46 protein-coding genes and 9 tRNA genes (2 of these 55 only partly in view) are annotated in these 57,671 nt (G+C 60.4%); 40 read left to right on the forward strand and 15 right to left on the reverse strand.

Features of this window, described 5'->3' with window-relative positions; genetic code table 11:
- A protein-coding gene (locus V6Z53_RS12335; RefSeq protein ID WP_338585785.1) for an AraC family transcriptional regulator crosses the window boundary here: on the forward strand, positions 1-49 show its 3' portion. 947 nt of this gene lie to the left of the window's left edge; only the last 49 of its 996 coding nucleotides appear in the window; its start codon lies off the left edge, out of view; its stop codon occupies positions 47-49.
- Between the two features lie 77 nt (positions 50-126).
- On the opposite strand, the gene V6Z53_RS12340 is transcribed toward V6Z53_RS12335, so the two are convergent.
- Positions 127-202: transfer RNA gene (locus V6Z53_RS12340), tRNA-Asn, on the reverse strand.
- A gap of 230 nt (positions 203-432) precedes the next feature.
- On the opposite strand from V6Z53_RS12340, the gene V6Z53_RS12345 reads away from it, so the two are divergent.
- The gene (locus V6Z53_RS12345; protein WP_008007186.1) at positions 433-663 is read left to right on the forward strand and encodes a hypothetical protein; all 231 of its coding nucleotides are present in this window, start codon (positions 433-435) and stop codon (positions 661-663) included.
- Here the strand turns inward: V6Z53_RS12345 and V6Z53_RS12350 are convergent.
- The 3 genes from V6Z53_RS12350 to V6Z53_RS12360 all read right to left on the reverse strand — a co-directional run bounded on the left by V6Z53_RS12350 (position 660) and on the right by V6Z53_RS12360 (position 2,642).
- Positions 660-869 (reverse strand): hypothetical protein, encoded by a 210-nt coding sequence (locus tag V6Z53_RS12350; RefSeq protein ID WP_338585787.1) that lies wholly within the window; start codon positions 867-869, stop codon positions 660-662. The two genes, V6Z53_RS12345 and V6Z53_RS12350, sit on opposite strands and share 4 nt — an antisense overlap.
- Before the next feature lie 238 nt (positions 870-1,107).
- Positions 1,108-2,304, reverse strand: coding sequence for an amino acid aminotransferase (locus tag V6Z53_RS12355; protein WP_338585788.1), 1,197 nt, complete (start codon positions 2,302-2,304; stop codon positions 1,108-1,110).
- A gap of 161 nt (positions 2,305-2,465) precedes the next feature.
- Positions 2,466-2,642, reverse strand: a complete 177-nt coding sequence (locus tag V6Z53_RS12360; RefSeq protein ID WP_338585789.1) for a hypothetical protein — start codon at positions 2,640-2,642, stop codon at positions 2,466-2,468.
- Here V6Z53_RS12360 and uvrB point away from each other — a divergent pair.
- On the forward strand, positions 2,641-4,656 hold the full coding sequence (uvrB, locus tag V6Z53_RS12365) for an excinuclease ABC subunit UvrB (RefSeq protein ID WP_338585790.1): 2,016 nt from the start codon (positions 2,641-2,643) through the stop codon (positions 4,654-4,656). The two genes, V6Z53_RS12360 and uvrB, sit on opposite strands and share 2 nt — an antisense overlap.
- Before the next feature lie 129 nt (positions 4,657-4,785).
- Here uvrB and V6Z53_RS12370 read toward each other — a convergent pair whose 3' ends face one another.
- Entirely contained in the window at positions 4,786-6,276 is a 1,491-nt protein-coding gene (locus tag V6Z53_RS12370; RefSeq protein WP_338586486.1) for an MDR family MFS transporter, read from the reverse strand.
- Positions 6,277-6,325: 49 nt separating this feature from the next.
- Positions 6,326-7,414: an HlyD family secretion protein gene (locus tag V6Z53_RS12375; protein WP_338585792.1), complete on the reverse strand. Its 1,089-nt coding sequence runs from the start codon at positions 7,412-7,414 to the stop codon at positions 6,326-6,328.
- 229 nt (positions 7,415-7,643) lie between these two features.
- Between V6Z53_RS12375 and gltX the strand changes: the two genes are divergently transcribed.
- From gltX to V6Z53_RS12420, 9 genes are all read left to right on the forward strand, one after another.
- Positions 7,644-9,125: a glutamate--tRNA ligase gene (gene gltX / locus V6Z53_RS12380; protein WP_338585793.1), complete on the forward strand. Its 1,482-nt coding sequence runs from the start codon at positions 7,644-7,646 to the stop codon at positions 9,123-9,125.
- A gap of 201 nt (positions 9,126-9,326) precedes the next feature.
- Positions 9,327-9,402 (forward strand) — tRNA-Ala (locus V6Z53_RS12385).
- Positions 9,403-9,481: 79 nt separating this feature from the next.
- Positions 9,482-9,557, forward strand: a tRNA-Glu gene (locus tag V6Z53_RS12390).
- Positions 9,558-9,610: 53 nt separating this feature from the next.
- A tRNA-Ala gene (locus tag V6Z53_RS12395) sits at positions 9,611-9,686 on the forward strand.
- A gap of 80 nt (positions 9,687-9,766) precedes the next feature.
- A tRNA-Glu gene (locus V6Z53_RS12400) sits at positions 9,767-9,842 on the forward strand.
- A 184-nt stretch (positions 9,843-10,026) separates the two neighbouring features.
- A complete protein-coding gene (locus V6Z53_RS12405) occupies positions 10,027-10,566 on the forward strand; it encodes a TetR/AcrR family transcriptional regulator (RefSeq protein WP_338585794.1) in 540 nt (179 codons plus the stop codon).
- A 29-nt stretch (positions 10,567-10,595) separates the two neighbouring features.
- Entirely contained in the window at positions 10,596-11,429 is an 834-nt protein-coding gene (locus V6Z53_RS12410) for an alpha/beta fold hydrolase (RefSeq protein WP_338585795.1), read from the forward strand.
- 48 nt (positions 11,430-11,477) lie between these two features.
- On the forward strand, positions 11,478-11,915 hold the full coding sequence (locus tag V6Z53_RS12415) for a thioesterase family protein (RefSeq protein WP_338585796.1): 438 nt from the start codon (positions 11,478-11,480) through the stop codon (positions 11,913-11,915).
- Between the two features lie 154 nt (positions 11,916-12,069).
- On the forward strand, positions 12,070-13,029 hold the full coding sequence (locus V6Z53_RS12420; protein WP_338585797.1) for a tRNA-dihydrouridine synthase: 960 nt from the start codon (positions 12,070-12,072) through the stop codon (positions 13,027-13,029).
- A gap of 71 nt (positions 13,030-13,100) precedes the next feature.
- On the opposite strand, the gene V6Z53_RS12425 is transcribed toward V6Z53_RS12420, so the two are convergent.
- From V6Z53_RS12425 to V6Z53_RS12435, 3 genes are all read right to left on the reverse strand, one after another.
- Entirely contained in the window at positions 13,101-15,377 is a 2,277-nt protein-coding gene (locus V6Z53_RS12425; RefSeq protein WP_338585798.1) for a nitric-oxide reductase large subunit, read from the reverse strand.
- Between the two features lie 341 nt (positions 15,378-15,718).
- Complete coding sequence (locus V6Z53_RS12430) at positions 15,719-18,997, reverse strand: PAS domain S-box protein (protein WP_338585799.1); 3,279 nt, start codon at positions 18,995-18,997, stop codon at positions 15,719-15,721.
- A 66-nt stretch (positions 18,998-19,063) separates the two neighbouring features.
- Positions 19,064-19,954 carry a LysR family transcriptional regulator gene (locus tag V6Z53_RS12435; RefSeq protein WP_338585800.1) on the reverse strand — a complete coding sequence of 297 codons (891 nt, stop codon included), beginning with the start codon at positions 19,952-19,954 and terminating at the stop codon, positions 19,064-19,066.
- A gap of 147 nt (positions 19,955-20,101) precedes the next feature.
- On the opposite strand from V6Z53_RS12435, the gene leuC reads away from it, so the two are divergent.
- The 22 genes from leuC (at position 20,102) to V6Z53_RS12545 (ending at position 43,377) form a co-directional block, all read left to right on the forward strand.
- On the forward strand, positions 20,102-21,532 hold the full coding sequence (gene leuC, locus V6Z53_RS12440) for a 3-isopropylmalate dehydratase large subunit (RefSeq protein ID WP_338585801.1): 1,431 nt from the start codon (positions 20,102-20,104) through the stop codon (positions 21,530-21,532).
- 2 nt (positions 21,533-21,534) lie between these two features.
- Positions 21,535-22,179, forward strand: coding sequence for a 3-isopropylmalate dehydratase small subunit (gene leuD / locus V6Z53_RS12445; RefSeq protein WP_338585802.1), 645 nt, complete (start codon positions 21,535-21,537; stop codon positions 22,177-22,179).
- 158 nt (positions 22,180-22,337) lie between these two features.
- Positions 22,338-23,105, forward strand: coding sequence for a class I SAM-dependent methyltransferase (locus V6Z53_RS12450; protein ID WP_338585804.1), 768 nt, complete (start codon positions 22,338-22,340; stop codon positions 23,103-23,105).
- 69 nt (positions 23,106-23,174) lie between these two features.
- Positions 23,175-24,257 (forward strand): 3-isopropylmalate dehydrogenase, encoded by a 1,083-nt coding sequence (gene leuB, locus V6Z53_RS12455; protein ID WP_338585805.1) that lies wholly within the window; start codon positions 23,175-23,177, stop codon positions 24,255-24,257.
- A 66-nt stretch (positions 24,258-24,323) separates the two neighbouring features.
- Positions 24,324-25,436 carry an aspartate-semialdehyde dehydrogenase gene (gene asd / locus V6Z53_RS12460; protein WP_338585806.1) on the forward strand — a complete coding sequence of 371 codons (1,113 nt, stop codon included), beginning with the start codon at positions 24,324-24,326 and terminating at the stop codon, positions 25,434-25,436.
- A gap of 263 nt (positions 25,437-25,699) precedes the next feature.
- A complete protein-coding gene (locus V6Z53_RS12465; RefSeq protein WP_338585807.1) occupies positions 25,700-26,710 on the forward strand; it encodes an aspartate-semialdehyde dehydrogenase in 1,011 nt (336 codons plus the stop codon).
- Between the two features lie 87 nt (positions 26,711-26,797).
- Positions 26,798-29,518: a FimV/HubP family polar landmark protein gene (locus tag V6Z53_RS12470; protein ID WP_338585809.1), complete on the forward strand. Its 2,721-nt coding sequence runs from the start codon at positions 26,798-26,800 to the stop codon at positions 29,516-29,518.
- Between the two features lie 276 nt (positions 29,519-29,794).
- Complete coding sequence (truA, locus tag V6Z53_RS12475; RefSeq protein WP_338586487.1) at positions 29,795-30,619, forward strand: tRNA pseudouridine(38-40) synthase TruA; 825 nt, start codon at positions 29,795-29,797, stop codon at positions 30,617-30,619.
- A 63-nt stretch (positions 30,620-30,682) separates the two neighbouring features.
- Positions 30,683-31,306, forward strand: a complete 624-nt coding sequence (locus tag V6Z53_RS12480) for a phosphoribosylanthranilate isomerase (protein ID WP_338585810.1) — start codon at positions 30,683-30,685, stop codon at positions 31,304-31,306.
- Between the two features lie 248 nt (positions 31,307-31,554).
- Entirely contained in the window at positions 31,555-32,475 is a 921-nt protein-coding gene (gene accD, locus V6Z53_RS12485; RefSeq protein ID WP_217872859.1) for an acetyl-CoA carboxylase, carboxyltransferase subunit beta, read from the forward strand.
- On the forward strand, positions 32,472-33,779 hold the full coding sequence (gene folC / locus V6Z53_RS12490; RefSeq protein WP_338585811.1) for a bifunctional tetrahydrofolate synthase/dihydrofolate synthase: 1,308 nt from the start codon (positions 32,472-32,474) through the stop codon (positions 33,777-33,779). Before accD ends, folC begins: the two co-directional genes overlap by 4 nt.
- Positions 33,763-34,422 (forward strand): SPOR domain-containing protein, encoded by a 660-nt coding sequence (locus V6Z53_RS12495; protein ID WP_338585812.1) that lies wholly within the window; start codon positions 33,763-33,765, stop codon positions 34,420-34,422. The genes folC and V6Z53_RS12495 overlap by 17 nt, the downstream gene beginning before the upstream one ends.
- Positions 34,423-34,520: 98 nt before the next feature.
- Positions 34,521-35,081, forward strand: a complete 561-nt coding sequence (locus tag V6Z53_RS12500) for a CvpA family protein (protein WP_338585813.1) — start codon at positions 34,521-34,523, stop codon at positions 35,079-35,081.
- Between the two features lie 41 nt (positions 35,082-35,122).
- On the forward strand, positions 35,123-36,628 hold the full coding sequence (gene purF / locus V6Z53_RS12505; RefSeq protein ID WP_338585814.1) for an amidophosphoribosyltransferase: 1,506 nt from the start codon (positions 35,123-35,125) through the stop codon (positions 36,626-36,628).
- A 74-nt stretch (positions 36,629-36,702) separates the two neighbouring features.
- Positions 36,703-37,914 carry an O-succinylhomoserine sulfhydrylase gene (locus V6Z53_RS12510; protein ID WP_150715390.1) on the forward strand — a complete coding sequence of 404 codons (1,212 nt, stop codon included), beginning with the start codon at positions 36,703-36,705 and terminating at the stop codon, positions 37,912-37,914.
- Positions 37,911-38,684: an SDR family oxidoreductase gene (locus V6Z53_RS12515; protein WP_338585816.1), complete on the forward strand. Its 774-nt coding sequence runs from the start codon at positions 37,911-37,913 to the stop codon at positions 38,682-38,684. The genes V6Z53_RS12510 and V6Z53_RS12515 overlap by 4 nt, the downstream gene beginning before the upstream one ends.
- A 129-nt stretch (positions 38,685-38,813) precedes the next feature.
- Positions 38,814-38,889 (forward strand) — tRNA-Val (locus V6Z53_RS12520).
- A gap of 53 nt (positions 38,890-38,942) precedes the next feature.
- Positions 38,943-39,019 (forward strand) — tRNA-Asp (locus tag V6Z53_RS12525).
- Between the two features lie 95 nt (positions 39,020-39,114).
- Positions 39,115-39,191, forward strand: a tRNA-Asp gene (locus V6Z53_RS12530).
- 245 nt (positions 39,192-39,436) lie between these two features.
- Complete coding sequence (locus tag V6Z53_RS12535) at positions 39,437-39,946, forward strand: sigma-70 family RNA polymerase sigma factor (RefSeq protein WP_338585817.1); 510 nt, start codon at positions 39,437-39,439, stop codon at positions 39,944-39,946.
- Positions 39,943-40,887 carry a FecR domain-containing protein gene (locus tag V6Z53_RS12540; RefSeq protein ID WP_338585818.1) on the forward strand — a complete coding sequence of 315 codons (945 nt, stop codon included), beginning with the start codon at positions 39,943-39,945 and terminating at the stop codon, positions 40,885-40,887. The genes V6Z53_RS12535 and V6Z53_RS12540 overlap by 4 nt, the downstream gene beginning before the upstream one ends.
- Positions 40,888-40,953: 66 nt before the next feature.
- A complete protein-coding gene (locus V6Z53_RS12545) occupies positions 40,954-43,377 on the forward strand; it encodes a TonB-dependent receptor (RefSeq protein ID WP_338585819.1) in 2,424 nt (807 codons plus the stop codon).
- Between the two features lie 132 nt (positions 43,378-43,509).
- Here V6Z53_RS12545 and aldA read toward each other — a convergent pair whose 3' ends face one another.
- The 4 genes from aldA to V6Z53_RS12565 are packed head-to-tail and all read right to left on the reverse strand — an operon-like array spanning position 43,510 to position 48,291.
- Complete coding sequence (gene aldA / locus V6Z53_RS12550) at positions 43,510-44,943, reverse strand: aldehyde dehydrogenase (RefSeq protein ID WP_338585820.1); 1,434 nt, start codon at positions 44,941-44,943, stop codon at positions 43,510-43,512.
- Between the two features lie 19 nt (positions 44,944-44,962).
- Positions 44,963-45,763 carry an HpcH/HpaI aldolase/citrate lyase family protein gene (locus V6Z53_RS12555; RefSeq protein ID WP_338585821.1) on the reverse strand — a complete coding sequence of 267 codons (801 nt, stop codon included), beginning with the start codon at positions 45,761-45,763 and terminating at the stop codon, positions 44,963-44,965.
- Between the two features lie 14 nt (positions 45,764-45,777).
- On the reverse strand, positions 45,778-46,962 hold the full coding sequence (gene rhmD, locus V6Z53_RS12560) for an L-rhamnonate dehydratase (RefSeq protein ID WP_338585822.1): 1,185 nt from the start codon (positions 46,960-46,962) through the stop codon (positions 45,778-45,780).
- 33 nt (positions 46,963-46,995) lie between these two features.
- Positions 46,996-48,291, reverse strand: a complete 1,296-nt coding sequence (locus V6Z53_RS12565) for an MFS transporter (protein WP_338585823.1) — start codon at positions 48,289-48,291, stop codon at positions 46,996-46,998.
- 125 nt (positions 48,292-48,416) lie between these two features.
- Between V6Z53_RS12565 and V6Z53_RS12570 the strand changes: the two genes are divergently transcribed.
- The 5 genes from V6Z53_RS12570 to V6Z53_RS12590 all read left to right on the forward strand — a co-directional run bounded on the left by V6Z53_RS12570 (position 48,417) and on the right by V6Z53_RS12590 (position 55,111).
- On the forward strand, positions 48,417-49,358 hold the full coding sequence (locus V6Z53_RS12570) for a LysR family transcriptional regulator (RefSeq protein ID WP_338585824.1): 942 nt from the start codon (positions 48,417-48,419) through the stop codon (positions 49,356-49,358).
- A gap of 175 nt (positions 49,359-49,533) precedes the next feature.
- Entirely contained in the window at positions 49,534-52,365 is a 2,832-nt protein-coding gene (locus V6Z53_RS12575; RefSeq protein WP_338585825.1) for a xanthine dehydrogenase family protein molybdopterin-binding subunit, read from the forward strand.
- Positions 52,358-52,897 (forward strand): (2Fe-2S)-binding protein, encoded by a 540-nt coding sequence (locus V6Z53_RS12580; protein WP_007982256.1) that lies wholly within the window; start codon positions 52,358-52,360, stop codon positions 52,895-52,897. Before V6Z53_RS12575 ends, V6Z53_RS12580 begins: the two co-directional genes overlap by 8 nt.
- A 2-nt stretch (positions 52,898-52,899) precedes the next feature.
- A complete protein-coding gene (locus V6Z53_RS12585; RefSeq protein ID WP_338585826.1) occupies positions 52,900-54,138 on the forward strand; it encodes a cytochrome c in 1,239 nt (412 codons plus the stop codon).
- 1 nt (position 54,139) lies between these two features.
- Positions 54,140-55,111 carry an XdhC family protein gene (locus V6Z53_RS12590; protein ID WP_338585827.1) on the forward strand — a complete coding sequence of 324 codons (972 nt, stop codon included), beginning with the start codon at positions 54,140-54,142 and terminating at the stop codon, positions 55,109-55,111.
- Positions 55,112-55,200: 89 nt separating this feature from the next.
- Here the strand turns inward: V6Z53_RS12590 and V6Z53_RS12595 are convergent, their stop codons facing one another.
- Positions 55,201-56,484 carry an FAD-binding oxidoreductase gene (locus V6Z53_RS12595; RefSeq protein ID WP_338585828.1) on the reverse strand — a complete coding sequence of 428 codons (1,284 nt, stop codon included), beginning with the start codon at positions 56,482-56,484 and terminating at the stop codon, positions 55,201-55,203.
- A 183-nt stretch (positions 56,485-56,667) separates the two neighbouring features.
- On the opposite strand from V6Z53_RS12595, the gene V6Z53_RS12600 reads away from it, so the two are divergent.
- Positions 56,668-56,744 (forward strand) — tRNA-Val (locus tag V6Z53_RS12600).
- Between the two features lie 109 nt (positions 56,745-56,853).
- Here V6Z53_RS12600 and V6Z53_RS12605 read toward each other — a convergent pair.
- Positions 56,854-57,671 carry the 3' portion of a tyrosine-type recombinase/integrase gene (locus V6Z53_RS12605; protein ID WP_338585829.1) on the reverse strand. The gene runs 319 nt beyond the window's last position, so the window shows 818 of its 1,137 coding nt (coding positions 320-1,137); its start codon lies beyond the right edge, outside the window; it ends in the stop codon at positions 56,854-56,856.

The following is a 57,671-nucleotide window of genomic DNA, read 5'->3' on the forward strand; positions in this document are numbered from 1 at the left end:
GCAACGGTTTGGAGAGTTGCCCAGACAGACGATGAAGTCTCAGGCATGAGCAGGAAACGCGAGCACAAAAAACCCGCCATAAGGCGGGTTTTTTGTGGTCGGAGATTTTGATCTCCGAACCGTGTCTGGCTCCACGACCTGGACTCGAACCAGGGACCCAGTGATTAACAGTCACTTGCTCTACCAACTGAGCTATCGCGGAATGGCGCCTATGTTACTGATTCAAAAAGAGAAGTCAAGCACCAGATGGCAACTCGACGGATTCATCGGGACGGACGGTGGTTTCTCGGCGATTGGCGGTTACCGGAATCGCCTCAGGGAGCTACCATGACCGCCCGGAAGTGGTTACACGCGCTGCCGGCCATTCGCCGAAAAGGTACGCGCCATGTCTCGCTTGACCACCACAACACCCGAAACCAACGAGGTGCTCGCATGAGCATCGCACAGATCAGCCTGCCCAAAGGCGTCGGCCCGCACGCTGAAAAACTCTTCGACGCGATCACTCAGGCCAGTACCGCTGATGAGTTGAATCGCGCGGGTGGCAAGGCCGAAGGGTTTGTTTTGGGGCTGGAAAGCACCAAGGCGATCAAAAGCCAGGTCGCCGAGTCGCTCTACGTCGCCTATGACGACGCCGCCAGCCAGCGCGCGACCGAACTGGCTTAACCGCCGAAGGTGATCGTGCCCATCATCAGTTTGGCGTAGAGCGCCGTGGCGCCCAGTTGCACCAGCCACAGCGCCAAACCGCCGAGAAACACGCCGGCAGCGACTTGCATCACCAGGTTATTGCCGCGTTTGGCCGCGGTGCGGGGGACGAAGCGATCCAGCTCATCCAGGTCATCGCGATCGGCGCGAAGGTCATCGTTTTTCATGTGGGTTCTCGCAGGAATTCCAGGGTGTACACAATACCTGTAGGAGCGAGCCTGCTCGCGATGGCTGCAGCACATTCACCATCAACGGTGGCTGATACATCGCTATCGTGAGCAAGCTCGCTCCCACATTTTGAATTGTGTGGAGTTTAGAGGGCTCAGCCCGTGGTTTGAGATTTATCTGCGACAAATAAAAAACGGGAAGCCTTATGGCTTCCCGTTTTTCGTATCACGACGCGATTCAGATCACCTGAACGATGGCATCCGTAACGGCCTTGATGTTGCTCTGGTTCAGCGCGGCCACGCAGATGCGACCGGTGTCCAGGGCGTAGATGCCGAACTCGTTGCGCAGACGGGTCACTTGCTCAACCGTCAGGCCGGAGTAGGAGAACATGCCACGCTGACGACCGACGAAGCTGAAATCACGCTGAGGTGCGTTTTTCGCCAGGGTGTCGACCATCTGGGTGCGCATGCCGCGAATGCGCAGGCGCATTTCGGCCAGTTCGGCTTCCCACTGAGCGCGCAGTTCCGGGCTGTTCAGCACAGCAGCGACGATGCTTGCACCGTGGGTCGGCGGGTTAGAGTAGTTGGTGCGGATCACGCGTTTGACTTGCGACAGCACGCGCGCGCTTTCTTCTTTCGATTCGCTGACGATCGACAGGGCGCCAACGCGCTCGCCGTACAGCGAGAACGATTTGGAGAACGAGCTGGACACGAAGAAGGTCAGGCCGGATTCAGCGAACAGACGTACAGCAGCGGCGTCTTCGTCGATGCCGTCGCCGAAACCTTGATAGGCCATGTCGAGGAAAGGCACGTGGCCTTTGGCTTTGACTACTTCCAGAACGTTTTTCCAGTCCTCTGGGCTCAGGTCCACGCCGGTCGGGTTGTGGCAGCAGGCGTGCAGCACAACGATCGAACCGGACGGCAGGGCGTTGAGGTCTTCCAGCAGGCCAGCACGGTTTACGTCGTGGGTCGCGGCGTCGTAGTAACGGTAGTTCTGCACCGGGAAGCCAGCGGTTTCGAACAGTGCGCGGTGGTTTTCCCAGCTCGGGTCGCTGATCGCCACAACGGCATTCGGCAACAGTTGCTTGAGGAAGTCGGCACCGATTTTCAGTGCGCCAGTACCGCCAACGGCCTGGGTGGTGATGACGCGGCCAGCAGCGATCAGCGGCGAATCATTGCCGAACAGCAGCTTTTGTACGGCCTGATCGTAGGCAGCGATGCCATCGATTGGCAGGTAGCCACGGGAAGCGTGTTGAGCGACGCGAATCGTTTCGGCTTCGACAACGGCGCGCAGGAGTGGAATTCGCCCCTCCTCGTTGCAATAAACACCGACCCCTAGGTTGACCTTATTGGTACGGGTATCGGCGTTGAATGCTTCGTTGAGGCCCAGGATTGGATCGCGTGGTGCCATTTCGACAGCGGAGAACAGGCTCATTTTTGCGGCGGCTCTGAATGGAGAATGGAGGGACGTGTCGCGCTCCAGCCGAATGCACTAGAGCGGTGCACAAACGGGGAGCTAGTATAGAGGCCATCTGCGACACATGGCGACAGACGAATCGGCTTTTCCAGTAAGTTTTTCCGATTATTTTTCGACCGTTAGTCGATTGGTGTCGTCAAAGGCTTTACGCGTTGTAGGACGTTTGCCTTGAAAGCGATGGCAATCGGCTCCACATTGAGCGCAATCCAGTTTTTTCCTCGGGCGACATCGGTCGTTTGCGGTCTTTCTCGTTCGTGCCGGTTTTCGCCGGCAAGAGCGAACCAGAGGTAGTTCATGTCTGAATTCCAGCTAGTCACCCGCTTTGAACCCGCCGGCGATCAACCGGAAGCCATCCGTTTGATGGTCGAGGGCATTGAAGCCGGGTTGGCGCACCAGACGTTGCTCGGTGTAACCGGCTCGGGCAAGACCTTCAGCATCGCCAACGTGATCGCCCAGGTGCAGCGCCCGACGCTGGTGCTGGCGCCGAACAAGACCCTGGCGGCGCAGCTGTACGGCGAGTTCAAGGCGTTCTTCCCGAACAATGCCGTGGAGTATTTCGTTTCCTATTACGACTACTACCAGCCCGAAGCCTATGTGCCGTCCTCGGACACCTTCATCGAGAAGGATGCCTCGATCAACGATCACATCGAACAGATGCGACTGTCGGCGACCAAGGCGCTTCTGGAGCGCAAAGACGCGATCATCGTCACCACCGTGTCGTGCATCTACGGTCTGGGCAGCCCGGAAACCTATCTGAAGATGGTCTTGCACGTGGATCGCGGCGACCGGCTCGACCAGCGCGAACTGCTGCGACGCCTGGCCGATCTGCAATACACCCGCAACGACATGGATTTCGCCCGTGCAACCTTTCGGGTGCGCGGCGATGTGATCGATATCCATCCGGCGGAATCCGATTTCGAAGCGATCCGCATAGAACTGTTCGATGACGAAGTGGAAAGCCTGTCGGCGTTCGATCCGCTGACCGGTGAAGTCATCCGCAAACTGCCGCGCTTCACCTTTTACCCGAAGAGCCACTACGTGACGCCCCGGGAAACCCTGATGGGGGCCGTGGAAGGGATCAAGGAGGAATTGAAGGAGCGTCTGGAATACCTGCGCTCCAACAACAAACTGGTAGAAGCCCAGCGACTGGAGCAGCGCACGCGGTTCGATCTGGAGATGATCCTCGAACTGGGTTACTGCAACGGCATCGAAAACTACTCGCGTTACCTGTCCGGCCGCGAAGCCGGCGCACCGCCGCCGACTCTTTATGATTACCTGCCGGCAGACGCCTTGCTGGTGATCGACGAATCCCACGTCAGCGTGCCGCAGGTTGGCGCGATGTATAAAGGTGACCGCTCGCGTAAAGAGACGCTGGTCGAGTACGGCTTCCGTCTGCCGTCGGCGCTGGACAACCGGCCGATGCGTTTCGATGAATGGGAAAGCATCAGTCCGCAGACGATTTTCGTCTCGGCGACCCCGGGCAATTACGAAGCCGAGCACGCCGGTCGCGTCATTGACATGGTGGTGCGTCCGACCGGGTTGGTTGACCCACAAATCGAGATCCGCCCGGCACTGACCCAGGTCGACGACTTGCTGTCGGAAATCGGCAAGCGCGTCGCTCTGGAAGAGCGAGTACTGGTCACCACGCTGACCAAGCGCATGGCCGAGGATTTGACCGATTACCTGGCCGACCACGGCGTGCGCGTGCGTTACCTGCACTCGGACATCGACACCGTGGAGCGTGTGGAAATCATCCGCGATCTGCGCCTGGGCACCTTCGATGTGCTGGTGGGGATCAACCTTCTGCGTGAAGGTCTGGACATGCCGGAAGTGTCGCTCGTGGCGATCCTCGATGCCGACAAGGAAGGCTTCCTGCGTTCTGAGCGCTCGCTGATCCAGACCATTGGCCGGGCGGCGCGTAACCTCAACGGTCGGGCGATTCTGTATGCCGACCGGATCACCGGTTCCATGGAGCGAGCGATCGGCGAAACCGAGCGTCGTCGTGACAAGCAGATCGCTTTCAACCTGGCCAACGGCATCACCCCGAAAGGTGTGTTCAAGGACGTTGCCGACATCATGGAAGGCGCCACCGTGCCGGGTTCGCGCAGCAAGAAGCGCAAGGGCATGGCCAAGGCCGCCGAGGAAAACGCCAGATACGAAGCGGAACTGCGCTCGCCTGGGGAGATTGCCAAGCGTATTAAAGCTCTGGAAGAGAAGATGTATCAGTTGGCCCGCGACCTAGAGTTCGAAGCGGCGGCGCAGATGCGCGATGAGATTGCCAAGATGCGTGAGCGGTTGATCACTGTTTGATTTGTAGTGCCTGAGCCGGCCCCATCGCGAGCAAGCTCGGCTCCTACAGGTTTTGTGTCGTATGCCAATGTGGCAAGCGCCAAATAATCTGTAGGAGCCGAGCTTGCTCGCGATGGGCGCGCCTCGGTTTCAATGTGCCTCACCAGCCTTCAGACCGGCCGGCAATTTCTTGGTCAACAACACCGCCAGCATGCTGATCCCCAGCGCAATCCCGACAAAGTGAAACGCATCGTTGTAGGCCATGATCGACGCCTGCTGATGAGCGATCTCACTGAGCTTGCCCAGCGCTGCGTTTTCGTTGCCCAGCCGATCCGTCAGTGACGCAATGCGCTCGGCCACCTGCGGGTTGCTCGGCACGATGGATTCGCGCAAGTAATCAAAATAGGTCTTGGTTCGCGCATCCAGCAGCGTCGCGAGGAGGGCGATGCCGATGGCGCCGCCGAGGTTACGCAGGATGTTGAACAGGCTCGACGCCGAACCCGCATCCTGCGGCAGGATGTATGCCGTGGCGATCAACGAAATAGTGACCATGATCAGCGGCTGGCCGAGCGCGCGGATGATCTGGATCTGATTGAACTGCGGTCCGGCGAAATCCGGATTCAATACGCCCGAAGAAAAACTCGCCAAGCCGAACAAACCAAAACCCAGCGTACACAGCCACTTCGGCGACACGTACTTCATCAGCTTGGGCACCAGCGGAATCAGGAACAGCTGCGGCACGCCCATCCACATGATCACTTCTCCGATCTGCAAGGCGTTGTAGTTCTGGATCTGCGCCAGGTAAAGCGGCAGCAGGTAGATCGAACCATACAAGCCGACACCCATCCCGATACTGGATATGCTCGACAGACCGAAGTTTCGATTGCCGAGGATGCCGAGGTTGATCAGCGGATTGGGCTTGGAAAACTGCACGATCACGAAGGTGATCAGGCTGATCAGCGCAATGCTGCCGAGGGTCACGATCAGGTTCGATTCCAGCCAGTCCTTGCGATGGCCTTCCTCCAGAAATACCTGCAAGCAACCGAGGCCGACGCCGAGGGTGACGATGCCGGCGTAGTCGGTGCTTTTCAGCAATTCCCAATGCGCTTCTTTCTTTTCCAGGCCGTACATCAGGCCGGCGATCATGATCAGGCCGGGCGGAATGTTGATGTAGAAGATGTATTCCCAGCCCCAGTTTTCAGTCAGCCAGCCGCCCAGAGTCGGGCCGATGGAAGGCGCGAAAGTAGCGGTCATGGCGAACATCGCCATGCCCTTGGCGCGATGGTGTTCGGGGAGTTTGATCAGCGTGAGGGTGAATGCCAGCGGAATCAGCGCGCCGCCGGTAAAGCCCTGCAAGGCGCGGAAGACGATCATGCTTTCCAGGCTCCAGGCCATGGAACACAGCAAGGACGCGAACAGGAACCCGAGGGACACCCACACCGCCAGCCGACGCGCCGACAGCAACTGAACCAGCCACGCGGTCAGCGGGATCATGATGATTTCCGCCACCAGATACGAGGTGGAAATCCACGAGCCTTCTTCCAGCGTTGCCGACAGTGCGCCCTGAATATCCTTGAGCGACGAGTTGGTGATCTGGATATCCAGCACCGCCATGAAGGCGCCGAGCATCACACTCATCACCGCAATCCAGTCCCGCCGCGTCGGTTCACCGACGGGGCGGATCAGTTGATCACCGGCCATCGTCAGCGGCGTCTTTGCTGCTCAATTTGGCGCGTTCGTTTTCCGGGGCGTCCTTGATGTTCACCTTGGCGGTGACCGACATGCCCGGGCGGATCTTGCCGCGCAGCGGGTTGTCTGCGGCGAAGGTCAGTTTGACCGGAATCCGTTGCACGACTTTGGTGAAGTTGCCGGTGGCGTTGTCTGGCGGCAACAGGCTGAACTGCGCGCCCGAGGCGGCAAACAGGCTGTCGACCCGCGCTTCGATCGGCGTGTCGCCGTAGGCATCGAAGGTCAGTTCGGCTTTCTGGCCGGGCTGCATGTGGCCGATCTGGGTTTCCTTGAAGTTGGCCTGAATCCAGATGTCTTCATCGGGCACGATCGACAGCAGGTAAGCGCCGGCCTGTACATATTGACCATTGCGCGCGGCACGCTGGCCGATCAGGCCGCTGATCGGCGCGTGGATATCACTGCGGGTCAGGTTCAGTTCAGCCTGGGCCAGATCGGCCTTGGCATTGGCTATCTGCGCGTCGAGTCGTTTGATTTCAGCGGTCAACGCGTTGACTTGCTGGCGTTGCCCTTGGGCATCCGCCTGGGCTTTGGTCAGTTGCGAGCGGGCGATGTGATTGTCGGCGGAGAGGGTGGTCACGCGCTCTTCCGAGACATAACCGGGCTTGCGCAAGGTTTCAGCGCGGGTCAGGTCGATCTGTGAGCGACCGAGGCTGGCCTGGCTGGACGCAACTTGCGCGTCGCTGGCGGCGATCAGGCTGGCCTGTTGGGTCAGCTTGCTCTGGGCTTGCAGGCGTTCGGCCTGGCGGGTGGCGAGGGTCGCGTTGGCGCGATCGACGGCGAGGCGGAAGTCATCGCCTTCGAGCCGGATCAGCAACTGGCCTTTCTCGACGTGCTGGTTGTCCTGCACCAGCACCTGGTCGATGCGCGCGCCCAACTGGCTCGACACACGGGTGATCTCGCCCTGCACATACGCGTTGTCAGTGCTTTCATAAAACCGCCCTTTAAAGAACCAATGGGCAAAGAAGCCCCCGGCAATCAGCAGGACGAGCAGCAGGAAAATGGACAGGCGACGCTTGAGTTGGGCAGGCATGGGCAAACTGTAGTCGAGAATATGTAAGGAAAGTTATCAGCAGGCGAATCTGGCATACAGCCGATAAGCGGTAAATGCCCTCGGCTGATATTCGGCCATTCACCGCGCCATACGGGCGTTACAGACGCAACCTTGGCTTAAATGCCCTGTTCACTGGAGCCGGGCGGGGTCCGCCTGTTACCATTCGCCTCTTGTTTGCACTTTGCTTTTATTCTTTTCGAGACATGCCATGACCACCGTCCGCACTCGCATCGCGCCATCGCCTACCGGGGATCCCCACGTAGGTACCGCCTACATCGCCTTGTTCAACTACTGCTTTGCCAAGCAGCATGGCGGTGAGTTCATCCTGCGGATCGAAGACACCGACCAGTTGCGTTCGACCCGCGAGTCCGAGCAGCAGATCTTCGACGCCCTGCGCTGGTTGGGTATCGACTGGAGCGAAGGCCCGGACGTCGGCGGCCCGCACGGTCCATACCGTCAGAGCGAGCGCGGCGATATTTATCAGAAGTACTGTCAGCAACTGGTCGACATGGGCCATGCCTTCCCGTGCTTCTGCACCGCCGAAGAGCTGGACCAGATGCGCGCCGAGCAAATGGCTCGCGGCGAAACCCCGCGTTACGACGGCCGCGCGCTGTTGCTGTCGAAGGAAGAAGTCGCGAGTCGCCTCGCCGCTGGCGAACCGCACGTGATCCGCATGAAGGTGCCGAGCGAAGGCGTCTGCGTGGTGCCGGACATGCTGCGTGGCGACGTGGAAATCCCGTGGGACCGCATGGACATGCAAGTCCTGATGAAGACCGACGGCCTGCCGACGTACTTCCTGGCCAACGTGGTCGACGACCACCTGATGGGCATCACCCACGTACTGCGTGGCGAAGAGTGGCTGCCATCGGCACCGAAACTGATCCTGCTTTACGAGTACTTCGGCTGGGAACAACCGGAGCTGTGCTACATGCCGCTGCTGCGTAACCCGGACAAGAGCAAGCTGTCCAAGCGCAAGAACCCGACCTCGGTGACGTTCTACGAGCGCATGGGCTTCATGCCTGAAGCGATGCTCAACTACCTGGGCCGCATGGGCTGGTCGATGCCGGACGAGCGCGAGAAGTTCTCGTTGCAGGAGATGGTCGATAACTTCGATCTGAAGCGCGTGTCCCTCGGCGGGCCGATTTTCGACATCGAGAAACTGTCGTGGCTCAACGGCCAATGGCTGCGTGACTTGCCGGTGGAAGAGTTCGCTGCTCGGGTACAGAAGTGGGCACTCAACTCCGAATACATGATGAAGATCGCCCCGCACGTACAAGGCCGGGTTGAAACCTTCAGCCAGGTTGCACCGCTGGCCGGTTTCTTCTTCGCCGGTGGCGTGAACCCGGATGCCAAGCTGTTCGAATCCAAGAAGCTCTCGGGCGATCAGGTTCGCCAGTTGATGCAGTTGATCCTGTGGAAGCTCGAAAGCCTGCGTCAGTGGGAAAAGGACAGCATCACCGCGACCATTCAGGCCGTGGTGGAATCCCTGGAGCTGAAGCTGCGTGACGCCATGCCGCTGATGTTCGCTGCGATCACCGGTCAGGCCAGTTCGGTTTCGGTGCTCGATGCAATGGAAATTCTCGGGCCGGACCTGACTCGTTTCCGTCTGCGCCAGGCCATCGACTTGCTCGGTGGCGTGTCGAAGAAAGAAAACAAAGAGTGGGAAAAACTGTTGGGCAACATTGCTTAACGACGTTTGACCCCATGTAGGAGCTGCCGAAGGCTGCGATCTTTTGATCCTGTTCTTCGGCGGTACCCCGGATTTTCGGGGGAAGGCGGTAAGTGGTTGTTATGCCGACAAAAAGTTTTGATTTTTTTCAAAAATAAGTTTGACAGGCTTTCGATACGCCCTTAAGATTCGCCCCGTCCTCAGCGATGACATCAACGATGAGGGGCTATAGCTCAGCTGGGAGAGCGCTTGCATGGCATGCAAGAGGTCGACGGTTCGATCCCGTCTAGCTCCACCAATTTACACTTCAAGGCCTGGCCACACCGGCCTTGAAGCGATCAACGCTCAGCGTTGATCAGTTGTATAGAAGGGTTTGCGTCCCCTTCGTCTAGTGGCCTAGGACACCGCCCTTTCACGGCGGTAACAGGGGTTCGAGTCCCCTAGGGGACGCCAGTTTTACAGAAGCGATGTTGCAAAATGTCGCTCCGCCGCGAGGCGAAAAATCCGGGGCTTTAGCTCAGCTGGGAGAGCGCCTGCATGGCATGCAGGAGGTCAGCGGTTCGATCCCGCTAAGCTCCACCAATTTTACAGTTCAAGGTCTGGCCACACCGGCCTTGAATCGATCAGCTCTCAGCACTGATCAGTTGTATAGAAGGTTTTGCGTCCCCTTCGTCTAGTGGCCTAGGACACCGCCCTTTCACGGCGGTAACAGGGGTTCGAGTCCCCTAGGGGACGCCACGATTACCCGCTCTGCGGGATTTTATAAGGGTCATTCAATTATTGAATGGCCCTTTTGTTTGTCTGGCGTTTGGCCAAATCTCCCTCTTTCTTTCAAACTGTTCTTCAGACCAGCGGTCACATCCACGACTTGCAGAAAATTATTATGAGAATAATATTCTAGTCGTAATATTCGGAGGCAACGATGAACGATAAAAAAGCTCAAACCCGCGAACGCATCCTCAAGGCCGCCAGTGCAGCGCTGATTCAGCGCGGCCCGGCCGAACCGAGCGTGGGCGAAGTGATGGGCGCAGCCGGCCTGACGGTCGGTGGCTTCTATGCGCACTTCGAAAGCAAGGACGCGATGATGCTGGAGGCCTTCAAGCAATTGCTGGGTCGCCGTCGTGACTTGATTGCCGACATGGATGCCGAGTTGACCGGTGAAGAGCGTCGCGCCTTGGTCGCTGCGTTCTATCTGTCGCGCAAGCATCGCGATTCCAGCGAGGCGGCGTGCCCGATTCCGGCCTCGATCGGTGAGCTTGGGCGTCTGCCCGAGTCCTTCCGAATCGCGCTGAACGAACACCTGGAGTTGATGGTCGCGCAGTTGGCGGCCAGTCCGGAGGACACCGACAAAGCTTTGGCCGACATGGCCTTGATGGTGGGTGGCCTGGCGCTGGCACGCGCGCTGGGGCCAGGTGATTTATCTGATCGATTGTTGCGCGCTGCCAAGACCGCGGTGCGTTGAATTGAAGGCGGCAGCCTGAGGATAGAGCGATGAGCACGTTGAAGTGGGTTCGTGGCGTTAATGGCACCTTGGGTTGGTTTGCTCCGAAGCTGGTGGCGAGCAAAATGCGCGTGGCATTCATGACACCGCGAAATTTCCAGCCGGGTGATTGGGAATTGCCGCTGCTGGCCAAATCCGAACGGATCACTCTGCGCTTTGGTCTTTCGGCATTGCGTTGGGGACAGGGACCGACGGTGCTGCTGATGCACGGTTGGGAAGGCCGGCCAACGCAGTTTGCCAACCTCATCACCGCGTTGGTCGATGCCGGTTACACCGTGGTTGCCCTCGACGGTCCGGCACACGGTCGTTCGCCGGGCACCGAGGCGAATGTCGTGTTGTTCGCCCGAGCCATGCTCGAAGCCGCCGCTGAATTGCCGCCGCTGCAAGCGGTCATCGGTCACTCCATGGGCGGTGCCAGTGCCATGCTGGCCGTGCAGTTGGGCTTGCGCACGGAAACGTTGGTCAGCATCGCCGCGCCAGCGCGAATCCTCGGCGTATTGCGTGGTTTCGCCCGGTATGTGCGATTGCCGCCGAAAGCCCGCTCGGCCTTCATTCGTCAGGTCGAGAAAGACGTGGGCATGCGTGCTGCCACGCTGGATGTCGCGCACTATCAACTCGATATGCCGGGCCTGATCGTGCATGCCGAGGACGACAACTTTGTCTCGGTCAAGGAATCGCAACTGATCCACGAAGCCTGGTTCGACAGCCGTCTGTTGCGCCTGGAAGAGGGCGGTCATCAGCGGGTGTTGGCTGACCCCCGGGTGATTGATGGCGTGTTATCACTGCTGGCCGGCCGCAGCCTGCAATCGCGCCAATCGGCCTGAGCATCCGTTACACTGCCCCGGTCGAAATTATCTGACCGGGAGTGGGGCATGGGCTGGGATCGGGCAACGCCGTTTATCATTGATCTGCAAGTGGGTGCCGAAGACATCGACGGGCTAGGCCACGCCAATAATGCGGTGTACGTGACCTGGCTCGAACGTTGTGCCTGGCGCCATTCCCAGCGCCTTGGCCTGGACTTGGTCGAATACCGTCGGCTGGACCGGGCGATGGCGGTGGTGCGGCATGAGATCGATTACCTGGCCGCAGCCTATGAAGGCGATGAGTTGCAATTGGCGACCTGGATCGTCGATTGGGACCAGCGCCTGAAAATGACCCGGCACTTCCAGTTGAAGCGCCCGAGTGACAATTCGACGTTGCTGCGCGCGCAAACCACATTCGTTTGCATAGAGCTGTCCAGCGGCAAGCCCAAGCGCATGCCGACCGAATTCATCGAAGGCTACGGCCCCGCGTTGCAAACTCCGGCCTGACACAATTTGTGTAAGAGCTGCCGAAGGCTGCGATCTTTTGATCTTCAAAAAGCAAAATCAAAAGATCGCAGCCTTCGGCAGCTCCTACAGGGTTTACCTTTTCAAGAGTGAAAACCAGTAAACTGCCGCACGTTTTTCGTTGAGTGTGTTTTTCATGCAAATTGCTTTGGCGCCCATGGAGGGGTTGGTCGACGACATCCTGCGCGACGTGCTGACCCGAGTGGGCGGCATCGATTGGTGTGTGACCGAGTTCATTCGAGTCAATGACCAGTTGCTCACGCCGGCCTATTTCCACAAGTTCGGCCCCGAGTTGCTCAACGGTGCCCGCACCGCGTCCGGTGTACCGCTGCGCGTGCAGTTGCTGGGTTCCGATCCGGTGTGCCTGGCGGAGAACGCTGCTCTGGCCTGCGAGTTGGGCTCGGAAGTGATCGACCTGAATTTCGGTTGCCCGGCCAAGACCGTGAATAAATCCCGTGGCGGCGCAGTTCTGCTGAAAGAACCTGAACTGCTGAACCAGATCGTCGAGCACGTCCGTCGCGCCGTTCCGGCGCACATTCCCGTCACCGCCAAGATGCGCCTGGGCTTCGACAGTCCCGACGGTTCGCTGGTGTGCGCCACGGCTTTGGCCGAAGGCGGCGCTGAACACATCGTGGTTCATGCGCGAACCAAGGTCGATGGCTACAAACCGCCGGCGCATTGGGAATGGATTCCGCGAGTGCAAGAGGTGGTCAAGGTGCCGGTGTTCGCCAATGGTGATATCTGGAGCGTCGAAGATTGGCGTCGTTGTCGCGAAATCAGCGGCGTTGAAGACATCATGCTCGGTCGCGGCCTGGTTTCGCGCCCCGATCTGGCGAAGCAAATCGCCGCCGCGCGGGCCGGTGAAGAGGTTGTGGAAATGACCTGGGCCGAGCTGCTGCCGCTGATCCAGGACTTCTGGCTGCAAGCCAAGGCGCAGATGACGGCGCGCCAATCGCCGGGCCGCTTGAAGCAATGGCTGGCGATGCTGACCCGCAATTATCCCGAGGCCGTGGAGTTGTTCACCGTCCTGCGGCGCGAGACTGAACTGGACAACGTCTCGCGTTTGCTGGGGTTGCCGGTGGCGGAAGCGGCCTGAAAAATCTCTGAGTAATCTCTTCCAGAGCAATCAAGAAGGGCGCCAATGGCGCCCTTTTTTGTGTCTGCGATTCAACGTTGACCGGTGAACGTCGCTGATTCAATTGCACGGGGATGCCGGGACGAAAACAGTAAGCCGCCAGCAATCTGCCAGATCACCGCAAACGCGCCGACCAGGAACACAATGTCGCCGAACGTGCGCACCCAGCGCAGGGTTTGCAGCAGGTCTTGCTGCATGAACGCTTCGCTGCGGGCGTACCACAGGCCTTGGCTGGCACTGGCGTAAAACTGCAGGATGCCAATCGGCAACAGGCTGGTGACGATCATCAGCATCAGGCCGCCGTTGAGCCACCAGAATCCGGTGTTCATCAGTCGGTCGTTGAACTGCAGATTCGGTCGCAGGTAACGCAGGATCAGCAAGCTGAAGCCCAGCGCCAGGGAGCCATAAACCCCGAACAGCGCCGCGTGTGCATGCAAGGGCGTGGTGTTCAGGCCCTGAATGTAATACAGCGCGATCGGTGGGTTGATCAGGAAGCCGAATACCCCGGCGCCTAGCATGTTCCAGAACGCGGTGGCGATGAAAAACTGCAACGGCCAACGCAGCCGTGCCATCCACGGTGCACGCTCCTTCAGGCGCCAGTTTTCCCAGGCTTCATAGCCGAGCAAAATCAGCGGCACCACTTCCAGGGCGCTGAAGGTCGCGCCGACAGCCATCACCGGCGTGGTGGTTCCGGCGAAGTAGATGTGGTGGAACGTGCCGGGTACGCCGCCGAGCATGAACAGCGAAGCCGAGCCGAGTGTAGCGGTGGTCGCGAGGCGTTTGGAGGCCAGCCCCATGCTGGTGAAAATGAAAGCCAGGGCAGTGGTGGCGAACACTTCGAAGAAACCTTCGACCCACAGATGCACGACCCACCAGCGCCAGTACTCCATCACCGACAGGTTGGTGCGCTCGCCATAAAACAGGCCGGCACCGTAGAACAGACCGATGGCGATGACCGACGCGGCCAGCAAGGCCAGCAGGTTTTTGTCGCCGGGCTGGCGCAAGGCCGGGACCATCGCGCGCAGCATCAACACCAGCCAGAACACGATCCCGGCAAACTTGGCGATTTGCCACAGACGACCGAGGTCAACGTATTCGTAACCCTGATGGCCGAGCCAGAAGCTCCATTGCGCCGGCATCAATTGAGCGATGGCGAGGAAGTTGCCGGCATACGAGCCGACCACCACCAGCACCAGCGCCCAGAACAGCACATCCACGCCAAGCTTCTGCCACTTCGGGTCTTTGCCACCGTTGATAAACGGTGCCAGAAACAGCCCCGCCGCGAGGAACCCGGTAGCGATCCAGAACATCGCACTCTGCAAATGCCAGGTTCGGGTCAGCGAGTAGGGGAACCACTTCGACAGCGGCACACCATAAAAATCCTGGCCCTCGACCGTGTAGTGCGCGGTCAGGCCGCCCATCAGCACCTGGAAGCCGAACAGTGCACCGACCAGCAACAGGTATTTGCCCAGGGCCTTTTGCGAAGGCGTGAGTTTGATCAGGCTCAACGGGTCCTGTGCTGGAACCTTGGGTTCGCCTTCCTCGTGATTGCGCAGGAACGCCCAGCCCCAGACCAGAAAACCAATACCCGCCAACAGCACGACGATGCTGACGATCGACCAGACCATGTTTTCGGCGGTCGGGTGATTGTCGATCAACGGTTCGTGGGGCCAGTTGTTGGTGAATGTCGCGCTCTGGCCATCGCGCTCGGTGGCGGCGGCCCACGCAGTCCAGAAGAAAAACTGCGTCAACTGCTGGCGTCGGGCGGCGTCGGGCAGGGTGTTTTCTTTCATGGCAAAGCTTTCGCGGCTGTGATGCAGCGAAGGATCGTCGCCGAACAGATCGTGGTAATACGCGGCAGTTTGCGCGATGGCCTGGACACGGCGATCACTGAGGATCAGCGTGCCGTCGACCAGTCGATTGCCGCGGTACTCGCGTTTGAGTTGATGGCGCAGCAAGGCCTGCTGGTCGTCATCGATATCCTGATAAGCCTTGGCGTAATTCTGCTGCGCCGCCAGCTCCAGCCAGGCGAGCAATTCGCGGTGCAGCCAGTCGGCGGTCCAGTCCGGTGCCTGATAGGCGCCGTGGCCCCAGATCGAGCCCAGCTGCATGCCACCGATGCTTTGCCACGCGGTTTGGCCATCAAGAATATCGTCGGCGCGGAAAAGGGTTTTGCCCTCGACGCTTTGCACCTGATCGGGAATCGGCGGTGCCTGTCGATAGATCTCGTGACCGAACCAGCCGAGCAGGCAGAAGGTCACGCCGAGGACGCCAATCAGCGACCACCATAATTTGCGGTATTCACCCATGGATCACCTTAATGTCAAAAAAAAGCGCCCGCATAACGAGTATGCGGGCGCAGAAAACCCGGCCGTGTGATCGGGAAGAGACGCCGGGGTGTTGCCAGGGAAAATGATCGGTTGTCGCGATCATTGACTAGCGGGGGCGAGACGTTTGTTCGCCATGGGATGAATGTACGGTGCACCCGATACTGCGTCACTCCTACACAGGGTCAGTGACTTCATGTATGGGTTTTAATGATTCATACGAAGGTATGAAGAAGTGTGAGGTCCGTAGGAGCAAGGCTTGCCCGCGATGGCGTTCTCGAAATCGCTATCGCGGGCAAGCCTTGCTCCTACAAAAAAACGCATCACCTGAGCAATTTTTGAAACTCTTCCACCGGCAACGGCTGGCTGTGCAGATAGCCCTGATAAAAGTGACAACCCAGCCCCTGCAAAAACTCCAGCTGCTCCGGCGTCTCCACGCCTTCGGCAATCACTTTCAGTTCCAGGCTGCGGGCCATGGCGACGATGGCGCGGATGATCTCGGCGTCGTTGGGGTCGGTGGTGGCGTCGCGGATGAACGACTGGTCGATTTTCAGGGTGTCGACCGGCAGACGCTTGAGGTAAGTCAGCGATGAATAACCGGTGCCGAAGTCGTCCATGGCGAAACTGACGCCGAGCTTTTTCAGGCGACGCATTTTGCTGATGGTGTCTTCCAGGTTCTGGATGACGATGCCTTCGGTGATTTCCAGTTTCAGCAGTGAGCAGGGCAAGCCGTAGCTGGCGAGGCTTTCCTCGATGCGCTCGACGAAGTCGTTCTGGCGGAACTGCCGTGGGCTGATGTTCACGCACAGGCTGAAATCGAGTGGGTCCACCAGACCGTTGGCAATCATCAGGTGGCAGGCCTGGCACGCTTCGTCGAGAATCCAGGTGCCGACCTCCAGGATCAGGCCACTGTCTTCCAGTACCTTGATGAACTCGGTGGGCGATTGCGCGCCGAGCTCCGGATGGTTCCAGCGCACCAGCGCTTCGGCGCCGACGATGCGGTTATCCCGGGCATCGAGTTGCGGTTGGTAATGCACACGGAATTCGCCACGGGACAGGGCCAGGCGCAGATCGGTTTCCATGCGCAGGCGCTCGCTCGCGGCTTTCTGCATGGTGTTGTGGTACATCTGCGCGGTATTGCGCCCCGAATCCTTGGCGCGATACAGGGCAATATCCGCCCGCTTGAGCAGGTCGGTGGGAGTGGAGCCGTGATCGGGAATCAGCGCGATGCCGATACTCGGCGTCACTTGCAGGCGCTGACCGTCGAGGAACATCGGCTCGGACAGCAATTCGCGCAAGGTATCGGCCAGTTGCCGCACTTGGGCGCTGACGTCGTTGCGCGAACCTTCAAGACCGCTGAGCAGCACCACGAACTCATCGCCGCCAAGGCGCGCGACGGTGTCTTCCATGCGCACGCTGGCTTCCAGGCGTGCAGTGATGATTTTCAGCACCGTGTCGCCCACCGGATGGCCGAGGGAATCATTGATGTGCTTGAAGTGGTCGAGGTCGAGGAACATCAGCGCGCCGCGCAGGTTGTGTCGCTTGAGCAGGGCAATTTGCTGGCTCAGGCGATCCATCAGCAGGGCGCGGTTGGGCAGGTTGGTCAGAGGGTCGTGGTAGGCGAGGTGGCGGATCTGCGCCTCGGCGTTTTTCAACAGGCTGACGTCCCGCGCAGTCAGCAGCAGACACGCGGTTTCGTTGAGGGTGATCGGTTCCACCGAGACTTCGACGGTCAGCAACTCGCCGCGCTTGTTGCGCCCGAGCATTTCCTGATGATGAACCCGACCCTTGATCTGCAGCTCGGCCAACAGCGCCGAGCGTTGCTTCTCTTCAGCCCAGATGCCGACTTGATAAACCGTGCGGCCGATGACTTCATCGGCACGATAGCCGGTCAAGCGGCAGAAACCGTCGTTGACCTCCAGATAGCGCCCGGTATCGCGTTCGGTGATGGTGATGGCGTCGGGGCTGGAGTGGAACGCCTTGGCGAATTTCTCTTCGCTGGCCTTCAGTGCCGCTTCCGAGCGCTGTTGTTGGGTGATGTCGCGCAGGGTGGTGACGATGCACGGCTGGTCGCCGACGCTGATCTGTCGGCTGGAAATCACGCAGGTCAGGGATTGCCCGTCCTTGTGCTGGACGAGAATCGCTACGTTATTGAGGCCTTGTTCGCGGATCACTTGTTCGATTCGCTGCAGGCTTTTCGCCGAGGCGTCCCACAGGCCGATTTCGTCGGCGCTGCGACCGATCACGTCGGCGGCGCTCCAGCCGAAGGTTTGGGTGAAACTGGAGTTGATCTCGATGAACTGGCCGGTGTCCTGGCGGGTCACGCAGATCGGGTCCGGGCTGACCTGGAACAGCGTGGCGAATTTCTCTTCGGAGGCCACCAGCCTCTGTTCGCGTTCGACCTGGTCGGTGATGTCGAGCAAGGTGCCGGCCATGCGCAGCGGCAGGCCGTTTTCATCGCGATAGAGCCGGGCGCGGCTTTCCAGATAGCGCGAGCTGCCGTCCGGCAATTGCACGCGATAGGTCAGTTGATAGTTGCCGGCCGGACCTTCGCGCAGGCTGCGGTAGGCGTCACGCATGGTGTCGCGTTCTTCGCCGGGCACGCCTTCGAAGAACTCGTCGAAAGATTCATGGAATGGCTTGGCTTCCAGGCCGTGCAACTGCGCTGCGCGAGCCGAGCCGTAGAGCATGCCGCTGGGGATGTGCCAATCCCAGGTGCCCAGTTGCGCTGAATCGAGCGCCAGATCAAGGCGTTCCTGGCTGTCCTTCAAGGCGTGCTCGGCGGCTTTGCGTTCAGTGGTGTCGAGGAACGTGCTCAGCAGATACGGCTGACCTTCGAGTTCAACCTTTTGCGCGCTGAGGATGCCGTCATGAATCTGCCCGTTGCTGGCGCGAAACTGCACCTCCATGCTGGTCAACTCACCCTTGGCCTTGGTCGCCGTGACCAATTGCGCCCGTTGCTCGGGGTGCACCCATAAGCCCAATTCCAGGGTGGTGCGGCCAATCGCGTCCTGCACCGGCCAACCGAACAGGCTTTCGAAATACTGGTTGGCTTCGGTGATCAGGCCGTCTTCCTGGCGAGTCAACAGGACCATGTTAGGGCACAGGTGAAACAGCGTGGCGAAGCGTTTTTCCGAGCTGCTTAGCGCCTGTTCGCGCTGGCGCTGGTGGGTGATCTCGCGGATCACGCCGATCATCCGGGGCCGACCGTCTTTGTCCGGCAGCAGGCTGCCGTTGATCTCCAGCCAATGCAGGCTGCCGTCGGGCCAGCGAATGCGGTGGTGCATCGCATGCTCCAGCGGTGCGCCGGCGATCACCGCGTGGAAGGCGCGGACAGTTTTCGCCCGGTCTTCGGGTGGCAGCAAATCGAGGTATTCCAGATCCGCCGGCAATGGCTGCCGGGGATCGAAGCCGAACAGTGCCTGCGTACCCCGCGACCAACTGATCTGCCCGCGCTCGATGTCCCAATACCAGGCGCCCAAACGTGCGCCGTTCAGGGCTGCCAGCAATTGTGGGGCACTTTCCCAGCTCTGCTCGGAGCGTTTGGGGTCAAGTGCCTGGATGCGCGGCATCGGCGGAATACGGTCAACAGATTTCGGCATTGGCAAGCCTTAGGCTGAATTGGGTATTTGTGACAGGTTTTCGCGGCTCTATAGGAGTAGCACAAGTTAGCCTTGAGTCCCTGGCAGATCGATTTGAGCGTCCAGCAAGGCCATGAAGGCCCGTGCGGCATTCGACAGCGTCCGTTCCGTGTGCAGGATATAGCCTAGCTGGCGAGACAGTTGTATGCCCGGCAAAGGTATTCGCGCAACTTGATCGTCAAGCATGGTGCGCGGTAGCACGCTCCAGGCCAGGCCAATCGACACCATCATCTTGATGGTTTCCAGGTAATTGGTGCTCATGGCGATGTTCGGCGTCAGGCCCTGGGCCTCAAACAGGCGCTGGACGATGTGGTGGGTAAAGGTGTTGCCACCGGGGAACACCGCCGGGTGGCGGGCGATGTCCGCGAGGCTGACCTTGCCGTTATTGAGCAGCGAATGCTCCGGGGCGACCACGAAATCCAGCGGGTCGTCCCACACCGGCGTGGCCTTGACCAAGGCGTGGGGCTCCGGCGCGAGGGTAATCACCGCCAGTTCCGCGCGGCCATGGAGGATTTCTTCGTAGGCCACTTCCGAATCGAGAAACTGAATATCCAGCGCGACCTCGGGATAACGTCGAGTGAACTCCCTTAATAAGGGCGGCAAACGGTGCAGGCCGATGTGGTGACTGGTGGCCAGGGTCAGACGACCGGTCACCTCGCCGGTGAGGTTGGTCAAGGCGCGGCGCGTATCATCAAGGACATTCAGAATCTGGTAGGCCCGCGGCAGCAGGGCGCGACCGGCCTCGGTCAGTCCGACTTCGCGGCCCAATCGATCAAACAGTCGTACCTTCAATTGCTGCTCCAGCCCGGCGATGCGCTTGCTGATCGCCGGCTGTGTCAGGTGCAGCCGTTCGCCCGCACCGGAGAAACTTCCGGTCTCGGCGATGGCAATAAAGGCATTCAGGTTGGCCAGGTCCATGGTCGTATTCCAGTTGGTTATCCAAAGCATAAAAAATATGAATTTGAGTTATTTAATGTAACCCCATAGGATCAGCCTCACAAGCCAAAGGGTTATTGAGTTACTCAAGATCCAGGGCATAGAAACAAGCTGATGAGGAACCGTCTGATGGCCGGCAAAACGCTCTACGACAAGCTCTGGGATTCGCATTTGGTCAAGCAGCGCGACGATGGCTCTGCGCTGATCTACATCGATCGTCACATCATCCACGAAGTGACCTCGCCGCAAGCCTTCGAAGGCCTGCGTCTGGCCGGGCGCAAGCCTTGGCGCATCGATGCCAACATCGCGACCCCGGACCACAACGTACCGACCACCCCTGAGCGCAAGGGCGGCATAGAAGCCATTGCCGATCAGGTCTCGCGTTTGCAAGTCCAGACCCTCGACGACAACTGCGATGAATACGGCATCGTCGAGTTCAAGATGAACGATATCCGCCAAGGCATCGTCCACGTCATCGGCCCGGAGCAGGGCGCTACCTTGCCGGGCATGACCGTGGTCTGCGGCGACTCCCATACCTCGACCCACGGCGCATTCGGCGCTCTGGCTCACGGTATCGGCACTTCCGAGGTCGAGCACGTGCTCGCCACTCAGTGCCTGGTCGCCAAGAAAATGAAAAACATGCTGGTGTCGGTCGAGGGCAAATTGCCGTTCGGCGTGACCGCCAAGGACATCGTCCTCGCGGTGATCGGCAAGATCGGCACCGCCGGCGGTAACGGCCACGCCATCGAATTCGCCGGCAGCGCGATTCGCGACCTGTCCGTTGAAGGCCGCATGACCATCTGCAACATGTCCATCGAGGCCGGCGCTCGCGTAGGTCTGGTGGCGGCTGACGAAAAAACCGTGGCCTACGTGAAGGGCCGTCCATTTGCTCCCAAAGGCGCGGAATGGGACTTGGCCGTCGAAGCCTGGAAAGACCTGGTGTCCGATGCCGATGCGAAGTTCGACACCATCGTCGAGCTCGACGCGACCCAGATCAAGCCGCAAGTCAGCTGGGGCACTTCGCCTGAAATGGTATTGGCTGTGGATCAGAACGTGCCGGATCCTGCGAAGGAAATGGACCTGGTCAAGCGCGGTTCCATCGAGCGTGCCTTGAAATACATGGGTTTGACCGCCAATCAGGCGATCACCGACATTCAGCTGGATCGCGTGTTCATCGGCTCTTGCACCAACTCGCGGATCGAAGATTTGCGCGCTGCGGCAGTGATCGCCAAGGGCCGCAAAGTGGCTTCGACCATCAAGCAGGCCATCGTGGTGCCGGGCTCGGGTCTGGTGAAGGCGCAGGCTGAATCGGAAGGCCTGGACAAGATTTTCCTCGAGGCCGGTTTCGAATGGCGCGAGCCAGGTTGCTCGATGTGCCTGGCGATGAACCCGGACCGCTTGGAGTCGGGCGAGCATTGCGCCTCGACGTCCAACCGTAACTTCGAAGGCCGTCAGGGCGCCGGTGGTCGTACTCACCTCGTCAGCCCGGCCATGGCCGCCGCCGCCGCTGTGAACGGTCGTTTCGTCGACGTCCGTGAATTGATCCAGGGAGCGCAGTAAGCATGAGAGCATTTACCCAACATACTGGACTTGTCGCGCCTTTGGATCGTGCCAACGTCGACACCGATCAGATCATTCCGAAGCAGTTCTTGAAGTCGATCAAGCGCACCGGTTTCGGTCCGAACCTGTTCGATGAATGGCGCTACCTTGATGTGGGGCAGCCGTACCAGGACAACTCCAAGCGTCCGTTGAACAAGGATTTCGTCCTCAACGCCGAGCGTTATCAAGGCGCCAGCGTGTTGCTGGCCCGCGAGAACTTCGGTTGCGGCTCCAGCCGTGAGCACGCGCCATGGGCGCTGGAAGAATACGGTTTCCGCAGCATCATCGCGCCGAGCTACGCCGACATCTTCTTCAACAACAGCTTCAAGAACGGCTTGCTGCCGATCATCTTGAGCGACGCTGAAGTCGATGAGCTGTTCGAGCAGGTTGAAGCCGATCCGGGCTATCAATTGCAGGTTGATCTGCAAGCCCAGACCGTGACCCGTCCGGACGGCAAGGTGTTGGACTTTGAAATCGATGCTTTCCGCAAACACTGCTTGCTCAACGGTCTGGACGATATCGGCCTGACCTTGCAGGACGGCGATGCGATTGCGACGTTTGAAGCCAAGCACCGTGCGAGCCAGCCGTGGTTGTTTCGCGACGCTTGATTGATCCGAGATTTATGTAGGTAGGGCCGGCCTCTTCGCGAGCAAGCCCGCTCCCACATTGGATTTGTGGTGTTTACAAAACCCCTGTGGGAGCGGGCTTGCTCGCGAAGACGGCAGCTCAGGCGACACAAGGCTAAACCCCAAAAAAGGAAGTCCCCATGACCAGCACTGCCCAGCACACCCAGGTAGTTCAGAAGCAATTCGGTGAACAGGCTTCGGCCTATCTGAGCAGCGCCGTACACGCTCAAGGCACCGAATTCGCGCTGCTACAGGCCGAGTTGGCGGGGCAGGGCGAGGCCAGGGTTCTGGACTTGGGCTGTGGCGCCGGCCACGTGAGTTTTCACGTCGCCTCGTTGGTGAAAGAAGTGGTGGCCTATGACCTGTCGCAGCAAATGCTCGACGTGGTGACGGCTGCTGCTGTCGACCGTGGCTTGAGCAACGTGTCCACGGTCAACGGTGCCGCCGAGCGTCTGCCATTCGCCGACGGCGAGTTCGATTTCGTCTTCAGCCGTTATTCGGCGCATCACTGGAGCGATCTCGGCCTGGCCCTGCGCGAAGTACGCCGGGTGTTGAAGCCGGGTGGCGTGGCGGCGTTCATCGATGTGTTGTCACCGGGCAGCCCGTTGTTCGACACTTACCTGCAAAGCGTCGAAGTGCTGCGCGACACCAGCCATGTGCGCGATTATTCCGCCGGTGAGTGGTTGCGTCAGGTCAGCGAAGCGGGGTTGCATACCCGCAGTACCACGCGTCAGCGTCTGCGCCTGGAATACAACAGCTGGGTCGAACGCATGCGCACACCGCAAGTGATGCGTGCAGCGATCCGCGAACTGCAGCAATCGATGGGCAACGAAGTACGCGAATATTTTGAGATTGAGGCCGATGGTTCGTTCAGTACGGATGTACTCGTGCTGATGGCTGAACGATAAGCGCCGAACGATAAGCATTTTTCCGGGCGCGCCGGTCGATGGCGCACCGACTGAAGACATGAGGAAAGCATGAGCAAGCAGATTCTGATTCTCCCAGGTGACGGTATTGGCCCGGAAATCATGGCCGAAGCGGTCAAGGTGCTGGAGCTGGCCAACGACAAGTACAGCCTGGGCTTCGAGCTGAGCCACGACGTGATCGGCGGCGCCGCCATCGACAAGCACGGCGTGCCGCTGGCCGACGAAACCCTGGACCGTGCCCGCGCGGCCGATGCAGTGCTGCTGGGCGCCGTTGGCGGCCCGAAATGGGACGCCATCGAACGTGACATCCGCCCTGAGCGCGGCCTGCTGAAAGTTCGTGCGCAACTGGGCCTGTTCGGCAACCTGCGTCCGGCGATCCTCTACCCGCAGCTGGCCGAGGCTTCCAGCCTGAAAGCGGACATCGTTTCCGGCCTGGACATCCTGATCGTTCGCGAACTGACCGGCGGCATCTACTTCGGCGCGCCACGCGGCACCCGCACCCTGGAAAACGGCGAGCGTCAGTCCTACGACACCCTGCCGTACAGCGAAAGCGAAATCCGTCGCATCGCCCGTGTCGGTTTCGACATGGCGATGGTCCGTGGCAAGAAGCTGTGCTCGGTGGACAAGGCCAACGTGCTGGCGTCCAGCCAACTGTGGCGTGAAATCGTCGAAGAAGTGGCCAAGGATTACCCGCAAGTCGAACTGAGCCACATGTACGTCGACAACGCCGCGATGCAACTGGTGCGTGCACCGAAGCAGTTCGACGTGATCGTCACCGACAACATGTTCGGCGACATTCTGTCCGATCAGGCTTCGATGCTCACCGGTTCCATCGGTATGCTGCCTTCGGCGTCCCTGGACACCAACAACAAGGGCATGTACGAGCCGTGCCACGGTTCGGCGCCAGATATCGCCGGCAAAGGCATCGCCAACCCGCTGGCGACCATTTTGTCGGTGTCGATGATGTTGCGTTACAGCTTCAACCAGCAGGCCGCGGCCGATGCCATCGAAAAAGCCGTCAGCCTGGTGCTGGATCAGGGCTTGCGCACCGGTGACATCTGGTCGGCCGGTTGCACTAAAGTCGGTACGCAGGAAATGGGCGACGCAGTAGTCGCCGCGCTGCGGAATCTGTAATCTCTCGGGCCCGCTGCCAAATTCAAGATAAAGCAGCGGCCCACATTTCAAGAAGGTGTAGTTGCGATGAAACGTGTAGGTCTGATCGGTTGGCGCGGTATGGTCGGTTCCGTGCTCATGCAGCGGATGCTGGAAGAGCAGGATTTCGATCTTATCGAGCCGGTGTTTTTCACCACTTCCAATGTCGGTGGCCAAGGCCCGTCCGTGGGCAAGGACATTGCTCCGCTCAAGGACGCTTACAGCATTGAAGAGCTGAAAACCCTCGACGTGATTCTGACCTGCCAGGGTGGCGACTACACCAGCGAAGTGTTCCCCAAGCTGCGCGAAGCCGGCTGGCAGGGTTACTGGATCGACGCCGCTTCCAGCCTGCGCATGCAGGATGACGCGGTCATCGTTCTGGACCCGGTCAACCGCAAGGTTATCGACCAGCAACTGGACGCGGGCACCAAGAACTACATCGGCGGCAACTGCACCGTCAGCCTGATGCTGATGGGCCTGGGCGGTCTGTTCGAAGCCGGTCTGGTCGAGTGGATGAGCGCCATGACTTATCAGGCGGCCTCCGGTGCCGGCGCGCAGAACATGCGTGAATTGATCAAGCAAATGGGCGCGACCCACGCCGCTGTCGCCGATCAACTGGCCGACCCGGCCAGCGCGATCCTCGACATCGACCGTCGTGTGGCCGAAGCCATGCGCAGCGACGCGTACCCAACCGAAAACTTCGGCGTACCGCTGGCCGGCAGCCTGATCCCGTGGATCGACAAGGAACTGCCGAACGGTCAGAGCCGCGAAGAGTGGAAGGCCCAGGCCGAGACCAACAAGATCCTCGGTCGCTTCAAGAGTCCGATCCCGGTGGATGGCATCTGCGTGCGCATCGGCGCCATGCGCTGCCACAGCCAGGCGCTGACCATCAAGCTGAACAAAGACGTGCCAATGGCCGATATCGAAGGGCTGATCAGCCAGCACAACCCTTGGGTCAAGCTGGTGCCGAACAACCGCGATATCAGCATTCAGGAGCTGAGCCCGAACAAGGTCACCGGCACCCTGAACATTCCGGTCGGCCGTTTGCGCAAGCTGAACATGGGTTCGCAGTTCCTTGGCGCGTTCACCGTCGGCGACCAACTGCTGTGGGGCGCGGCCGAACCGCTGCGTCGAATGCTGCGGATCCTGCTTGAGCGTTGATCGATTGATGCAATGAAACAACCCGCGCCTTGAAAGAGGTGCGGGTTTTTTTATCCCTGAGGTTTCTCGGCTATCTGCTCTGGCCTCATCGCTGGCAAGCCAGCTCCCACAACGTCGGGAGTCAAACATGAAATGTGTGTACACCAGCAAATCCTGTGGGAGCTGGCTTGCCAGCGATGGGGCCGTTACGGGCACCATCGAATTGCCTGTGTGGCACCCACCCGGTAAAGTGCCGCTCCCCCCGTTTCGCCAGAGGTAGAACCATGAGCCAGTCCATTGATATTGCCGTGATCGGCGCCACCGGTACTGTCGGCGAAACGCTGGTGCAGATTCTCGAAGAGCGCGACTTCCCGGTCGGCAACCTGCACTTGCTGGCCAGTAGCGAATCCGCCGGCAGTTCGGTGCCGTTTCGCGGCAAGAACGTGCGTGTGCGCGAAGCCGATGAGTTCGACTTCAGCAAAGTGCAACTGGTGTTCTTTGCCGCAGGCCCGGCAGCGACCCTGAGTTTCGCTTCCCGCGCCACCGCTGCCGGTTGCTCGATCATCGACCTGTCCGGCGCCTTGCCCGCCGATCAAGCGCCGCAAGTGGTGCCGGAAGCCAACGCGCAAGTACTGGCCGGTCTGAAAAAGCCATTCCAGGTCAGCAGCCCGAGCCCATCGGCCACCACTTTGGCGGTGGTGCTCGCGCCATTGCTGGGCTTGCTCGATTTGCAGCGCGTCAGCCTGACCGCCAGCCTGGCGGTGTCGGCTCAAGGTCGCGAGGCTGTCAGCGAGCTGGCGCGGCAGACCGCCGAGCTATTGAATGTGCGCCCGCTGGAGCCGAAGTTCTTTGATCGGCAGATGGCCTTCAACCTGCTGGCACAAGTCGGCAAGCAGGACGAGCAGGGTCATACGCTGCTGGAAAAACGCCTGGTGCGAGAGCTGCGGCAGGTCATGGCACTGCCTTCTCTGAAAATATCCGTCACTTGCATTCAAGCCCCGGTGTTTTTTGGCGATAGCTATAGCGTGACCCTGCAGTCCGCGAGCGATATCGACCTGACGAAAGTCAACGCTGCACTGGAAGACGCACCCGGCATCGAACTGGTCGAGGCCGGTGATTATCCGACTGCGGTCGGCGATGCGGTGGGGCAGGATGTGGTCTACGTTGGTCGGGTTCGCCATGGTATCGACGACCTGTCGGAACTAAATATGTGGCTGACGTCAGATAACGTACGCAAGGGCGCCGCGCTCAATGCTGTGCAGCTGGCTGAGTTGTTGATTAAAGACCTGCTGTAAAAGATACTTGATCGCGCGCAACGCCCTACGGCAGCGGCAATCAACACCTTCTCGCTGGCCGAGGAATGTTCAAACTAAGGATGAGCTATGGTTCAAGTTCGCAAACTGGTGTTAGCAATAGCGGCCGCCTCGGCGCTGTCCTCCGGTATGGCGCATGCCCTCGGGCTCGGGGAGCTGACCCTGAAATCGACGCTCAACCAGCCGCTGGTGGCGGAAATCGAGCTGCTCGATGTCAAGGATCTGACCGCTGCCGAAGTGGTGCCGAGCCTGGCTTCGCCTGAAGATTTCGCCAAGGCGGGTGTCGACCGCCAGGCGTTTCTCAACGACTTGACCTTTACCCCGGTGCTTAACGCCAGTGGTAAAAGCATCCTGCGTGTGACTTCCAGCAAGCCGCTCTCCGAACCGATGGTGAAATTCCTGGTTCAAGTGATGTGGCCCAACGGTCGTTTGCTGCGCGACTACAGCGTGCTGCTCGATCCGTCCAAATTCTCGCCGCAAACCGCTGAAGCGGCTGCGCAGCCGGCGCCGACCGGCACCACGCCTGTCACCGGCGCAACCCAGCCGTCCCAATACACCACCACGCCGCGCGACACCCTTTGGGAAATCGCAGCGAAGGCGCGTAATGGCGGTTCGATTCAACAAACCATGCTGGCGATCCAGGCGCTGAACCCGGATGCCTTCATCGACGGCAACATCAATCGCTTGAAAACCGGGCAAGTGCTGCGCCTGCCGGATCAAACGCAAAGCACCAACCTGCCGCAACCCAAGGCCATTGCCGAAGTGGCGGCGCAGAACACCGCGTGGCGTCAGGGTCGTCGTTATGTGGCGAAGCCTGGCACCGGGCAGCAGCAACTCGATGCGACCAATCGCGGTCGTGGTGACGCGCCAGCCACGCAAACCGGTCAGGACAAGCTGAGCCTGGTTTCCGCCGAGTCCGGCAAGGCCGGTGGCAAAGGTCAGGCAGGTGATGCCAAGGCTTTGGGCAACAAACTGGCCGTCACCCAGGAAAGCCTCGACACGACCCGTCGTGACAATGCCGAGCTGAAAAGTCGCGTGGCCGATCTGCAAAGTCAGATGGACAAGCTGCAACGCCTGATCGAACTGAAGAACAATCAACTGGCCAAGTTGCAAGCCGAAGGTGCCGCGGGTGCGCCGGCTGCCGCTACTGCCGCGACCGCTCCGGCGATCACCGCTGAGCTGGCGCCCAATCCGACTGCAACGCCTGCCGAGCCTGTGGCTGCGGTGCCGGCAGCTCCTGAAGCCACTCCGGCGCCAGCCGAACAACCCGTCGAGCCAAAACCGGCTGCCTCCGACGAGCAGAAGTTCAACGAGTTGCTGACCAACCCATGGCTATTGGGTCTGGCCGGTGGCGGGGCGGTAGTCGTTTTGCTGTTGTTGCTGTTGCTGGCACGTCGCCGCAAAGCCCAGCAGGAAGCCGAGAAACACCTGCGCATGGCCCGTGCCTTGTCCGAAGAGCAAGAGTTCTCCGCCGAACTCGACCTGCCGGAAAGCAGCTTCGAAGGCCTGGAAGTTCCACCGCCAAGCGTGAAGCTTGCGACCGCTCCGGCACCTGCGCCAGCGCCAGTGATTACCCCGGTTGTGGTAACGCCACCGATTGCAGCGCCGCTGGTCGCTCCAGCCGCCGAGCGTTCGGACGATGTGTTGGGTCAAGCCCAGTCGCACATCGCTGCCGGTCGCCTGAACCAGGCTGCCGCGCTGCTGGAAGATGGCATCAAGCAAGAGCCGCAGCGCAGTGATCTGCGTCTCAAGCTGATGGAAGTCTACGGTCTGCAGGGCGACCGCGATGCGTTCGTGGTTCAAGAGCGTCAGTTGGTGGCCAATGGCGACAACTTCGCCCAGGTCGAAAAACTGAAAAGCCGTTTCCCGGCCATGGCGCTGGTCGCTGCTGGCGGTATCGCGGCTGCTGCCGTCGCGGCCGAGCTGGACGCGCAATACGTCAAGGATCTGTTGCTGGATGAGCCGCAAGCACTAGAATCAGAGCCCGCGCCAATTGACGACGACTTCGACAGTGCTTTCGATCTGAGTCTCGACGACCTGGAAAACGTTGCGCCGGCCGCGGCTGAACCCGTTCCAGCCCCGGCCGTCGACGACCTCGACAGTGCTTTCGATCTGAGTCTTGATGACCTGGACAACATCACTCCGGCAGCTGCTGCGCCAGCGCCGCAGGCGGAACCGGAACCGATTGCGACTCTGGACGAGCTGGAAGATTTCCCGCTGGACGACGACCTGAGCTTCGAGTCGGTGTTGCAGCAGCAGACTGAAATCAAGGAAAACCTCGACGACCTGTCGGATTTCGATCTGGACATGGACCTCGGTGCCGAACCGTCTCCGGCCATTCTGGCGGAAGACGATTTCCTGCTGGATCTGGATGAGGGCGTGAAGGATCTGCCGCCGGTCGAAGCGCCAACCGTGGCCGAAGCACCGCTGGACGACCTGGAGCTGCCGGCCGATTTCGACTTGTCGCTGGCCGACGAGATGGACGCTGCAACGACTCCGAATGCATTCGAGTCCGAGCTGGATGACGTCAACGCCGAACTGGATCGCCTGTCCCAGAGCATCAGCGAGCCAACGTTCACCGTGGATGATGCCTTGGCTACCGTGGACGACGAGCCGGACTTCGATTTCTTGTCCGGCACCGACGAAGTCGCTACCAAACTCGATCTGGCCCAGGCCTACATCGACATGGGTGACAACGACGGCGCCCGCGACATCCTCAATGAGGTGGTAACCGAAGGCGATGCCGGGCAGAAGAGCGAAGCCAAGGAGATGCTTTCGCGTCTGGCTTGAGTTAATCGTTGAATAAAGCGGCAGCCCATTGAGGCTGCCGTTTTAGTTTCTGGCTGCAGTTGAGGTTGGATGTAGGGGCCTCATCGCTGGCAAGCCAGCTCCCACAGTGATTTATGTCGCCCGGAAAACCTGTGGGAGTTGGCTTGCCAGCGATGGGGTCGTAACAGTCAATGGAGATCTCACTGGCATCCCCGCCCGAGCACCTTATAATGCCCGCCTTTGCGTACATCAGCAGGCTGTCACTCCTTGGCAAATATAGATAACCCGGCCGCCGAACTGGCAGCCGAGGGCTTTTACCGGATCGCGTTGGGCGTCGAATACAAAGGCTCGCGCTATCGCGGCTGGCAGCGCCAGGCCTCCGGCGTGCTCACCGTGCAGGAAACCCTCGAAAACGCCTTGTCCAAAGTCGCCGATTCGCCGGTTTCGCTGCTGTGCGCCGGGCGTACCGACGCTGGCGTGCATGCTTGCGGACAGGTGGTGCATTTCGATACCCAGGTCGAGCGATCGATGAAAGCCTGGGTCATGGGCGCCAACATCAACCTGCCGCACGACGTCAGTGTCAGTTGGGCCAAGGTCATGCCGGCGCACTTCCATGCGCGGTTCAAGGCCATCGCCCGGCGTTATCGCTACGTGATCTACAACGATCAGATCCGTCCGGCGCACCTGAACGAAGAAATCACCTGGAACCACCGTCCGCTGGACGTCGAGCGCATGGCCGAAGCGGCGCAATATCTGGTGGGCACCCACGATTTCAGCGCTTTCCGCGCCGGCCAGTGCCAGGCCAAGTCGCCGATCAAGGAGCTGCATCACCTGCGCGTCACGCGCCACGGCAAGATGATCGTGCTGGATATCCGTGCCAGTGCCTTTCTGCACCACATGGTGCGCAACATCGCCGGTGTGCTGATGACCATCGGTGCCGGCGAGCGTCCGGTGGAGTGGATGAAAGAAGTGCTGGAAAGCCGAATCCGCCGTTCCGGCGGGGTAACGGCGCATCCGTTTGGGCTGTATCTGGTGCAGGTCGAGTACCGCGACGAGTTCGAATTGCCCGAGCGTTACATTGGCCCACACTTCCTCACCGGTTTCTCCGAACTTGACGGCTGACGCCCTCGAACGCTTTTGTTACCATCCGGGACTTTCTCGGATTTGCCGTGGGGTTTTATCGACATGTCAGCCGTTCGCAGCAAGATTTGCGGGATTACCCGCATAGAAGATGCGTTGGCAGCGGTCGAAGCCGGGGCCGATGCCATCGGATTTGTGTTTTACGCCAAGAGCCCGCGGGCGGTGACGTTCCAGCAGGCGCGCGCGATCGTCAAGGCGCTGCCGCCGTTTGTCACGACCGTCGGTTTGTTCGTCAATGCCAGCCGTGCCGAGTTGAGCGAGATCCTCGATGCCGTGCCGCTGGACCTGTTGCAGTTCCATGGCGATGAAACCGCCGCGGAGTGCGAAAGCTGGGATCGTCCGTACATCAAAGCGTTGCGGGTCAAGGCCGGCGACGACATTGCCGCGGCGTGCGAGGCTTATCCGAGTGCCAGCGGCATTCTGCTCGACGCCTATGTCGAAGGCATTCCCGGCGGAACCGGCGAGGCGTTCGACTGGTCTCTGATACCTCAAGGCTTGAGCAAGCCGATCATTCTCGCGGGTGGATTGACCCCGGATAACGTCGCCGATGCAGTGGCCCGGGTCCGGCCTTATGCCGTGGATGTCAGCGGCGGGGTAGAGGCGAGCAAGGGCATCAAGGATCACGCAAAGATTCAGGCATTTATCAAAGCGGCTGCAGGAAAGTTGTAGGAGCTGTCGAGTGAAACGAGGCTGCGATCTTTTGATCCAGCTCGCATGTGACGGCTGGCACACTGCCGCCGTCAGTAACTGCACTTGCACAAAGCAGGCATGGCTGAGGGTTTTTTGGAGTTGCACGCAGGTCAAGTTTCCTGACCCGGCAATCCAGCGATCATCGCCGCACACATGAATTTAGCGCTAGGGCATACGCGGGGCTGCGAACCAGAGCGTTCGGGCCGCCGGTACTGGAGAAAGAAAGCATGAGCAACTGGTTAGTAGACAAACTGATCCCTTCGATCATGCGTTCCGAGGTCAAGAAGAGCTCGGTGCCTGAAGGTCTTTGGCACAAATGCCCGTCTTGCGAGGCTGTGCTGTATCGTCCAGAGCTTGAAAAAACCCTGGACGTTTGCCCCAAGTGCAACCATCACATGCGTATTGGCGCACGCGCCCGTATCGACATTTTCCTCGACGTCGAAGGCCGTACCGAGCTGGGCGCGGACCTGGAGCCGGTTGACCGTCTGAAATTCCGTGACGGCAAGAAGTACAAGGATCGCCTGACCGCTGCACAAAAGCAGACCGGCGAAAAAGACGCACTGGTCTCCATGAGCGGTACGCTGCTGGGCATGCCGGTGGTGGTTTCGGCGTTCGAATTCTCCTTCATGGGTGGTTCGATGGGCGCCATCGTCGGTGAGCGCTTCGTGCGCGCCGCCAACTACGCGCTGGAAAAACGCTGCCCGATGATCTGCTTCTCCGCCTCTGGTGGTGCGCGGATGCAGGAAGCGCTGATCTCCCTGATGCAAATGGCCAAGACCTCCGCGGTACTGGCGCGTCTGCGTGAAGAAGGCATTCCGTTCATCTCCGTACTGACCGACCCGGTCTACGGCGGTGTTTCCGCCAGTCTGGCGATGCTGGGCGACGTGATCGTCGGCGAGCCGAAAGCCCTGATCGGTTTTGCCGGTCCGCGCGTGATCGAGCAAACCGTGCGCGAAAAACTGCCGGAAGGCTTCCAGCGCAGCGAGTTCCTGCTGGAGCACGGCGCCATCGACATGATCGTTCACCGTCAGGAGCTGCGTCCGCGCCTGGGCAACCTGCTGGCACAAATGATGGGCCTGCCGACGCCGAAATTCGTCGCTGCGCCAATCGAGCCGATCGTCGTTCCGCCGGTGCCTGCCAACATATGACCCAACGTACCCTTGGCGAGTGGCTCGCCTACCTTGAGCAGTTGCACCCTTCGGCCATCGACATGGGCCTTGAGCGCTCGCAACAGGTAGCGTCCCGCATGGGACTGGGCAAGCCGGCGCCTCGGGTGATCACGGTCACCGGCACCAACGGCAAGGGTTCTACCTGTGCGTTCGTGGCTTCATTGCTGCGGGCCCAGGGCCTGAAAGTCGGTGTCTACAGTTCCCCGCACCTGCTGCGCTACAACGAGCGGGTGCAGGTCAACGGCGTCGAAGCCACTGACGCCGAGCTGTGCCAGGCCTTCGCTGCGGTGGAGGCCGGTCGCGGCGACACTTCCCTGACCTATTTCGAGATGGGCACCCTGGCGGCGTTCTGGCTGTTTCAACAGTCCGGGCTCGATGCCGTGGTGCTGGAAGTCGGTCTCGGCGGGCGTCTGGACACGGTCAACGTGGTCGACGCCGATATGGCGCTGGTCACCAGCATCGGTGTCGATCACGCGGATTACCTGGGTGATACCCGCGAGTCCGTGGCCTTCGAGAAGGCCGGCATTTTCCGCCAGGGCGCGCCTGCGCTCTGTGGCGACCTGAATCCTCCGCAACCCTTGCTGGACAAAGCGCGCGAGCTCAATTGCCCGTTTTTCCTGCGTGGGCGCGATTTCGATCTCGGCATCACCGATCACAACTGGCAATGGCGCGGTCTTGACGCTCAGGGTCGTGTGGTCGAGCTGCGCGATCTGCCATTGCTCGATCTGCCGATGGAAAACGCCGCGCTGGCCTTGCAGGCCTATCTGCTGCTCGGTCTGCCTTGGGTGGATGCGCAGATTGTTCAGGCTCTGCAAGCGACGCGAGTGGTCGGTCGTCTCGATCGTCGGCAGTTCAACTGGCAGGGCAAGCGTCTTAACCTGTTGCTGGATGTAGGGCACAACCCCCATGCGGCAGAATACCTGGCACGGCGTCTGGCCAACCGCCCACCGGTCGGCAAGCGTCTGGCGGTGTTCGGGTTGCTGGCGGACAAGGATCTGAATGGTGTTGTTGATGAGTTGAGTGCTAGTGTCGAGCACTGGGCTGTCGCACCGCTGGATTCGCCACGGGCGCGACCGGTTAACGATTTGCACGAAGCGCTGCACAAGCGCGGCGCTTCAGTAACGTCTTATGATAGCGTGGCTGCCGCCCTGGAAGGGCAGAGCGCGCTGGCAACGAGCGACGACGAAATTCTGTTGTTCGGATCATTTTATTGTGTCGCCGAGGCCCTGGAATGGCTGGCCCGGCGCTCCACGGAGGAAGCGGCAAATGGCATTGCTGGATAAGGCCTACAAACAGCGCATGGTCGGCGCCCTGGTTCTGGTGGCGCTGGCGGTGATTTTCCTGCCAATGCTGTTCTCGCGGCAGGATGAGCAGCGCCATGTGACGGTTGAAGCCCCGGCTGCACCGCAAGCACCGGCGATGCCGCAAGTGCAGGTTGAGCCGGTGGTGGTGCCTGAGCCGCAAGCCTTGCCTCAGGAACCAGTGCCGAGCGATGACGAAATCGCCCAGCAGGAAGTGCCCGTTGCGCCTGTCGCGCCAGCGCCAACCGCAAAAGCTGTCACGCCGCCTCCTGCTCCAGCACCGGTTCCGGCGCTCGCGGCAAAACCTGCGACCGCGCCCGCCCAGCCGATCACCGCGGCTCCGGGCAAGCCGGACACCACGCAAAGCCGCGTCGATGCCAATGGTCTCTCGGTGAGCTGGTCGGTGCAACTGGCCAGCCTGGCCAATCGTGAAAGTGCGGAAAAGCTGCAGAAGACCCTGCGCAGCCAGGGTTACAACGCTTATATCCGTACCGCCGACGGCAAGAATCGGGTGTTTGTCGGGCCGCTGATCGAGCGTGCCGAAGCCGATCGTCTGCGTGACTTGTTGAACCGCCAGCAGAACCTCAAGGGGTTTGTGGTGCGTTTTCAGCCAGAGCGCGGCTAAATCTATCGCACCGATTTGAAATGCACTGACAATCGCAGCTTACCGATAAGCATGGGCTCTGCTAAAATGCGCCGCCTTATCCGTCTGTAGGCTGCACTGTGCCATTTACCTGGGTTGACTGGGCGATCGTTGCAATCGTCGCCATCTCCGCATTGATCAGTCTGAGCCGCGGCTTCGTCAAAGAAGCACTGTCGCTGGTGACCTGGATCATCGCAGGAGCCGTTGCCTGGATGTTCGGTGGCTCATTGTCCGAGTACCTCGCCGGATACATTCAAACACCTTCGGCTCGCGTGATCGCGGGCTGTGCCATCATGTTTGTCGCCACGTTGATCGTAGGCGCAATGATCAATTATCTGATCGGCGAATTGGTACGCGTCACCGGGTTGTCCGGGACCGATCGATTCCTCGGCATGGCCTTTGGCGCCGCGCGTGGCGTTTTGCTGGTGGTCGTGGCGGTCGGGCTATTGAGCCTGGGGCCGGTACAGCAGGACGAGTGGTGGCAGCAGTCGCAACTCGTGCCAAAATTTCTATTGGTCGCCGATTGGTCCAAAAACCTGATTCTCGGGTGGAGCAGTCAGTGGCTTGCCAGCGGTATCAGCGTACCCGCTGAAATACCGTTCAAGGAGCACCTCTTGCCGATGGCCAAAACGCCTCAGTGAGTTGTGTTCAGTTCAGATCCATTAAGTAGGGGTTGCGTCGCATGTGTGGCATCGTCGGTATCGTCGGTAAGTCGAACGTCAATCAGGCGCTGTATGACGCGCTAACCGTCCTCCAGCACCGCGGCCAGGACGCTGCCGGTATCGTGACCAGCCATGATGGCCGGTTATTCCTGCGCAAGGACAACGGCCTGGTGCGTGACGTGTTCCAGCAGCGTCACATGCAGCGCCTGGTCGGCCACATGGGCATTGGCCATGTGCGCTATCCGACCGCGGGCAGCTCGACCTCGGCCGAAGCTCAACCGTTTTACGTCAACTCGCCTTACGGCATCACCCTGGCGCACAACGGTAACCTGACCAACGTTGAACAGCTGGCCAAGGAGATTTACGAATCTGACCTGCGCCACGTCAACACCAGCTCCGACTCGGAAGTGCTGCTCAACGTGTTCGCACACGAACTGGCCCAGCGCGGCAAGTTGCAGCCAACCGAAGAAGACGTGTTTGCCGCCGTCACCGACGTGCACAACCGTTGCGTCGGTGGTTACGCCGTCGTGGCGATGGTGACCGGCTACGGTATCGTCGGTTTCCGTGACCCGCACGGCATCCGCCCGATCGTGTTCGGCCAGCGTCACACCGACGAAGGCGTCGAGTACATGATCGCGTCCGAAAGCGTGTCCCTGGACGTGCTCGGCTTCACCCTGATTCGCGACCTGGCACCGGGCGAAGCGGTCTACATCACTGAAGACGGCAAGCTGCACACCCGTCAGTGCGCGACCAACCCGTCCCTGACTCCGTGCATCTTCGAACACGTGTACTTGGCGCGTCCGGACTCGATCATCGACGGCGTGTCGGTGTACAAGGCCCGCCTGCGCATGGGCGAGAAACTCGCCGAGAAGATCCTGCGCGAGCGTCCTGAGCACGACATCGACGTGGTCATCCCGATCCCGGACACCAGCCGCACCGCGGCCTTGGAGCTGGCGAACCACCTGGGCGTGAAGTTCCGCGAAGGCTTCGTGAAGAACCGCTACATCGGCCGCACCTTCATCATGCCGGGCCAGGCAGCACGGAAAAAATCCGTACGCCAGAAGCTCAACGCAATCGAGCTGGAATTCCGCGGCAAGAACGTGATGCTGGTGGACGACTCCATCGTTCGCGGCACCACCTGCAAGCAGATCATCCAGATGGCACGTGAAGCGGGCGCCAAGAACGTCTACTTCTGTTCCGCTGCGCCGGCCGTGCGTTTCCCGAACGTCTACGGCATCGACATGCCGAGCGCCCATGAACTGATCGCTCACAACCGTTCGACCCAGGACGTGGCTGACCTGATCGGCGCTGACTGGCTGATCTATCAGGACTTGCCTGACTTGATCGAAGCGGTCGGTGGCGGCAAGATCAAGATCGACAAGTTCGATTGCGCGGTGTTCGACGGCCAGTACGTCACCGGCGACGTCGACGAGGCTTACCTGAACAAGATCGAGCAGGCACGCAACGATGCCTCCAAGGTCAAGACGCAGGCAGTCAGCGCGATCATCGATCTGTACAACAACTGAGTAATTACCGGCCCTGAGGGGCCGGTTTTGTATCCGGCTTTTAATTTACGAGAATTAGGGAAAGGAGTGACAGCATGAGTCAGGATTGGGATGCCGGTCGGTTGGACAGCGACCTCGAAGGCGTAGCGTTCGATACCCTGGCCGTACGTGCCGGTCAGCACCGTACGCCGGAAGGCGAACACGGTGATCCGATGTTCTTCACTTCCAGCTACGTATTCCGCACCGCTGCCGACGCCGCCGCGCGTTTTGCCGGCGAAGTGCCGGGCAACGTCTACTCGCGCTACACCAACCCGACCGTGCGCGCCTTCGAAGAGCGCATCGCGGCCCTGGAAAGCGCCGAGCAAGCCGTGGCCACCGCAACCGGCATGGCTGCGATCATGGCGGTGGTGATGAGCCTGTGCAGCGCCGGCGACCACGTATTGGTGTCGCGCAGCGTGTTTGGCTCGACCATCAGCCTGTTCGAGAAGTACTTCAAACGCTTCGGGATCGAAGTCGATTACGTGGCCCTGGCGGACTTGTCCGGTTGGGACGCGGCGATCAAGGCCAACACCAAATTGCTGTTCGTCGAGTCGCCATCCAACCCTCTGGCCGAGCTGGTCGACATCGCCGAACTGGCGAAAATCGCTCACGCCAAAGGCGCGATGCTGGTGGTCGACAACTGTTTCTGCACCCCTGCGTTGCAGCAGCCGCTGAAAATGGGCGCGGACATCGTCGTGCACTCGGCGACCAAGTTCATCGACGGCCAGGGCCGTTGCATGGGCGGTGTCGTCGCCGGTCGCAGCGAGCAGATGAAAGAAGTGGTCGGTTTCCTGCGTACTGCCGGGCCGACCCTGAGCCCGTTCAACGCCTGGATCTTCCTCAAGGGCCTGGAAACCCTGAACCTGCGGATGAAGGCGCACTGCGCCAACGCCCAGCAACTGGCCGAGTGGCTGGAGCAGCAGGACGGCATCGAGAAAGTCCATTACGCCGGTCTCAAGAGCCATCCGCAGCACGAATTGGCCCTGCGTCAGCAGAAGGGGTTCGGCGCGGTGGTGAGCTTCGAAGTGAAGGGCGGCAAAGAGGGCGCCTGGCGCTTTATCGATGCAACGCGCCTGATTTCGATCACCGCCAACCTGGGCGACAGTAAAACCACCATCACTCACCCGAGCACCACCTCTCACGGCCGTCTGGCGCCGCAAGAGCGTGAAGCCGCGGGCATTCGTGACAGCCTGATCCGCGTCGCGGTCGGTCTGGAAGACGTGGCAGACCTGCAAGCCGACCTGGCGCGCGGGTTGGCTGCCTTGTGATCGAGCTGTCTACGCCACCCGCTTCCAATGGTCGTGTTGCACTGGTAACCGGTGCTGCGCGGGGCATTGGGTTGGGGATTGCGGCCTGGCTGATCAGCGAGGGCTGGCAAGTCGTGCTGACGGACCTGGATCGTCAGCGCGGTTCGAAAGTGGCGAAGGTACTCGGCGACAATGCCTGGTTCATCGCCATGGACGTCTCGAACGAAGGGCAGGTCGCGCTGGGTGTTGCCGAGGTGCTGGGGCAATTCGGGCGTCTGGATGCGTTGGTGTGCAACGCGGCAGTTGCCGATCCGCACAACATCACCCTGGAAAGCCTCGATCTGGCTTACTGGAATCGGGTGTTGGCGGTGAACCTCAGTGGGCCGATGCTATTGGCCAAGCACTGTGCGCCGTATCTTCGCGCTCACAACGGGTCGATCGTCAATCTGGCCTCGACCCGTGCCGCGCAATCGGAGCCTGATACCGAGGCGTATGCGGCGAGCAAGGGCGGTTTGCTGGCCCTGACTCACGCGCTCGCCATCAGCCTTGGCCCGGAAATTCGCGTCAATGCCGTCAGCCCGGGCTGGATCGATGCGCGCGACCCTTCTGCGCGCCGTGCCGAACCGCTGACCGATGCCGATCATGCCCAACATCCGGCGGGCAGGGTAGGGACGGTCGAGGATGTGGCGGCGATGGTGGCCTGGTTGCTGTCGAAGAACGCCGGTTTCGTCACGGGCCAGGAGTTCGTGGTGGACGGTGGCATGACCAAGAAGATGATTTACAGCGAGTAACTCCAGCGGTCTGGCTACTAGCGACATTGTGCGGATTGAAACGATTTTGTCTTTTTCAGAAAAACTTCAATCCTGCTATTGACTTAGGTTCGCCACCTGCGTAAATTTCGCGGCCTCGGAGATGCAAACGGGTGATTAGCTCAGCTGGGAGAGCGTCTGCCTTACAAGCAGAATGTCGGCGGTTCGATCCCGTCATCACCCACCACTCCCGAGAAACTTGCGAAAGCAAGAAGGAAGCTGAAATGCCTCCACCGACGCGCAGCGGTAGTTCAGTCGGTTAGAATACCGGCCTGTCACGCCGGGGGTCGCGGGTTCGAGTCCCGTCCGCTGCGCCATTATTTACGAAGCAGATTTCGCTCTGGTTCGCGATTGAAAAGCACCGAAGCTCTTCAATCAAACGAGTTACTTGGGCGAAAGTCCAAAGCGATACGCAGCGGTAGTTCAGTCGGTTAGAATACCGGCCTGTCACGCCGGGGGTCGCGGGTTCGAGTCCCGTCCGCTGCGCCATATCTGCACTGAGGCCTACTGAACGCCTCGGAGCTACGAAGAAAGCCACTGGTTTACTTCGAGTCGATAGCAAAGACCCTGGTCGAAAGACCGGGGTTTTTTGTGTCTGAAATTTGGCTTTTTCTACTCTTTCGCTCTTAGCGCCCAATCTTTCTGCACTCGCGGTGCATAAAGCGCTTGGTTCGTTGCTGCAACATTAATTAGAATCACTCTCATTTACGACTCCTGGCACAGGGCTTCTTGAGATGAGTGATGCAGCGATGCCGAAGGAGCAAACCCTTCACGACCTGTACCGCGATCACCGTGGCTGGCTTGAGAGCTGGTTAAGGCGACGCATGGGCAATGCCTGCGATGCGGCGGACCTCAGTCAGGATACGTTTTTGCGTTTGCTCGCCAGCTCCCAGCGGGTCGCGGATCTGCATGAGCCCCGTGCCTATCTGCTGACAGTGGGCAAGCGCCTGCTGAGCAACTTCTATCAGCGCCGCAGTCTCGAGCAGGCTTACCTGAATGCCTTGGCATCCCTGCCGGAAGACTGCGTGCCGTCCCCGGAACAGCGCTGGTTACTACTGGAAACCCTGCAAGCCCTGGACGAATTGCTCGATGGATTGCCGCGAGCAGTACGACGGGCTTTTCTCTGGAGTCAGCTCGAAGGCCTGAGCTACCAGCAAATCGCCGAGCGCTTGTCAGTCTCCGAACGCACGATCAAGCGCTACATGGCGCAAGCCTACGAGCATTGCCTGTTGGTGGAACTGTGAACAGCGCCGCGCCCGATGCCCGTCAGGTGGTGCGAGCGGCCGCGCAATGGCTGGCTTTGCTCGAATCCGGTGGTGCCACCGAGCAGGATCGCGCGAACCTGCAGCGCTGGCGCGATACGTCGCCCAGCCATGAGCAAGCCTGGCAGAAGGCGCAAGCTTTGCGTCAGCGCTTCGCCGACCTGCCTTCAGCGTTGGCCCTGAGCAGCCTCGACCGTCCCGATCCTGGGCGCCGCGTGGTGCTCAAACGCGCACTGGGCGCCGTAGCGTTGGTGCCCGCAGCCTGGCTGATCAGCCGGCAATTACCTATGAACGTCTGGCGCGCCGATCTGCACACCGCCACTGGCGAGCGCAAACAAGTGCATCTCGCGGATGGCAGCTCCCTGCAACTAAATACCGCCAGCGCCGTCGATGTGGATTTGCCGAATCGCCGGTTGAAGCTGGTGGAGGGCGAAATGTCGCTGAAGGTGTCGGGTGTCTCGCCATTGACGATCCAGACCCGCTTCGGTCAAGTGATCGTCAGCCAAAGCGAAGTCTGCGTGCGCCAGGACAATCGCGGTTGTCGAGTCTCGGTGTTCAACGGCGCCGTGCAGTTGCAACCGTTGCAGGGCTCAACACTGACGCTGCGCGCGGGTCAGCAGGTGAATCTTCAAGCCGCAGGCGCCGGTGCGGTGCAAGCCTTTGATGTGCTGCAACCCGGTTGGCGTGAAGGCGTGCTGATGGCTAACAACCAGCCGCTGGGGGATTTCCTGCGTGAGCTCGATACCTATCGACCGGGTGTTTTGCGTTGGGAGCCTGAACTCGAAGCGCTGCGCGTCACCGGCAGTTTCCGCCTCGATGACACCGATCGCATTCTCGCGTTGCTGGCAGTCAGCCTGCCGTTGGAGGTGCAAACGCGCACCCGTTACTGGGTGACGTTACTGCCGCGCAAAAAAGTTGTCTGAAGCGTGTCCCCTTTTTTCCACTCGCTTGTCATTCAAGGCAACTGAACGCACAAGAGAGCTTTTTCAATGCCCGCAGTAAAGCCTTGCTGTCCGCGCCCGGCGTCGTCCGGTCTGCGCCCGTTGTTGCGCCTGAGCCTGTTGCTGAGCTTGAGCGCCAGCCCGTTTTTCATCACCAACGGCTGGGCCGAAGACGCCGCCCGCCGCAGCTTCCAGGTGCCCGCCGGCAGCCTGAGCGATGCGTTGACACGGTTCGCGGGTTTGGCCGGGGTCAATCTGTCGGTCGATCCGGCGCTGGTCAGCGGTCGCAGCAGTGCCGGTTTGTCCGGTGACTACGGAGTGGAAGAGGGCTTTGCTCGCCTGCTACAAAATTCCGGACTGCAATTGCAGCCGGTGGGCGAGCAGGCGTACATCCTGATTCCGGCACCAAGTGGCGCCAGCCTGCAATTGGGCGCGACTTCGATTCTCGGTGCCGTTGATACCGAACATGGCGATCCGTATGCCGGTGGACAGGTTGCGCGTCGCGGATCGCAAGGCTTGCTAGGCTCGCAAGACTTCATGGAAACGCCGTTCAGCATGACCACCTACACCAGTGAAACGGTGAAAAACCAGCAGGCCCGCACCTTGGGCGACCTGGTCGCCAGCGATCCTTCGGTTCGCGCCACCAACCCGGCGGGTGGGCGTTACGAGCAATTCACCATTCGCGGGCTCAGCCTGTTCAATAGCGATGTTTCCTACAACGGTCTGTACGGCATCCTGCCGACTTATACGATCGACATGGAGATGGCCGACCGCGTCGACATCCTCAAAGGTCCGAGCCAGCTCATCAACGGTATCTCGCCGCGAGGCAGCGTGGGTGGCGGGATCAACGTGGTACCCAAACGCGCGACCGACCAGCCCATCACCTCGTTCACTGGTAGCTACGCGTCCAACAACCAAGTCGGCGGTGCCGTGGATGTCGGTCGGCGTTTTGGTGAGGGCGACATGTTCGGCGTTCGTTTCAATGGCGTGAAGCAGTCCGGCGACACCGACTGGGATCACCAGAGTGTCGACCGCGAAATGGCCGTGCTGGGCCTGGACTTTCGCGGTGAGCGCCTGCGCCTCTCGACCGACATCGGCCACACCGAGCGCGATACCGATGCCCCGCAGGAACGCGTGCAGATTGGCGCCAACGCGAAAGTGCCGAATGCCAACGATGTCCGTGACAACTATGCACAGCCCTGGAGCCAGGCACGGACCACCGACACCTTTGGCACGCTGAACGGCGAGTTCGATGTCAACGATTCAGTCATGCTGTACGGCGGTGTGGGCGCGCGCAAAAGTAATCATGATTTTCTTCGGCATGCCGTTGCGGTCACCAATGATGCTGGCGATTTCAGCGTTCTGCCGCGTGATTTCACCCGCGATGAAAATGTCCGCACGGCCACGGCAGGCGTGCGCAACTGGTTCCATACCGGTCCGGTGAGCCATCAGGTCAACCTGGCGGCAAGCTACTTCTACATGGATTTCGAAAATGGTGGCTCCCGTTATGCCGCGGCCCCCAGCAACCTCTTCAACCCTCGGGAAACACCTACACCCGTCCGCCCGACGCGATTCGATCCAGAGGTCTACACCGAGAACCGCTTCAGCAGCGTGGCGTTGTCCGACACGCTGGGTTTCTTCGATGACCGCTTGCTGCTGACCCTTGGCGGCCGCTGGCAGCGGGTGAAGGTGGATGACTGGTCGGATGACGTCAAAGGCGACACGGCCTACGACGAGGAAAAGTTCTCGCCATCGGGCGGCATTCTGTTCAAGGCGACCGACAAGTTGTCGCTGTACGCCAACTACATGGAAGGCCTGAGCCAGGGCAAGATTGCGCCGTCGACTTCGTTGAACGAGGACGAGATTTTTCCTCCATTCATCAGTCGTCAGGTCGAGGTTGGTGCCAAGTACGACGCCGGTGCGTTCGCCCTCACCGCCGCCGTGTTCCGCATCAAACAGCCAGCCTACGAGACCAACGCCACGACGCGGGTCTTCGGCCCGAACGGCAAACGGCAGAATGATGGTGTGGAGTTGAGCGTGTTCGGCGAGCCACTCAAGGGTTTCCGCCTGCTCGGCGGTGTGATGTACATCGACAGCGAGTTGAACGACACCACCAACGGCACTTTCGATGGCAACCGGGCGCCGGCCACGCCGAAGTACAACGTCAATCTGGGCGCCGAGTGGGACGTGCCGAGTGTGCAAGGCTTGACCCTGACCAGTCGTGGCATCTATTCCAGTTCGCAGTATCTGGATCAGTCCAACAACAAGGAAATCGATTCGTGGGAGCGGTTCGACGTGGGCGCGCGGTATGCGTTCAGGGTCGATGAAAAGACCATCACCGTGCGGGCGAATGTCGAGAACGTGGCGGACAAGCGCTACTGGAGTTCGGCGGGGGCTTCGGATGACAGCGAGCCGGGGTTGACACTGTCGACGCCGCGGACTTATTTGCTGTCGGCGACTGTGGATTTTTGATGGCATTGCGTTGAACTGGTCTGACGCCATCGCGAGCAGGCTCGCTCCTACATGGGATTTGCTTGAACAACACAAATCACCTGTAGGAGCGAGCCTGCTCGCGATAGCGGTCCAAACAGCACCGCCAAATACTCAGCCTTGCAAATAAACCGCATGCGTATGGGTGTATTCATACAACCCATGCTTGCCATCCGCACCGCCAATCCCCGATTTACGCACGCCGGCATGGAAGCCTTGCATGGCTTCGAAGTTCTCGCGGTTGACGTAGGTTTCGCCAAAATCCAGCTCGCGCATGGCGTGCAGGGTTTTGCTCAGGTCGCGGGTGTAGATCGACGAGGTCAGGCCATAGTCGCAGTCGTTGGCCAGGGCGATGGCTTCGTCGAGGTCGTCGATGATCTGGATCGGCAGCACCGGGCCGAAAATCTCTTCGCGCATGATCTCCATGTCGGCGCGGCACCCGGCAAGCACCGTGGGTTGGAAGTGGAAGCCATTCGGCAGGTCGGCGATTTGCCCGCCGCTGATCAGGTTCGCACCTTGGCTCAATGCCGTGCGGACTTTACGGTTGACGCTGTCCAGCCCCTGGCGGTTGATCAGCGGACCCATTTCCACATCGGATTGCGCAACCGGATCGCCATATCGGGTCGCGCTCATGGCCGCCGCGATGCGCTCGATGAACTGATCCGCCACTTTGCGCTCGACGTACACCCGCTCGGCGCAGTTGCAAACCTGACCGCTGTTGATGATGCGCGAATCTCGGATGGCCTTCACAGCGAGGTCGAGATCTGCGTCCGCCAGCACAATGGCCGGCGCCTTGCCGCCCAGTTCCAGATTGAGCTTGGTGATGTTCGGCGCAGCGGCGGCCATGATCCGCGAGCCGGTGTCGACGCTGCCGGTGAAGCTGATCATGTCCACGCCTTTGTGCGCACTCAGTGCGGCGCCAACCTGGCCGTCACCGCAAACTACGTTGAACACGCCGGGCGGCAAATCGGTTTCGGCCACCAAACGGGCAAATTCGAAGCAGTTGTTCGGCGTTTCTTCGCTGGGCTTGATGACGATGGTGTTGCCGGTCAGCAGCGCCGGGGCCATCTTGCGGGCGATCAGGAAGAACGGGAAATTCCACGGCAGAATCCCGGCCACCACGCCCAACGGTTTGCGGAACAGAAAGATGTTTTCGTTCTGACGGTCGCTGGTGATGATTTCACCTTCGATGCGCCGCGCCCATTCGGCCATGTAGTCGAGGTAGTCAGCGGTGAAGTTGACTTCGACCTCGGCCAGGCCGCTGATCTTGCCTTGTTCCAGCGTAATGGTGCGCGCCAGGTGCGCGACGTTTTCCCGCAGCTTGGCAGCGATGCGACGCAGGTAGCCGGCGCGGTCATTCGCCGGTTTACGCGACCAGTCCTTTTGCGCGGCACGGGCAGCGGCGAGGGCGCGGTCGACGTCTTCGGCGGTCGAGGCCGGGACTTTCGACAACACGGCTCCGGTGGCCGGGTTGATCACATCGAGGTGGGCAGCGCTGGCCACGAACTGGCCATTGATGAAGTTTTCGTAAACAGGCACGGACGGCATGGGACGACTCCTTGGCAGATCAGTAAGTGCGTGACGGCGCTTGTGTGCTGGCCGGTTCGCGGTAGCGGGCGAGGGTAGTCATGGCGCTCTGGCGCAGCAGGCTGATGTCGATGGCTACTGCGATGAACTGGCAACCCCAGCCTTGGTAGCGACGGGCATCTTCTTCGTTGGGGGCGAGAATTCCGCAGGCCTTGCCCGCCGCCAGAGTTGCGTTTACCGCGTGTTGAATGCGCTCCTGAACTTCCGGATGACCTGGATTGCCGGCATGGCCAAGGCCAATCGACAAATCCGCCGGGCCGATAAACACCGCATCGACGCCTTCGACGGCGGCAATCGCTTCGACGTTTTCCACGCCGATGCGCGATTCCACCTGCACGATCAGGCACAGCTGTTCGTGGGCGGTATTGAGATAATCGGGCACGCCGTCCCAACGGGTGGCGCGGGTCAGGCCGCCACCGACGCCGCGAATGCCGTGGGGCGGATAGCGCATCGCGCGGACCAATGCCTTGGCCTGTTCAGCGGTTTCGACCATCGGGATCATCAGCGTCTGCGCGCCGATATCCAGCAGTTGCTTGATCAGGTTGGCGTCGCCATTCACCGCGCGCACGATCGGCGCAGTGGAGTAGGGCGCCACGGCCTGCAATTGCGCGAGTACGCCGGGCACGGTGTTCGGTGCGTGCTCGCCGTCGATCAGCATCCAGTCGTAACCGGTGGTGGCGACGATTTCGGCGGCGTAGCCGGTGGCGAATCCGGCCCAGATGCCATATTGAGGCGCGGCTTTTTTCAGCGCGGCTTTGAAAGCGTTGTGCGGCATGTTCATGTCGGGCTCCTTTCTCAGCGGCTGTACGGCCGATGCAGTTGGCATTCGGGGTTGAGTGTCACGCCGAAACCTGGCTGGTCGAGCGCCGACATACGCATACGGCCATTGACCGGCACCGGCTCGCCCAGCAGTTGTGGATGGAACATCGGCACCACTTCGTCGGCTTTTGGCGCCATCATCAGGAATTCGGCGAACGGGCTGTTATGTCGGGTGGCGACGAAGTGATAGCTGTAAACCGAAGAGCCATGGGGAATGACCAACGCGTTATGGGCATCGGCCAACGCCGAGATTTTCACCAGTTCGGTGAGGCCGCCGCACCAGCCGACGTCTGGCTGAATGATGTCGCAGCAGCCCATTTCCAGCAGCATGCGGAAACCCCAACGCGTGGCTTCGTGCTCGCCAGTGGTCACTAACATGCCTTTTGGCACGTTGTTGCGCAGGGCGGCGTAGCCCCAGTAATCGTCTGGCGGCAGGGCTTCTTCGATCCATTTCAAGCCATGTTCGTGGGCGCCGACCGCCAGTTTGGTGGCGTAGTTGAGGTCCAGGCTCATCCAGCAATCGAGCATCAGCCAGAAGTCCGGGCCGACCCGTTCGCGCATGGTCGCCAGTTCTTCGAGGTTCTTGCGCAGGCCTTCTTCGCCTTCGGCGGGGCCGTGGTGCAGCGGCATCTTGCCGCCGATGAAGCCCATTTTCTGCGCCAGGTCCGGGCGGGCGCCGGTGGCGTAGAACTGCAACTCGTCGCGCACTGCGCCGCCGAGTAATTGGTGCACCGGCTCCTGGCGGATCTTGCCAAGCAAGTCCCACAGCGCCAGGTCGACGCCGGAGATTGTGTTGATGACGATGCCTTTGCGCCCGTAATACAGGGTCGACTGGTACATCTGGTCCCAGATCTTTTCGATGTCGGTGACTTTTGCACCTTCAAGGAACCGCGCCAGATGTTTCTCGACGATGTAGGCGGCAGGCTCACCGCCCGTGGTCACGGCAAAACCGACGGTGCCGTCGCTGGCTTCAATCTCTACCACAAGCGTACCGAGCACGTTGATGCCGAAGGTGCGGCGGCTCTGGCGGTACTCCGGGTACTTGCTCATCGGGGTAGCGATGTGATCGTCGATCCAGTGGCCGTCCGCCTGATCGTGATAATCCGCGCCGCCGCCACGCAAGGTGAAAGCGCGGACGTGTTTGATGGTTGGGATGCCCATGGTGTGATTCCTTTTTTTAAACGGCGGTCAGGTTTAAACGGTGGCCGGTTTGTTCGAGGCTTTATGGCCGGGCGAACGTACGCCCAGCACCAGCAACGCGGCGATGACGGTGGTAGCGGACAGCACGTACAAGCCGGCTGCCGGTGAATGGAAGGCGCCTTCGGCCCAGTTCTTCAGCACCGGAGCGATGAAGCCGCCGAGGGCGCCGAACGAGTTGATCAGGGCGATGCCGGCTGCGGCGGCGCTGCCGGCGAGGTAGCTGGAGGGGAAGGTCCAGAACACCGGTTGCACGGCGATGAAGCCGGAAGCGGCAAAGCACAGGGCAATGATCCCCAGCAGCGGATTGCTGAAGGTCACCGAGCAGGCGATCCCGGCAGCGGCCATCAACAAGGTCAGGCTAGCGGTGCGGCGGCGTTCGCCGGTGCGATCGCTGTAGCCGGGAATCAGGTAGGCGGCGATCAATGCGCAAATCCATGGAATCGCAGTGACCAGTCCGACCATCAACCCGACTTTGGTGCCGAGCAGTCCGCCAACCTGGGTCGGCAGGTAAAACACCACGCCGTAGACGCTCGCCTGGATGAGCAGATAAATCAGGCACAGGTACAGCACCGAAGGCTGGCAAATCACGTTGAGCAGGCTGCGGCCGTGGTTCTGTTTGTGGCTGTCTTCCTGATCGAGCAGGTTCTGTACTTGCTGGCGCTCTTCGACGGTCAGCCACTTGGCATCGGCCGGGCGATTGTCGAGGTACCAATAAGCCCAGATGCCCACCGCCGTCGCCATCAAGCCTTCAACGGCGAACAGCCATTGCCAGCCGTGGAAGCCGGCGAAACCGTCCATTTCCAGTAGCAGACCGGACAACGGGCTGCCGAAGATGAACGCCAGCGGCGCACCGAAGTAGAAGAAGCCCATGGCTTTGCCGCGCACGGCGCTGGGGAACCAGTAGGTGAGGTAAAGGATCACGCCGGGGAAGAATCCGGCCTCGGCCACGCCCAGCAAAAAACGCAGGATGTAGAAGCTGGTTTCGGTGTGGGCGAAGACCATGGCCGCGGAGACCAGGCCCCAGGTGACCATGATCCGGCACATCCACAGACGGGCGCCGACGCGGTGCAGAATCAGGTTGCTCGGCACTTCGAGCAGCGCGTAACCGACGAAGAACACCCCGGCGCCGAAGGCGAACGCGGCATCACTGATATTGGTGTCGGCCTGGAAGGCTTGCTTGGCGAACCCGACGTTGGCGCGGTCGAGGAAGGCCATGATGTACATCAGCAGGAGAAACGGGAGCAGCCGCCAGGAAATTTTGGCGAGCAGAGGCGCGGGTAGAGTCTTCATCGCAGTTTTCCTTTGGTAGGGCATTTGTTCTTATGGGGAAGACTGTACGGCCGCTGAGCGATGCGTTACAAATCGAATCTAGCTCACAACTGATACCTTCAGGGTATCGATAAAAAAGGCCCGTGATGACCACGCCAACCATCTCCCGCAGCCTGCTCAACCGCCTGCGCTACAAGCATCTGCACATGCTGGTGACGCTCAGTACCAGCCAGAACCTGCACCGTGCTTCGCAAAACCTGAACATGTCGCAACCGGCTGCCACCCGCATGCTCCATGAAATTGAAGACATGTTTGGCTGCGACCTGTTCGAACGTTTGCCGCGCGGGATGCGACCGACGGCGCTGGGCCAGGAGCTGATTCGCTTTGCCGAGTCAGCCCTCAGCGGTCTTGATCGTTGCGCCGAAGACCTGATGGCGCGCCAGCAGGGCGGATACGGTTACCTGTCGATCGGCACCATCATGGGCGCGGCGCCGGATCTGGTGATGGATTCGATTGCCGAGATCAAATCACTCAATCCGCAACTGCGAATTCGCATCATGGGCGACACCAGCGACCAAGTGATCCAGTTACTGGAGCAAGGTCGCATCGACCTCGCCATCGCCCGGCGCAATGCCGCCACCGACAGTGAGCATTACGTCTTCGAACAACTGGGCAACGAGCGATTGCTGGTGGTGGTGCACGCCGGTCATCCGCTGGCCCGGCGCAAGAAGCTGGAGATGGCAGAACTGGTCAACGGCTGGCCGTGGATCCTGCAACCGGAAACCAGCCCGGCGCGCATTGGTCTGGATCAAGCCTTGCAGCGCCTGGCCTTGCCGCTGCCGGCGGACATCATCGAATGCAGTTCGGTGTATTCGATGCAGCAGCTGATTCAACTGACCGACGCGATCATGGTCCTGTCGGAAACCGCATTGCGCGACTACCTTAAAATGGGGCTGGTGGTGGCGCTTCCGGTGGAACTCGACGTGCAACTGGCGCCGTTCGGGCTGCTGTTGCGCAAAGGTGAGCACATAAGTCGCGAGCTGGGATTGTTCATCGATCTGCTGCGTCGAAAAGCCGCGGTTTTTTGATTTCCTGGTCAGTTTTTTGTTTTCCGCGAGCGCATAAACCTTTAAAGTTAACCTTTCGGTCAGCTTTGCACTGTCAACACAGCCCTTTGCATCGTCAAAAGGGGCTTCTGCAAGACTCGAGATTCCCAGTACATAACCAGAAGGGCGGACCCCATAACCGCCCAGAGGATGATCCATGTCCAACCGTGATATATCCCGGCGCTCGTTCCTTCAGGGCGGGCTGGTAGCGGGTGTGAGCGTGACGCTCACGCCATTGAGCAGCCAGGCGCTGGCAGCCTTGATGGAAAACAGCGTGACCGTGCCGTCCGAGCAATGGCTCGGCAACAACGGCAAGGCGCGCGCCCGTAATGACGCCTTGTCCAAGGTCTGCGGCAGCAAGGTGTTTGCCCGTGACATCCGCGCCAAGGACATGCCGGGCTGGCCGCAGCAGCAAGGCCACGCCATGCTGCTGAAAACCATCAAGGCCGACCGAATCTATGACGGCTATGACCTGTCGTGGCTCGGTGCCGAATTGCAACCGGACCGCATCGTCACCGCCGACGACCTGATCAAGGACGGCATCGCCTTCCCGGAAGAACACGCGCCTGATCCGCTGCTGCCGGCCGGCAAGGTGCCGATGTTCATCGGCCACCCGGTGGCGATCCTGATCTGGAACGACTTCGAGCGTTTCCGCCAGGCCAAGGCCCAACTCAAATTCAATGACAAAGCAATCCGCTACGGCGAGAAAGTGCCGTTCTACGAAGGCGATCCTTACGGCAGCTTCCGCTACGTGCGCGTTGGCGGTGCGACCTCGGCCGATGAAGACGAGTTCGCCAGCCTCAAGGATTCGATCCTGTTCCCGATGCTGAAAAACCGTCGTCCGGTGTGGAACTCGCAGCCGAACCTGCACGGCAACCTGACCGAGCGCGGCTTGTTCTATGCCGAGCGCATGAAGCAGCAGATCGACACACCGCCGGACAACTGGCTGGTGTTCGACGAACGCTACAAGACGCCATCGATCGAACCGGCCGCGATGGAGCCGGACAACGGCAACGGCTGGTACGACCCAGCGACCAAGACCCTGCATTTCGTGGTGGCGACACAGTGCCCGCTGGAAACCGCGACCGAGACCGCGAAGATGATCGCGCCGTCGCGTTTCGGCCTGGCTAACCTGAACATGCACCCCGGCTACACCGTCGGCTACGGCTCCAAAGACCACAACATTTTCGTCTACTACGCCGCCCTTGCAGCGTTGTACGGCGCCGGTGTGCCAGTGCGTCTGGCGAACGATCGCTACGAACAGTTCCAGAGCGGCATCAAGCGTCACCCGTTCGACATCCGCTATCAACTGGCGGTGGACAAGACCGATTACAGCTTCAAGATTTTCCGCGCCGAGATGAGCGTCGACGGTGGCGGCCGGGTCAACTACAGCCCGTCCGTGGCAGCGGTTGGCGCCACGGCGGCGCAGTCGATCTACTACATGCCGCAGAACGATTTGCAGGTGACGGCTTATCACTCCCGCGCCGTTGAAGCCGGGTCGATGCGTGGTTACGGCACCCTGCAAAGCATGGCGTCCACCGAGATGATGGTCGACGAAATCGCCGATCGCCTCGGTGTCGATGCCATCGATCTACGCCGCAAAAACGCGCTGCGTTCGGGCATGAAAAACACCCAGGGCGCGGTGCCTGCCGGTGCCTTGCGCCTGCACGAGATTCTCGACAAAGCGGCCGTTCACGACACCTGGAAAAACCGCAACGCGATCAAGCAACAACGCGAAGGCGCCGACCCGGATAACTGGTACGGCATCGGTTTCGCCATCTGCCAGAAAGACTTCGGCACCGGTTCCGAAGCGCCGATGGCCAGCATCGAATACACCGTTGACGGTCGCATCACCCTGCGCCACATCGGCATCGAAATCGGCACCGGCATGTCCACTTCCCAGGCGATGGTGGTGGCCGACTTCCTCGGCAACCCGGCGCACGAAGTGAAGACCGGCGAAACTGAATGGAAAGAGTTGCAGCTGATCAGCGGCGGCAACCCGTACATCATGAGTCAGGCCGAGCAGGACAACTTCCTGCGCAACCCGCGTTGGGTTGGCAAGGTCGCTTCGGCCTCATCCGCGACCAACTCGGCGTACTACTTCAGCCACGCCACCCGTGAAGCGGCACGCGTGCTGTTCAACCACGGCTTGTGGCCGGCGGCGATGGAAATCTGGCGACAAGGTCCTTTTGGCGGCCAAGCCAACCCTTACGTGGTGCGTCGCGAAGATGCCCATTGGGTCGACGGCAAACTCACCGCCAACGGCATGGAGCCTTTGCCGTTTGCGGTGCTGGCCAAGCGTGCCCACGAGCGCGGTCTGGTCACTGGCGCCACGGTCCACGGTTTTAACCGCTGGAGCTGGGCCGAGGCCGAGTACAGCATCGACGGTGTGCGTGAACGCTTGCCACTCGATGGTCTGGCCGTGAAGTACGGCGACGGTGCACCGAACGCCAAGAAAGCACAGATGAACAGCGCCGGTTTCCATCTGCTGGATCGGCAGAACATCGCCTACCCGGCGACCCAGCTGAACAACGCGGCGGTGACTTACTACAGCCCGGTCGCTACGCTGGTGGAAGTGAAGGTCAACAAGGGTTCAAACGAAGTGTCGGTGCTCAACCACCACTCGTGGGTCGAGTGCGGTCGGGTGCTGGTGCCGGAGTTGGTCAAGGGCCAGCTCGAAGGCGGTATCGCCATGGGCATCGGCCATGCGCTGATGGAAGAAATGCCGCTGTACGAAGGCGGGCCGGGGGAGGGTGACTGGAACTTCAACCGTTACCGCTTGCCGATGGCGCGCCACGTTGCGGTGTGGAAACAGACTGCGGAAATCCTGCCGCCATTGTCGCCGAGCGATCCGTCCAAAGGCATCGCCGAAGTGGTGATGATCCCGGTGGTCGGCGCCATCGGCAACGCCGTGGCCCATGCCATCGGTAAACGTGTCCGCGACCTGCCTATCACTTCTGCACGCATCAAGGAGGCCCTCAATGGCTAACCGTCCGCTTCAACTGACCCTCAACGGTCAATCCGTCGGCCCGGTGGACATCCCTGATGACCTGCCGATGATCGACTATCTGCACGAATACAAGAACCTCACCGGTTCGCGCCTCGGTTGCGGCCAGGGCATCTGCCACGCCTGCGTGGTGATCGTCGACAACCCTGACGGCACCAGCGAAGAAGTGCGCACCTGCATCACTGGCGCGCACTATTTCGAAGGCAAAAAGGTTCGGACCATCGAAGGCCATGCGACCCGCGACGAGCAGGGCAAGGTCACCGAGCTGAACCCGATCCAGCAGCGTTTTGTCGACGAGTTCGCCTTCCAGTGCAGCTACTGTGCACCGGGTTTTGTGAATGCCGCGACGGTGTTGGTCGAGAAGCTGCAACGCCAGCCAATCGTCAAAAGCCAGCTGGAAAAAGTCATCGAGGACAGCCTCGGTCATCACATCTGCCGTTGCACCGGGTACGTGCGCTACTACAGTGCCACGCGCAACGTGCTGACCGATCTCGGCCTGGTCAAGGAGGGTTAAGCATGAAGCAACTACTTAGCCGTCTGGCGTTGACGGTCGGCCTGGCTGCGCCTGTGTTGTTGGCCCACGCTGACGACGCGCAGGTCAAGCAAGGCGAATACCTCGCCCGCGCTGCTGACTGCATGGCGTGTCACACCGCGCCGGGTGGCGCGCCGTATGCGGGCGGCCTGCCGATCGTGTCGCCGTTCGGCACGATCTACGGCACCAACATCACCCCAAGCAAAGAGCACGGCATCGGCCTGTACAACGACGATGAATTCTTCGCCGCGTTGACTGAAGGCAAGCGTCGCGACGGCGCGAACCTGTACCCGGCGATGCCGTACACCTCGTATCACCTGATGCCGCGAGCGGATTCCGATGCGATTCACGCCTACCTGAAAACCGTCGAGCCCATCGAGCGCGCCGCGCCGGTCACCAGCCTGACCTTTCCGTTCAACGTGCGCCCGGGCCTGATGGGCTGGAACATGATGTACGGCAAGGACGTGAAGCTGGAATCCGCCGAAGGCAAAAGCGAAGCCTGGAAGCGCGGCCAGTACATGGTCGACGTGCTCGGCCACTGCGGCGAATGCCACACGCCACGCGGCCTGCCTGGCGCGATGCAGATGGACAAGCGCATGACCGGCGGCATCCTCAATGGCTATCTGGCACCGAGCCTGTTGGCCACTGACCTGGCGGCTCGCGGCTGGAACCATCAGGACCTGAGCTCGTTCCTCAAGCACGGCATGAGCGCCCAGGGCACGATGTTCAACGAGATGTTCCCGGTGTTCCACAACAGCACTCAGGGCCTCACTGACCCGGATCTGGCCGCGATGGCCACGTTCCTGCTCGGCGATCAGCCGCCAGCAGCAAAACTGCTGACTGACGTGCCGTTGGACAAACTCAGCGCCAGCGCCCAGCGTGGTCGTCAGGATTACCTTAACGTCTGCGCCGGTTGCCATGCGGCAGGCGGCGAAGGTAAGCCGCATATCGCCGTGGCCATGCGCGGCAACACCACGTTGCGCCTGGAAGATCCGCGCAATCTGGTGCGGGTGATCGACGATGGTATCGGCGAACAGAAGTTCTCCGGGTTTGAGCACATGCAGCCGATGCCGGGATTCGTCGAGAAACTTAGCGATGAGCAACTGACCGATCTGCTGAACTACCTGCGTCAAGGGTGGGGCGGTCAGCCGGGTGACCTGGCTGTGAACGCTGTGCAGAAGTTGCGCGCCGATGCGCCGCCGCTTGAGCACAAGGCGCACTGACATGCAGCATCTCGATCTGCAAGTGGTGCGCCGGGCGTTGGAGTGGTCGGTGACTGGTCAGCGCGTGTGGCTGTGCACGGTCCTCGCCACTTACGGCTCGGCACCTCGCGCACCGGGTTCGTTGTTGGCGGTGAACGCCGACGGCCAGTGGATCGGTTCGCTGTCGGGCGGTTGCGTCGAAGAAGACTTCCTTGAGCGCGTCGCCGAAGGTGCGTTTGAGGAAGCAGTCAGCGTCGTGCGTTATGGCGAAGGTGATGATCCGCGCTCGCGGGTCAGCCTGCCCTGTGGCGGCGTGCTCGATGTGTTGGTGGAGAAGCTGGATTCAGATTGCGACGTTCAGGCGCATCTGCGGGAACTGGAGGCGGCGCTGTTGGGCCGACGTCGATTGATCCGCGAAGTCGATTTGGTCAGCGGTGCGCGCAGCCTGCTCGATGACCGAGAGCAGGGTGTGCGCGTCGAACGCGAAATCGACCGGGTTCGCCTGCGCATCGGTGCGGCACAGCGCTTGTTGCTGGCCGGGTATTCCAGTGTGGCGCAGGCGTGTGCGGAGTTTGCGGTGGGCCTTGGATTCGAAGTGATTCTCTGCGATCCACGGGACGAAGTGCTCGAAGGCGTGGTGCTGGACAACGTGGAGATCCGTCGTCAACTGCCCTCGGTGTTCATCGCCGACGGTGGCTGTCACAGCGACACGGCGGTGGTGGCGCTGACCCACGATCCGCGCATCGATGACCTGGCAATGATGGAAGCCGTGCGCACCGAAGCGTTTTACATCGGTGTGATGGGCTCGATGCAAACTTCGCAAAAGCGCTTTGAGCGGTTGCGGCGTATCGGTGGGCTGGGCGATGCCGAACTGGCGCGGATTCATGCGCCGATCGGTTTGAACCTGGGCAGCAAGACACCGGCGGAAATTGCCCTTGCGGTACTGGCCGATATTTTGCGGATTCGAAGTGGCATAGCGCGGGATCGACTTTAAGATCAAAAGATCGCAGCCTTCGGCAGCTCCTACATTGATTGCGCATTTCTGTAGGAGCTGCCGAAGGCTGCGATCTTTTGTTTTAACGGTCAATACCCGAATTTATCCCGCAACCCGTAATACCACGCACCCAGCGCCGCAAACGGTGTACGCAGCAATTGCCCGCCGGGAAACGGGTAGTGCGGCAAGTCGGCAAACGCGTCGAAACGCTCGGCCTGGCCACGCAATGCTTCGGCCAGGACCTTGCCCGCCAGATGCGTGTAAGTCACGCCGTGGCCGCTGCAACCCTGGGAGTAGTAGATGTTGTCGCCCAGTCGCCCGACTTGCGGCAGACGCGACAGGGTCAGCAGGAAGTTGCCGGTCCAGGCGTAATCGATCTTCACGTCCTTGAGTTGTGGGAAAGCCTTGAGCATTTTCGGGCGGATGATCGCCTCTATGTTCGCCGGATCCCGCGCGCCATACACCACGCCACCGCCGAAAATCAGGCGCTTGTCGCCCGTCAGACGGTAGTAGTCGAGCAAGTAGTTGCAGTCTTCGACGCAGTAATCCTGAGGCAGCAGGCTTTTCGCCAACTCGTCGCCCAAGGGCTCGGTGGTGATCACCTGAGTGCCGCAAGGCATCGACTTCGCCGCCAACTCCGGCACCAGATTGCCCAGGTACGCGTTGCCCGCAACGATAATGAATTTTGCCCGGACCTTGCCCTGTGGCGTGTGCACCACCGGATTCGCGCCGCGTTCGATGCGCACCGCTGGTGATTGCTCATAAATGACGCCGCCCAGCGACTCCACAGCCGCCGCTTCGCCCAGCGCCAGATTAAGCGGATGAATGTGCCCGCCGCTCATGTCGAGCATGCCGCCGACGTATTGGTCGCAGGCCACCACTTCACGGATGCGCCGCTCATCCAGCAACTCGAGTTGCGTGTGACCGAAGCGTTCCCATAGACGCTTCTGCGACTCCAGGTGGCCCATCTGCTTGGCAGTGATGGCGGCGAACACGCCACCGTCCTTCAAGTCGCACTGGATATTATATTTGGCGACCCGCTCGCGAATGATCCGCGCACCCTCGAACGCCATCTGCCCCAGCAACTGAGCCTGCTTGGGGCCGACACTGCGTTCGATCACATCGATATCGCGGCTGTAGCTGTTAACGATTTGCCCGCCATTCCGCCCAGACGCACCGAAACCGACTTTGGCGGCTTCCAGTACCGTGACCTTGAAACCGTTCTCCAGCAGAAACAGGGCAGAGGACAGGCCGGTGTAACCGGCGCCGATTACACAGACATCAGTCTCCACGTCATCCTGCAATGCCGGGCGCGGCGGAACCGCGTTGGCCGATGCGGCGTAGTAGGACTCTGGGTAGGGAGTGTTCGCCATCCTGCAGCCTCTGTTTAATATATTTTACGAGTGCGTCGATCCTACCCGAGTTAAAAAACCACCGCCAGCCACGGGAAAATCTTCTTTGCAGCGGCGAAATTAAATATTTTGCATATTCATAGGGTTAGCTCGAAAAAAGGTGTTGACACCCCTCCGGAATTCCGTAGAATGCCGCCTCACAGCAGGCACGTAGCTCAGTTGGTTAGAGCACCACCTTGACATGGTGGGGGTCGTTGGTTCGAGTCCAATCGCGCCTACCAAACAAAATCCGCTCTGCTGGGCGGTCTAGAGGGGTCACCGGGAACGGTGACCCCTTTTTGCATTCTGCGATTTGCAAAACTTTTGCAAAACTTTTGCAAAACTCCCACCTCAGAACGCCAATTCGGCGCCCACCTCCAGGTACTCGATCTTCTTTTCGTCGTGCCCCTCCTGATAGTGCTTCGTCATTTTCTCGTCCGCATGCCCCATCAGCGCCTGGATGTATTCCTGCGGGAATTTTTGCTGCTCGTACAGCCATGCCCCTAAAGCGCGAATCTCGTGAAACGTGGGGCGCTCACCCTTCGGCACTTGGTCGTAGGCGTGCGCGGCGTCCCTGGCCTTGCTGAACTCCTTGGTCAGGTAATCCGGGGTCACCGACGTCCAATGGTCCTTTGCGTCGATCTGCTCCCGTCGGCGCGCCTTCGGCTTGTAATGGATAAGGTACGGCGACACGATCGGCGATCGCATGCACTCACCGACCACCTCACGCAACGCGGCTCCCATGGTGATCTTCAGGTGAACCGGGTTTTCGTAGCCCTGGGTCTTCCCGGGCGAGACTGTCAGCGTGTTCTTGTCCATGTCGACGGCCGACTTCAACCAGGTAACGATGTCCTCGCGGCGCTGAAGGCTGGCCAGCGCCAGGCGGACGGCACGCTTCAGCCACGGTGGCGTGGTCGCGGCATCAATGATCGTCATCAGTCCTTCGAGCGTGTGCCGCTGGCGCTTCTTCTCCGCCTCCTTCTTCACCAGAGTCAGCTCGGCGTTGTTGCGCTCGGCCAGGCCCTTGGCAACGGCGAAGGCGAAGATTTGCACCCACAGACCGCGATGCTTCGTGTAGGCGTTGTTGCTGAACTGGTCCAAGTATTCAGCCATGGCCAGCACGTCGAGCTGCCCAATGAGCCTTTCGCCCAAGTCCTGCCGGTACCGCT

This window comes from Pseudomonas sp. MAG733B (assembly GCF_036884845.1).
GTDB lineage: Bacteria > Pseudomonadota > Gammaproteobacteria > Pseudomonadales > Pseudomonadaceae > Aquipseudomonas.

What these genes read in the sequence shown, in the direction of transcription:
- V6Z53_RS12495 (WP_338585812.1), top strand. Translation starts at nt 33,763, where the DNA reads ATGGCATTGCTGGATAAGGCCTACAAACAGCGCATGGTCGGCGCCCTG.
- folC (WP_338585811.1), top strand. Translation starts at nt 32,472, where the DNA reads ATGACCCAACGTACCCTTGGCGAGTGGCTCGCCTACCTTGAGCAGTTG.
- V6Z53_RS12405 (WP_338585794.1), top strand. Translation starts at nt 10,027, where the DNA reads ATGAACGATAAAAAAGCTCAAACCCGCGAACGCATCCTCAAGGCCGCC.
- leuD (WP_338585802.1), top strand. Translation starts at nt 21,535, where the DNA reads ATGAGAGCATTTACCCAACATACTGGACTTGTCGCGCCTTTGGATCGT.
- V6Z53_RS12345 (WP_008007186.1), top strand. Translation starts at nt 433, where the DNA reads ATGAGCATCGCACAGATCAGCCTGCCCAAAGGCGTCGGCCCGCACGCT.
- V6Z53_RS12545 (WP_338585819.1), top strand. Translation starts at nt 40,954, where the DNA reads ATGCCCGCAGTAAAGCCTTGCTGTCCGCGCCCGGCGTCGTCCGGTCTG.
- accD (WP_217872859.1), top strand. Translation starts at nt 31,555, where the DNA reads ATGAGCAACTGGTTAGTAGACAAACTGATCCCTTCGATCATGCGTTCC.
- V6Z53_RS12480 (WP_338585810.1), top strand. Translation starts at nt 30,683, where the DNA reads ATGTCAGCCGTTCGCAGCAAGATTTGCGGGATTACCCGCATAGAAGAT.
- gltX (WP_338585793.1), top strand. Translation starts at nt 7,644, where the DNA reads ATGACCACCGTCCGCACTCGCATCGCGCCATCGCCTACCGGGGATCCC.
- rhmD (WP_338585822.1), bottom strand. Translation starts at nt 46,962, where the DNA reads ATGGGCATCCCAACCATCAAACACGTCCGCGCTTTCACCTTGCGTGGC.
- V6Z53_RS12350 (WP_338585787.1), bottom strand. Translation starts at nt 869, where the DNA reads ATGAAAAACGATGACCTTCGCGCCGATCGCGATGACCTGGATGAGCTG.
- V6Z53_RS12595 (WP_338585828.1), bottom strand. Translation starts at nt 56,484, where the DNA reads ATGGCGAACACTCCCTACCCAGAGTCCTACTACGCCGCATCGGCCAAC.
- V6Z53_RS12510 (WP_150715390.1), top strand. Translation starts at nt 36,703, where the DNA reads ATGAGTCAGGATTGGGATGCCGGTCGGTTGGACAGCGACCTCGAAGGC.
- V6Z53_RS12535 (WP_338585817.1), top strand. Translation starts at nt 39,437, where the DNA reads ATGAGTGATGCAGCGATGCCGAAGGAGCAAACCCTTCACGACCTGTAC.
- V6Z53_RS12425 (WP_338585798.1), bottom strand. Translation starts at nt 15,377, where the DNA reads ATGGGTGAATACCGCAAATTATGGTGGTCGCTGATTGGCGTCCTCGGC.
- V6Z53_RS12465 (WP_338585807.1), top strand. Translation starts at nt 25,700, where the DNA reads ATGAGCCAGTCCATTGATATTGCCGTGATCGGCGCCACCGGTACTGTC.
- V6Z53_RS12570 (WP_338585824.1), top strand. Translation starts at nt 48,417, where the DNA reads ATGACCACGCCAACCATCTCCCGCAGCCTGCTCAACCGCCTGCGCTAC.
- leuC (WP_338585801.1), top strand. Translation starts at nt 20,102, where the DNA reads ATGGCCGGCAAAACGCTCTACGACAAGCTCTGGGATTCGCATTTGGTC.
- V6Z53_RS12590 (WP_338585827.1), top strand. Translation starts at nt 54,140, where the DNA reads ATGCAGCATCTCGATCTGCAAGTGGTGCGCCGGGCGTTGGAGTGGTCG.
- V6Z53_RS12585 (WP_338585826.1), top strand. Translation starts at nt 52,900, where the DNA reads ATGAAGCAACTACTTAGCCGTCTGGCGTTGACGGTCGGCCTGGCTGCG.
- V6Z53_RS12410 (WP_338585795.1), top strand. Translation starts at nt 10,596, where the DNA reads ATGAGCACGTTGAAGTGGGTTCGTGGCGTTAATGGCACCTTGGGTTGG.
- V6Z53_RS12375 (WP_338585792.1), bottom strand. Translation starts at nt 7,414, where the DNA reads ATGCCTGCCCAACTCAAGCGTCGCCTGTCCATTTTCCTGCTGCTCGTC.
- purF (WP_338585814.1), top strand. Translation starts at nt 35,123, where the DNA reads ATGTGTGGCATCGTCGGTATCGTCGGTAAGTCGAACGTCAATCAGGCG.
- V6Z53_RS12420 (WP_338585797.1), top strand. Translation starts at nt 12,070, where the DNA reads ATGCAAATTGCTTTGGCGCCCATGGAGGGGTTGGTCGACGACATCCTG.
- V6Z53_RS12355 (WP_338585788.1), bottom strand. Translation starts at nt 2,304, where the DNA reads ATGAGCCTGTTCTCCGCTGTCGAAATGGCACCACGCGATCCAATCCTG.
- V6Z53_RS12580 (WP_007982256.1), top strand. Translation starts at nt 52,358, where the DNA reads ATGGCTAACCGTCCGCTTCAACTGACCCTCAACGGTCAATCCGTCGGC.
- V6Z53_RS12360 (WP_338585789.1), bottom strand. Translation starts at nt 2,642, where the DNA reads ATGAACTACCTCTGGTTCGCTCTTGCCGGCGAAAACCGGCACGAACGA.
- V6Z53_RS12470 (WP_338585809.1), top strand. Translation starts at nt 26,798, where the DNA reads ATGGTTCAAGTTCGCAAACTGGTGTTAGCAATAGCGGCCGCCTCGGCG.
- V6Z53_RS12565 (WP_338585823.1), bottom strand. Translation starts at nt 48,291, where the DNA reads ATGAAGACTCTACCCGCGCCTCTGCTCGCCAAAATTTCCTGGCGGCTG.
- V6Z53_RS12415 (WP_338585796.1), top strand. Translation starts at nt 11,478, where the DNA reads ATGGGCTGGGATCGGGCAACGCCGTTTATCATTGATCTGCAAGTGGGT.
- uvrB (WP_338585790.1), top strand. Translation starts at nt 2,641, where the DNA reads ATGTCTGAATTCCAGCTAGTCACCCGCTTTGAACCCGCCGGCGATCAA.
- aldA (WP_338585820.1), bottom strand. Translation starts at nt 44,943, where the DNA reads ATGCCGTCCGTGCCTGTTTACGAAAACTTCATCAATGGCCAGTTCGTG.
- asd (WP_338585806.1), top strand. Translation starts at nt 24,324, where the DNA reads ATGAAACGTGTAGGTCTGATCGGTTGGCGCGGTATGGTCGGTTCCGTG.
- V6Z53_RS12575 (WP_338585825.1), top strand. Translation starts at nt 49,534, where the DNA reads ATGTCCAACCGTGATATATCCCGGCGCTCGTTCCTTCAGGGCGGGCTG.
- V6Z53_RS12430 (WP_338585799.1), bottom strand. Translation starts at nt 18,997, where the DNA reads ATGCCGAAATCTGTTGACCGTATTCCGCCGATGCCGCGCATCCAGGCA.
- V6Z53_RS12450 (WP_338585804.1), top strand. Translation starts at nt 22,338, where the DNA reads ATGACCAGCACTGCCCAGCACACCCAGGTAGTTCAGAAGCAATTCGGT.
- V6Z53_RS12555 (WP_338585821.1), bottom strand. Translation starts at nt 45,763, where the DNA reads ATGAACATGCCGCACAACGCTTTCAAAGCCGCGCTGAAAAAAGCCGCG.
- V6Z53_RS12435 (WP_338585800.1), bottom strand. Translation starts at nt 19,954, where the DNA reads ATGGACCTGGCCAACCTGAATGCCTTTATTGCCATCGCCGAGACCGGA.
- leuB (WP_338585805.1), top strand. Translation starts at nt 23,175, where the DNA reads ATGAGCAAGCAGATTCTGATTCTCCCAGGTGACGGTATTGGCCCGGAA.